Genomic DNA, 57,671 nt, shown 5'->3' on the forward strand with positions numbered 1-57,671 from the left:
GCGCTTTCCCTAGGGAATTGCGTGAAAACAAAGAGTTAGAGCGGTTCGGCGATTCCAACAAACACTGAACCGCTCTAAGGACCGTCGATATGTCGGTCGCGATTCAGTTCAAGGCTCGATCGACACGCGGATCTCGTAGATGTTGACCGCCTTGCCCTGCTTGTCGAAATCGGAATTGATGGCGATGGTTCCGGCCGAGCCCGGATGCTTGTCGGGGAATTTCACGTCGAACAGATATTCGTTTTTCTGCTGGCCGACCGCGTAACGCTTGCGGCCGCAGTCGCCGAGTTCGCCGAAATTGCAGTCGACGGAGATCTGCGTGTCCTTGCCGTCCTCGGCGCGGGCGATGATGTCGAACACGGCATGCTTGCCGGCGAGCTTTTCCAGCACGCCCTGCCCGACATCGAAGGCGATCGCCGAGCCGGAGGCGCCGGACTGGATGCGCAGGAACGGCCCACTGTCATCCTTCACGGCCTCGGCCTTGGCGTCCGACGGGGCGGCGACATGGGTCGGATCTGTCGGTGAAAACACATTGATCCAGGCGCGCGACTGGTCCGCGGCACCGGGCTTTGCCGGCGCGTTGGCGCCGTCGGCCGGGGTGAAATCGGGGTCCTCGACCGTCGGAGGCGCTTCCGGCGGCGCGGTGTTGAGCTGCGCGGCCGTCTTGAACACACCGGTCTGCATGGCGAAGTACAGTCCGATGCCAATCGCCGCGAGCAGCGTGACCGTAAAGAAAATGGCGGTCAGCGGCAGGCGCCGGCCGCGAATGCGCCGCTCATCGCGGTCTGGGGTCACTTCCGTCGCGGCTCCCGGCGCTGCGGGAGCCGACATGTCGATGGCTGGCGCGCCGGGAAGGTTGGCGTCGGGCATGATGTCGGGAACCACCGGCAGCACGCGCGAGCGCGGTGCATCGGAGGCGGGCTGCACGGGGCCGTCGACGGTGACAGCGGGCGATGGCGCCCTCGGGCCGGCCTCGACCGCAGGCGCTGCGCCGCCCTCGGCCTCGCCCGCCGGCGCGTCGATCTCCGGGGCGACGCCGGGCACCGCCGGCAGGTACTCCGATTCGATTTCGGTGATTTTCGCCTGAATCGCCTTACGGCGCTTGATGGCGACTTCCACCGTCACGCCGGGATTGGCCTGGAGCGCACGGTCGAGCGCGGCGAAGGCCGACCGATAGACCCTCTCGCGGAACGCTCGGTTCTCGGCATTGCCCTTTTCCAAGGCGTTCCGGATCGCTTTTTCGATCGCGTCCAAGCGAGATCCCTCTGCAAATTGCCACAAGCTTTCATGATGGTTAGCGGCAGGCGACCAATCAATCAACGGGCGGGCGGCCGCATTCTGCCTCGACGTGCCGTCCAAAGTCCATCTTCGCGATGTTCCGGCAAACAAAATCGGAACATGGCGCCGATTCCAGCATGCAGGGGCGCTAGAACCCCGGTTTCGATCGCGGCGGCGCTCTTCGCATGATTTGCCAAGTCGCATCTTGAATTCGCGGCCCGTTGAGTCTATCACCCTGCCCATCTTGGAGGTCCTGGCCTCCCGGGCCGCTTTAGCTCAGTTGGTAGAGCACATCATTCGTAATGATGGGGTCAGGTGTTCGAGTCACCTAAGCGGCACCAGTTTTCAAACCAATGATCGAAGCAGCTCGGGTGCGCAGAAGATGGCCCGAATCCTGGCCGTTTGCTTCTGCCAGGCCGGATAGTCGTGCGACTTGCAGATACCGGCCCAGGCGCGAGGTCCTCCGGCCCTATAACGACAAGGTGCGATGGGGCCTTTTTCAAATCACAACAGCAAATGATGGACCGCGCGTTTCTATTTTTTTGGAACAGACGCCTGTTTTTTGGAACAGACGCTTGGGTCGCACATTTCCTGCCGTGGTTTCTACGGACAGGAGGTTTCAAATTGCCAAGGCGTGTCGACAAGGAAAGGCTCGAAAGGGCGGACCGCGAGGCGAAGCGGGTGCTGGATGCCGAGCGTCACGCAAGGGACGCCAAGACAACTCGCCTGAGGGAGCAGAGACTGCAGCAGGAGGCATTGGCGGACAAGTCTCCGCCTGCGCGCCGACGCGAGCCGGTCAGGAAGCAGGCGCGGCGTGTGATCGAGGTGGACTGATCCGCGGAGGTCGCCGGTTCGCCCCTGGAGCGCGATCCGCGTTGCCGCATAAGGCGGCAACCCAGAAGACCCATATGCCATTGTCGGGACACCGGTTTTGGTATGAAATAACAGGCGTCAGCATGGGAGGTCCAAATGCCCAACACTTTCAAGACCGGAGACGTCGTCAAGCTGAGGTCGGGAGGCCCGAAGATGACGGTCAGCGACGGCGCCGCTTCCGGCATGTATCTGTGCCACTGGTTCAACAAAGAGGGCGAGGTGTGGACGCCGCAGCATGCCGGCTTCAAGCAGGAGCAGCTGGTAGCCGCCGACCAATCGACGTAATTCCCGCTTTCGCCAAGGAATGGCCGGCCCGGGCGTATCCAGACGCGCCGGAGGAGGTGTTCTGCTGCTCCCCGGGCCGCGAAGGTCCGTCATCGCCGGCAAGCGGCGTGATCGGCATGGGTGACCGACGGATTTCTCCGATCGCGACGTTTAACGGTTGAAGCGTGACCATGGCATTGGGCCATGGCATGCGCCAACCGGAGACGTAAAGCCATGATACGCCGTTCGATCCTTGCCGCTGCCTTGAGCCTGCTGACCACCGCGGCTCCGGCCCAGACAGCGGCACAGCCACCGGCCGCGACGCCACCGGCCGCCGCGTCGCCCGCTGCTACATCGTCGGCCGCCAAGTCCGACATCACACTGGCCAAGTTCCAGAAACGGCGGGAGAAGGCGATCATGGCCGCCGACACGGACGGCGACGGCAAGATCAGCCTGCTGGAGTGGGAGGCCTTTCAGGCCAAGCGCAACGTCAAGGGCGATCCTGCCAAATCCTTCGCGCGCATCGATTCCAATCATGACGGCTTGATCGACCGGGCCGAGCTCGATGCGTTCTTCGCCAAGCGCTTTGCCCGGCTCGACAAGAATGGCGACGGCATGCTGACGGCCGACGAGATGCCGGGCCACAAATCCGCTCCCAAGCCGGAGCAGTGACCAAGAGGCTATGACGTGTGATGGATATCGGAAGTGCGCCAGCCGATGAGCGGCGATCCGGACGAGGAGTTGGTTCGTCGGGTCGGTGCTGGCGATCCCGCGGCGGTGCAGGCGCTCGTCGCGCGGAAGTTGCCGCGCATCCTTTCGCTTGCCGTGCGCATGCTGGGCGATGCGGCGGAGGCCGAGGATGTCGCGCAGGAAACCTTTATGCGCATCTGGCGTCATGCCTCGAAGTGGCGGCGTGGCAATGCACGCTTCGACACCTGGATGCACCGCGTCACGCTCAACCTTTGCTACGACCGGCTGCGTCGGCGCCGCGAATGGGTGACCGACGAAGTGCCGGACATTGTCGATCCCGCCCCGCTTCCCGATTCCCATCCTGGCGACGAGGCGCATCGGGTCGAGCGGGCCTTGCAGGCAATCGCGCCACGCCAGCGCGAGGCGATCATCCTGGTCTACTACCAGGAGATGTCCAACATCGAGGCGGCCGCGACCCTGGAGATCAGTGGCGATGCCCTGGAGAGCCTGCTGTCGCGCGGCCGGCGGGCGCTGCAGGCGATGCTGGCCAGGGATGGCTGCGATGACTGAGAAAGGCGCGCGCCCGAATACTGTACATTCAACCCGCCTTGCGGGTGTCCGGGTGGTCTGCGTCGTTTCCAACCCGCGTGGGCACCCGGCACCAAGGGGCAAGGGGAAAACAAATGGCTGAAGACATCGAAGACGGGCCGGCAATGGATGCCAAGCGTTTCGCGGCGCTCGCGCAAGCCTATGGCGGCGATGTGCGCCGCTGGCCGGAAGCAGAACGCGAAGCCGCCTGGGCCTTTGCGTCAAGCGAAGCGGGCCAGGCCATTTCGCGACACGCCGGCAGGCTTGACGCCCTGCTCGACAGCTATCGGGTCCAGCATCCCGGCAAGGCGCTGCACGGCAGCATCCTGCGCGCGGCCGACCGGCACCTCGTCCAGCGCCGACACCATCGGTTCTGGTGGTTGGGCCTGGGTCTCGCCGGCATTGGCCTGGCGGGCGCCGTTGCCGGATTGGCGCTGGTGAGCGTTGTCACGCCGAAAACCGGATCGGATCACTATGTGCTGGATGCCAACGCGACGGCGTTCGGCGATGCCGGCCCCGATGCCGAAAATGGTGAGGAGAGCCTATGAGCGCGCGCTGGGTTCGTGGTCTGGTCATCGCCTCGGTCGTGCTGAACGTCTTTCTTGCCGGGGCATTTGTCAGCGGGGCCGTCTGGCTGAGAAATGCCAGGGCAGGCGCCGGGTACTCGTTGGAGTCGGCTGGAGGACAGCTTCCCGAAAAAGATCGCAAGTCCTTTCGCAAGGCGCTGCGGCAGGTACGCATGGAAGCCCGCCAGACTATTCTTGACGGTCAGCAGGCAAGGCAGGAGGCGGCGGACCTGTTGCGCCAACCCGTTGTGGACACCGTGGCTTTGTCCGCCGCCCTGGAGCGGGCGCGCAACGCTGACGTGACCGTGCGCACGCGGCTTGAACAGGCCATTGTCGACTTCGCGGCGAACACATCGCCGCAGAACCGGAGCGCGCTGGCCGCGGCACTGATGCGCCATGTGGAACGCCGCGCGGCCGTAGCACCAAAAAAATCGCCGTGACGACCGACGGAAAACGCTCGCAAGGCCGTTTAACCAGGGGAAGGGCAGACCTGCCGGACCAATCGGTACGAACAGGTTTTCATTCTCGGACAACATTCGGAGTAACGTCATGAACCGTCTGACACAATACGCGGCAGCAGCCGTCCTCGCCTTGACCGGAACCGGCGCAACCGTCGCGACCTCCGCCGCCATGCCTATGACGGTGCAACCGGCCGCCCCGGCGCTGATCGAGCATGTGGCCTGGGGCTGCGGGCCCGGCTGGCATCCCAATCACTGGGGGCGCTGCGTTCCCAACCGTGTCGTGGTGTATCCGCGCTACCGCTATTGGCACGGCCCGGCCTATTATGGCTGGCATCCGCACCGCCACTGGCATCGCTGGTAGGCGCGTGGAGGGCCGGGCGACACACGCCGGCCCTGCCGCCTATTCCCAACTTGAGCTGGGAAACAGCCCAGTCGGGCGTCGCGCGCCTCCCGTGATATCCAACCATGGAGAGCTGACATGGCAGCCCCGGCTAAAGGTTCCGCCCTGCTGGATCCAGCCCTGATTGCCTTCAATCGCTTCGGGCTCGGAGCCCGGCCCGGCGACCGCGACGGGCTGGCGGACGATCCTCGCGGCTATCTCAAGGCGGAACTGCGACGGCCGGACGTCGCCATGATCTCGCCTGACGATCCGGCCTACACCGATCTCGAGGGAAGCACGTCTGCCATCCAGGCCAGCATGGCGGCAAACCTCCAGCGCAAGCTGGACCGGGAGCGGATGGCGACACAGCAGCCGGCAACGGCAACGGGCACGCCAGCCTCGGCCTCGGCTATGCCGCCACCGGCCGCATCGGGCGTGTCGTCGCCCGCTGCCAAGGCCAAACCCGCCGTCCCGCCTGTCGAGGTCACCTTGTTCCGGGCCGAGGCACAGGCGCGCTTCGACAAAGCCTTGCGGGCCGAGGCCGGCTTCGTCGAGCGTCTGGTCTATTTCTGGTCGAACCATTTCTGCGTCTCCGTGGCGAAGGGCAACATCGTGCGCGCCAGTGCCGGGGCCTTCGAACGGGAAGCCATCCGGCCCTTCGTGCTCGGGCGTTTCGCCGACATGCTCATGGCGGTGGAGCGGCATCCGGCGATGCTGTTCTATCTCGACAACCAGCACTCTATCGGCCCGAATTCGCGCGCCGGCAAGAACCGCCAGCGCGGCCTCAACGAGAACCTCGCCCGCGAGATCCTGGAACTGCACACGCTCGGTGTCGGCAGCGGCTATAGCCAGGCCGACGTCACGAGCTTCGCGCGCATCCTGACCGGCTGGACGATGGCCGGACGGGAAGGACGGCTGGGCGAACCCGGCAGTTTCGTCTTCAACGCCAATGCGCACGAGCCGGGCGACGCGATGCTGCTCGGCAAGACCTATCCGGCCGGCGGCATGGGCCAGGCCGAGGCCGCGCTCGATGACATCGCCCGTCATCCGGCGACCGCGCAACACATCGCCACGCAACTTGCCCGCCATTTCATAGCCGACGCCCCGCCGCCGGCGGTGGTCGCCCGTCTCGCGAAGGTGTTCATCAAGAACGACGGCAATCTCAGGGCACTGGCGGTGGCGCTGATCGACCTGCCGGAGGCGTGGTCGACACCATTGGCCAAGATGCGCTCGCCCTTCGACTATGTCGCCGCCATCAGGCGGGCGGCCGGCCCGGGACCGAGCGATCCCGGCCAGTCGCTCAACTGGCTCAACGCGCTGGGCGAGCCGCTCTGGCGGCCGCCGGGACCGAACGGCTTTTCCGACCAGGCGGACAGCTGGGCATCGGCGGAGGGCATGAAGACACGGCTCGACATCGCCTGGCAGGCTGCCAGGCAAGTGAAAGACATCGGCAATCCCAACGACATGCTCGACGCGGTCATCGGTCCCTCCGCCTCGCCGGAAACGCGCCAGGCGGTCGCCCGCGCCGAGTCCAAGCAGCAAGGCCTGGCGCTGTTGCTGATGGCGCCCGAATTCCAGCGCCGATAGCGCCAGCGCGGACAATGGAGACAATGTCATGAGCCTGCTGTGTGGAACACCTCATCCTTCCCGCCGCGCCGTGCTGATGACCGGCGGCTCGCTGTTCGCCTGGGCCTATCTGCCGCGCTTCGCCCGCGCCGCCGACAATCGCGACCCGCGCCTGATCGTCATCGTACTGCGCGGCGCGCTGGACGGCCTGTCGGCGGTCGGTCCGGTCGGCGATCCCGACTATGCCGGCTTGCATGGCAACATCGCCCTGTCACTTTCCGGCCCGCATGCGGCGCTGCCGCTCGACGGTTTCTTCGCGGTCAATCCGGCAATGCCGGTGTTTGCCCGCCTGTTCAAGGCAAACCAAGCGGCTGTGGTGCACGCGGCCGCGACCGGCTATCGCGAGCGCTCGCATTTCGACGGACAGGATGTGCTGGAAAGCGGCTTTGCCGGTCCCGGCCATGTCTCCACCGGCTGGCTCAACCGGGCGCTCGAGAACCTGCCGGCGGGCGATCGCGTGGCGACGCTTGGCGGCCTGGCCGTCGGGCCGTCGACGCCGCTGGTGATCCGTGGCGCTGCACCAGTACTCGGCTGGGCGCCGCAATCGCTACCGGCGCCCGCCGGCGACCTCGCGACGCGTGTTCTCGATCTCTACCAGCACCGCGACCCGGTTCTGGCGGTGGCGCTGCAAAAGGGCCTCGACGCCGACCGCATGGCGCTCGACGACCAGATCGGCTCCAAGGCGATGAAGCCTAGAGGCGGCCTCGACAGCGCCGCCGGTATGCGGCAGGCCGCGCAAGGTGCCGCCAGGCTGATCGCGGCCGATGACGGGCCGCGCGTCGCGGCAATGGCCTTCGACGGCTGGGACACGCATGTCAACGAAGGCGGCGCGACCGGCCGGCTCGCCACTTTGCTCGGCGGCCTCGACGGTGCCTTCGAGGAATTCGAAAAAGGTCTCGGCGAGCGCTGGAAGGATACGGCGATCGTCGCCATCACCGAATTCGGCCGCACGGCGCGGATCAACGGCACGGTCGGCACCGATCACGGCACCGGCACCGTGGTGCTGTTCGCCGGCGGCGCGATCAAGGGCGGCCGCGTCATCGCCGACTGGCCGGGGCTGAAGCCGGCGCAACTTTACCAGCAGCGCGACCTTGCGCCGACCAGCGATGTCAGGGCGGTGCTGAAAGGCCTGCTCGCCGACCAGTTCGGACTTTCGGCCGCCGTGCTCGGCGAGAAGGTGTTTCCGGACTCGGGTGCGGTGAAGCCGATGATGAACCTGATCGCCTGAGGCTCTGGCAACGCCGCGTTTCCTGACGCGGCGTCGCCTCGCTCTTGCCGGTGATCAGGCGGCCTCGACCTTGGCGGGCGCGAAGTCTTCGCCGCGCACCAGTCTGGTCACGCCGACGAAGTCGATCTTGCCCGAGCCAAGCACCGGCACATGCGACACGACTCGCACTTCGGCCGGCACCATCAGGTCCATGGCGCCGTTCGCCTTGGCGAAGGCCAGAAACTCGGCGCGCGTCGCCCTTTCGGCTTCGGTGACGAGCACCAGCTTTTCGCCCTTGCGCGGATCCGGCACGGTCGCGACCGCCGAGAGCGAACCTTTCCACAGCTCGCCCGCCATCGCCTCGACGGCAGCCAGCGAAATCATCTCGCCGCCGATCTTGGCGAAGCGCTTGGCGCGGCCACGGATGCTGACGAAGCCGGCCTCGTCGATGCTGACGATGTCTCCGGTGTCGTGCCAGCCGTCTTGCAGGGGTTCGAGCACACCAGGCTTTTCGGCCCTGAGATAGCCCGCCATGACGTTGGGGCCGCGCACGAACAGCCGCCCGCCACCTTCGACGCCGATCACCGGTTCCAGGCGGCATTCCATGCCGGGCATGATTTTTCCGACCGTGCCTGATTTGTTGTACATCGGCGTGTTGATGGAGATGACCGGCGCCGTCTCGGTAACGCCGTAGCCTTCGAGAATGCGCAGGCCGAACTTCTCCATATAGGTTTCGCGGGTCGAGGCCTTGACCGGCTCCGCACCGGAAAAGCAATAGCGCACCGAGCGGAAATCATAGGGATGCGCCGTGCGCGCATAGCCGTTGAGGAAGGTGTCGGTGCCGAAGATGATCGTCGCGTTCGAGGCATAGACCAGTTCCGGCACAATGCGGTAGTGCAGCGGCGACGGATAGAAATAGACGGGGACGCCCGACACCAGCGGCAGCACCGTGCCCGCCGTCAACCCGAAGGAATGGAAGATCGGCAGCACGTTGAACACCTTGTCGCCCGAATGGAAATCGATGCGCGAGGCGGCCTGCGCGGCATTGGCCAGGATGTTGCGGTGGGTAAGCACCACGCCCTTCGGCGTGCCTTCGGAGCCCGAGGTGAACAGGATCACGGCCGGGTCGGTGGCCTTGCGGGCAACCCTGGGCGTGCTCTTGCGCAACAGGCCAAGCAGCTTATCCTTGAGGCCGATGGTTGCACGCAGATCATCGAGCCAGACGATGTTCACCGACCGGCCGACCTCCTCGACCGTCGCGCCGAGCTTGGCCTGCTCGACAAAAGCCCGAGAGGTCAGAATGGTGGTTACCTGCGCCGCCTTGCAGGCGGACAGGATGTTGGCGGCACCGGCTGTGAAGTTGATCATCGCCGGGACCTTGCCGGCCGACATGACGCCGAGCAGCGCAGCACAGGCGCCATTGGCGTTGGGCAGCATGATGCCGAGCGTGTCCTGTCCGGCATAGAGCGTTTCGAACTTCTCGCCGAGCACGGCGACACCAGTGAGCAGCTTGCCGTAGCTCAGCGAACCGGCGACCGGATCCTGCACGGCGAGTTGCTTCATGCCGCGCTCGGTCGCCGTCTCGATGATCCTTTCGAGCACGGTCTTGTCGATATGCTGGGTGCGGAAGACGAGGTCGGACATCACCTGGTAGAGTGCGGCACCGGCGGCGGCCCGGCGCTTGCGGCCTTTCAGCTCGTCGTCGACCTTGAGCTTGACCGGCGGCAATATGGTCACCCTGACCTTCGGGAACAGGCGGTGGCGGACATGCTGCGCCGTCAGCCGCGAGAAGGGGCTTTTCTCCAGCCCCTCGATACGGATCGGCACCACCATCGAGCCGGTCTTGTCGGCCACCATGGCGGCGCCGTCATAGACCTTCATCAGCCCGCCGGTGACGGTGATGCGGCCCTCCGGGAAGATGACCAGCGGGTCGCCGTTCTGCACGATCTTGATCAGCGTGCGCGTCGACATCGGCTTGGCCGGATTGAGCGGCAGGGCTCGGGTCAGTTTGAGGAACGGCTTCATCCACCAGGCCCGCGCGATCGTGTAGTCGATGGCGAAGACCGGCTCTTCATCGGTCAGCGTCAGCGCCAGCGGACCGTCGAGGAAGCTGACATGGTTGAGCGCCAGGATCGGTGCCGGGCCCGCGGCCTTGAGGTTCTCCAACCCTTCCACTTCGAGCCTATGGAAGGCGCGGAAGAGAATGGAGACGAAGTCGCGGAAGGCGTTGGTCGGCAGATATTTCAACATCAGCCAGGCGGCCACGGCATTGAAGGCGGCAAGCCCGAACAGCACGCTGGCAATGGAGACGCCGGCGGCCTGAATGGCGGCGACGAGGATGCCGCCCAGCGTCATGAAGCCGGCGTTGACGATGCTGACAGCGGCGACGACGCGGGCACGGCGCGCCTCGGGCGACCAGGCCTGCACGGCAGCGAAGGTCGGCACCACCAGGAAGGCGCTGGAAATGGCCATGCCGGCAAGGTCGATCGCAACGCGGATCGTGTTCGGCCCGGCGAAGAAGAGGCCAAGGGTTTCGGCCTTGGGCGAAGGCTGCATGCTCCAGATCGTCCAGGCAAGGTGCAAGCCGAACAGCGCCAGCAGCGCCGTGCCGACCGGCGCCGGAAGCAGCACCATGCGGCCCTGCGACATCCAGGCGGCGATCGCCGAGCCGATGGCGATGGAGACGGCGAACACCGCGAGATAGGCGGTGACCGCGATCTCGTTGCCGCCGAGCTGATCCTTGATCAGCGTCGGCAGGATCGAAAGCACGATGGCGCCGATCAGCCAGAACCATGAGGTCATCAATCCGGCGCGCCAGATGCGCGTGTCGGTGCGCAATTCACTGACCTGCCGCCATGTCGAACGGAAGATGTTCCAGTCGATGACAAGGTTCGGCGCGGCCGAGCCGGTCGAAGGGATGGAACGGCTGACGACCCAGCAGCCGACCGCCAGGATCGTCATCATCGGACCGAAGACGGCGACACCAATGCCGTCGGCGGAGACGACGCCGCCCACGATCGTGCCGCCGAGGATGGCGGCGAAGGTCGCCGACTCGATCCAGGCGTTGGCGCGGGGCAATTCCTTGCGCTCGAGATGATCGGGCAGGATGCCGTATTTGATCGGCCCAAACAGTGCCGAGATGACGCCGAACATCAACAGCGCCGTCATCAGCACGGGAATGGAGGACAGCGCGATGCCGACGACCGCGACGGCAGCGGCGCCGATCTCGGCAAATTTCAGCCGGCGCGCGATGAGCGCCTTGTCGAAGCGGTCGGCAATCTCGCCGCCCAGCGCCGACAGGAGCAGGAACGGAGCCATGAACACGGCGCCGGCCAAAGTGACCAGCGAGGCCGCCTGATCGGCGGCAAGTGTGAAGAGGATCAGGAACACCAGCGTGTTCTTGAGGAAATTGTCGTTGAAGGCGGACAGGAACTGCGTCCAGAAAAGCGGCGCGAAGCGCCGCGAAAGCATGAGATGCGTGTTCATGGCGATTTCCCATTTGGCGGAACCACGCGGCGATGCTCCGGTGATCCCCGCGGGTTCATGCGCTTTTTCAATCGTTGTAATAGCGTGAGCTGGTTAAACTTCTTACCGGTCAGATCTTCCCCGGGATCGCAGGCCCAGGCTCGTTCCGGCCAGCGACCCTGCCCCGCGTCAACGTGGAGTTGTTCAACATTTCCGCTTCTCCCTATGAACAATGTTCATGGTGCCAACGTACCACAATGTGAACAGTGTTCAAGAGAAAAATGAACGACGTTCACGAAGAGCGGATTGATGGGAGAGAAGATGCAACGGTGGCGGCCAGCCGTGTTGCCGTGGCTAGAGTCACGGAGGCGATTGGCGGCGCAATCGGCGGAGGCCGCCCGTTGAAACTCAGATGACTGAAGATGATCCCAGCGTCGCCACGGTCTTCAGCGCACCGTCGAGCATGTCGCCCTTCTCGTCCTTGAGCGCCGCCTCGCGCAAGCGGCGGATCCAGTCGGCGGCGTCGTCGCGGCCCTCGAGCAGGTCGAGAGCAGAGAGTACGCGGTCGAATTTCGACTGGGCGCGCACATGCGTGTCGCTGTAGCCCTTGATCAGCCGGCGGCAGTTGAGGATTTCGACGGCAACGGCATAGTCTTGCCCAACATGGTCGAGCGCCAGCGTATACCAACGTTCCAGATGCGCGGTCTCGACCTGGTGGCGCAGCAGGCGGCGACGCCAGCGACGCAGGCCGCCGATGAACCACAGGGCGGCGAAGCCGGCAAAGCTGTCGGTGCGGATGCGGCGGCCATGGTTGATGCGGCGGTCGAGGAAGCCGGCGAGTTTGGGCCGGTTCTCGATGTAGCTGCCCAGCTCCGCCGGCAGCGTGCCGCAGAACTCCTCGATGCGCGGATGGAAGTATTCGGTCACTTGCAGGACCGAACCGCCCTTGACGCCAACCTCCTTGCGGACCCGCCTGTCGCGGGTCGAGCGCGTCTTCAGATCGGCGACGCGGATCATGTCGTCGTAGCACATGGCATTGGCCAGATGCTTGGCCGTCGCGCTGGACAGCGCATGGGCGTGGCCGGCGCTGTCCAGCGCGACGGCCTTGTCCAGCCGGTCGAGATATTCGCGCCCATAGGCGATGTCCTGATAGTCGACGACCTTTCTCAGGCCGCGAAGCGCCATGTCGCGCACCGCCGCTGGCATCAGGTCGATGCGGGCGGCTAGCGCCTGCCATCCCTGCAGCAGATTTTGCGGACCGCTCACGCGCCCGGTACCGAGGGCGGATTCGACAATCGCTGCCTCCGCCGGTTTTGACGAAGGTGTTGCCACGCCGCGCGCGCGATCGAACGCCACGCCGAAGGCGGCGAGGCTGGCCTTGACGCCACGGCCGCCGTTGCCGATTGCCTGCTCATAGCTCTCGCGGGTAAACGGCAGTGCGTCGGAGCCGGCCAGCGCGCCAAGCAGGCTGGCCGAGATCATCGAGCCGTTGTTGGCGGCGATCTTTTCCATATCGAAAGCGATGAAGCGCTTCGACGCGGCCTCCGCCGTGGCGTGGACCTTGGACGACGAAGCGCGGCCGTCGCCCGGTTCAATCTTTTCCGAGACGGCGGCGATGCGGTGCGAGGAAGCGATCAGCGTGGTGCGGTTGGGGGTGACGAAGCCCCTGATGATGGCACGGCCGGCTTCCATCAATTCGGCGGCGATCAATATGTCGACATCGCCCTGCGAGGGCGACAGCGCGAAGACCGGCAGCCGGCCGGTGTCGCGGGCCATTTCGATATAATAGATGGTGGCGCCGGTGCGCTGGGCGACGCCGGCGACCGACGTCGATTGCGCGACATAGCCATTCCGCTCGGCGACATCGGTGATCCAGTCGGCCAGCACGCCGCCGCCCTGGCCGCCAACCGCCAGCACGGCTAGCTTGATCACCGGCTCATCGGCAGCACCGGACCTGGGACGCAGGGAGGGAACAGGCTCAAGCATCGGCGAATGTCAGGCGCCGGCTTTCGCGCCGCCTCTGCAGGAAGCCGATCGTCGCGCGGCGCGTGGCTTCGAGGAAACGATCCCAGCGGCTTGGATTGTGTACGACATCGGCGCGGTAGAAGGACGGGCAGAGCACAGCCGCGTCCGCCACCTCGCCGCAATTGCCGCAGCCGACGCAGTTCTGGTCGATCGATGCGACCGGATCGTCGCGCAGCGGATCGTCCAGCGACTTCACCGACAGCGACGGACAGCCGGAGAGCCGCATGCAGGCATGGTCGCCGGTGCAGATGTCCTCGTCGACGCCGAATTTCGGTTTGACGACACGCTCGCCGCCTTTGATCGCTTTGTCGACCAGCGGCTTTTCGCGGCGCTGGCGGTTGAGCATGCATTCCGACGAAGCGACGATGACTTTTGGCCCCTTTTCGTCCGTCGTCAGCGCCTCGCGCAAGGTGTCCTGCATCTTGCCGACATCGTAGGTGCGGTCGACGTGGCGCAGCCATTTGACGCCCATGCCTTTCACCGCCTCGGTGATCGGATGCTTGGTCGACTTCGTCTTGTTGCCGGCGCGCGACGACAGGATGTCCTGCCCCCCAGTGGCCGCGGAGTAAAAATTGTCGACGATGACGATGACGCCGTCATTCTTGTTGAACACCGCATTGCCGATCGAGGAGGTCAGGCCGTTGTGCCAGAAGCCGCCGTCGCCGACGAAGGAGATCGAGCGGCGCTTGGTGTCGGGCGAATTGAACGCCGAGGCCGAGGCCGGACCCAGCCCGTAGCCCATGGTTGTAGCGCCGAGTTCGAAAGGCGGCATGATCGAGAACAGATGGCAGCCGATGTCGGAGGCGATGTGGTGCTTGCCGAGCTCCTGCTCGACCAGTTTGGTTGCAGCAAAGATCGGCCGTTCCGGGCAGCCTATGCAAAAGCCGGGCGGGCGGCCCGGTACGACGTTGATCAGATCAGCCGTGTCGACGCCGTCGCCGATCTTGTTGGGCGCGCGCACTTCGCCCGGCAACAGATGCGGTGCCTCGGCGCGCAGGAAGGCGCCGATGCCGTCGAGCATGACCTGGCCGGTATATTCGCCGGCCATCGGCAGATGCTCCTTGCCGACCAGCCTGGTGCCGCGCCCCGCCTTGTGCAGCATCGCGGCAAAGGCCTGTTCGATGTAGTTGGGCTGGCCTTCCTCGACCACCAGCACCGCCTGCTTGCCCTCGCAGAAGGACAGAAACTCGTCGTCGATCAGCGGATAGACGGCATTGAGGACGTAGAGCGGCACATCGGTGTCGCCATAGGTGTCGGCAAGGCCGAGCCGCTGCAGCGCGCGGACGACCGAATTGTACATGCCGCCCTGCATGACGATGCCGACCGAGCCGTGGTCCGAGCCGAAGAACTCGTTGATCTTGTTCCTGGTGATGAAATCCACCGCCGCCGGCCAGCGCTTCGCCACCTTCTCCTTCTCGTGCAGGAAGGAGGCGGGCGGCAGCACGATGCGGCCGGTGTCGCGGCGCGGTGCGTCCAGCGCATCGGCGACCGTCATCGGCGGGCGCTTGTTGTCCTTGGCGATGAAATGGCCATGCACATGGCAGCAGCGGATGCGCACCTGCAGCATGACCGGCGTGTTGGAGATTTCCGACAGCTCGAAACCATCCTCCACCGCCTTGACGATCGACGGCAGGTTCGGACGCGGGTCGAGCAGCCAGACCTGGCTCTTCATGGCGAAGGCATGGCTGCGCTCCTGCATGATCGAGGAGCCCTCGCCATAATCCTCGCCGACGATGATCAGCGCGCCGCCGGTGACGCCGCCGGAGGCGAGATTGGCCAGCGCGTCTGAAGCGACGTTGGTGCCGACCGTCGACTTGAAGGTCGCGGCACCACGGATCGGGTAGTGCACCGAGGCGGCGAGCATGGCGGTGGCGGTGGCTTCCGAGGCGCTGGCCTCGAAATGCACGCCGAGCTCGCCCAGAATGTCCTGCGCGTCGGCCAGCACGTCCATCAGATGGCTGATCGGCGCGCCCTGGTAGCCGCCGACATAGCCGACGCCGCATTGCAGCAGCGCCTTGGTGATGGCGAGGATGCCCTCGCCGGCAAATTCCTCGCCGGCGCCGAGCCTGAGTTTTTCGACTTCCTTGGCAAAAGACCGTTCGGCCATCTCTGCCTCCTTCCCTTGCCGCCGACAGCCGGCGGCGCGTGCGTTCTAGAATCCTTGTTTACGCATGTCGTTTCCCCAAAACCGGGTCCACTTTTGGGCGACATGCATTAGATGTCGTGCTTGCGAATGTTCTTCAGCATCTTCAAAAGCGTGGCGATAAGCGCTGCATATTCCGCGTCGTCGATATCGTCGAACATCGCCTCGAACGCGTCATGCATGGCCGGCCAGGCGCGGGTGAACTCGGCGCGCCCCTCGTCGGTCAGGAACACATGGCGGATGCGGCTGTCGGTGACGCCCTGCTCGCGCCGCACGAACCCTTGCCCCTCCAGCGTGTCCAGCGTGCGGCTCAAGGTCGACTGCTCGATGACAGTATAGACCGAGAGGTCGTTGACGGTGACGCCGTCGGTGACCGACAGCACGGCCAGCGTGCGCACCTGCGAAATCGTCAGGCCCTGCTTGCGGAAATCTTCACGCAAGGTGGCGTTGTAGCGGCCCATGATGCGGTTCATCAGATAGGGCGCGAATTGCTGCAGGCCGATCTGACCGAGGGTCGAAATGCGTTGGCGTTTTTCGGCGACCTTCTGTTCCATCACAGTTTCCCCGCCAGCAGGAAACCGGAGCCGCCGCCAAGGCCAGCACCGGGATGGGTCGAGGCACCGATATGGTAGAGGTTCTTGATGCCGGTCTGGTGGTTGCGGCTGGTCTTGAACGGCCGCCACAGGAAGGACTGGTCAATGGTCGAGGAGCCACCGTAGGGATCGCCGCCGACCAGGTTGACGTTCATCGCCTCGAGATCGGCCGGCGAATAGGCGCGGCGCGCGATGATGCTGTCCTTGAAGCCGTCGATATGGCTGGCGAGGATCGCTTCGGCACGGTCGGCATAGGCTTCGCGCAGCGCCTCGGTCCATTGACCGTCAGCCGGCGCCTGCAGCTTGCCGGCAGCGTCGCCCTTGATGTGGCGCGGCGCCTCGGGCAATTGCAGCCACAGGATCGCCTTGCCTTCCGGGCAGCGCGACGGGTCGAGCGCATGCGGCTGGCCGACACAGATGGTCGGCACATCAGGCAGCATGCCGCGCGCCGCCTCGTTGCAGGCTTTCGAGACGCCATCCAGGCCAGGCGTCAGATGCAGCAGCGCCACCTTGTCGAGGCCCTCGCCGCCGCGCCAGGCCGGTGGCTTGTCGAGGGCGTAGTGGATCTGGAAGTTGCCTTTGCCATAGCGGTATTTCCGCGTCGCTTCGACGTCGTCCTTCGGAGCGTCCGTGCCGAGCAGGCGACCATAAAGCTGCGTCGGCGTGACCGAGCAGATGACGCTCTTGGTGGCGTGAACGGTTTCGCCCGAGGCCAGCCGTACGCCTGTGGCGCGACCTCCGGTCAGGAGGATGGAGGCAACGTCCGCTTCGGTGGAAATGACGCCGCCACGCTCCTTGATGAGCGCCTCGAAAGCCGACAGCAGGTTCTTCGCGCCGCCCTTGACGATCGGCGCGCCGGCAGCCTCCAGCGCGAAGGCGATCACCTTGGCGATCTGGCCGGAAAAGCCGTCTTCCGGGCCAAGCCCGGCATGCAGCACCCACGGCGCCCAGAGCGCGCGGACGGTCTCGGACTGATAAGCGCTTTCCAGCCAGCCGCGCGCCGACACAAGGGCGTCACCGAGAAAGGCGGCAAGCCCGCGCGGACCACGCCGCCAGGCGTCGCCGGCCAGCAGCTTGGCCGTCGGATAGGACCACAGACTGCCGCTGAGCAAGCCGAACAGCAGGCCGGCATTGCGCTCGATGCCGCCGACATCTTCCGCATGGCGGTCACCGTCGCCGGCCGCGATCGCGTTGAACGCAGCGATGTTGGCGGCGCGGTCGGTGGTGAGCACCGCGTGGCTGCCATCCGGCCGCAGCACGCCCGTTGGCGTGCCGGTGTGGCAGAATTCCAGCCCGTGCCGGGCGAGGTCGGCGCCCAGTGCCGCGAAGGCCGGCGAGGTGATGAACAGCACGAAGGTCGTCGCCATCACGTCGTGGATGAAGCCGGGCGCGGTGATCTCCTCGGTGCGCATGCAGCCGCCGATACGGTCATTGCGCTCCAGCACGAGCACCCTGGCGCCATTACCGCCAAGCATCGCCGCGCAAACCAGCCCATTGATGCCGCTGCCGACGATGATGTGATCGGGGGCGTTCATTGATGATTCCCCGGGACCAGCTGGTAGGCATCCGAGGTCAGCCCTCTACGGCGCCCCCCTCTGTCCTGCCGGACATCTCCCCCACGAGGGGGGAGATTGGCAGCTTTGGCGCCCCGCTCGTTCTTGCAACGTTGGAAATTGGCGAAGGCAACGATGACAGCCGATCTCCCCCCTCGTGGGGGAGATGTCCGGCAGGACAGAGGGGGGCGCCGTAGAGCGGCGGCCTTGCCAGGCTGCCCCTTCCCACCCATCACTACAACATCTGCTGCAACCATGATCTTCTCCCGAAGACCGCCTACGCCCTATTTCCCCGGCACCAGCGCGAGTGCGCGGATCGGGCTGCCCGTGCCGTGCTCGATCTTGAGCGGTGCCGCGATCAGGATGGCACCTTTCGGCGGCAACTGGTCGAGGTTGCAGAGGCTGGCCAATCCATAGCGGTTGGCCTTGTGCATCAGCGTGTGCGCCGGGAATGGCGGCTCCATGCCGCCGGCCTTGCCGGCATCGGTGCCGATGGTCTCCGAGCCCCAGCCCTTGATATTCTTGCTGATCAGGAACTGGATGGCTTCAGCCGTCGGGCCGGGCGTGTGCGGGCCGGTCTCGTTGGCGTTGAGGAACTCGGCTTCCGAGCCGTTGCGCTTGTACCAGTCGGTGCGCATCACCACCCACTCGCCGGCATTGATGGCGCCATGCTTGGCTTCCCAGGCCTTGATGTGGTCGACGGTGAGCAGGAAATCAGGGTCGGCGGCGGCCTCTTTCGAACAGTCGATGACATTGACCGGACCGATGAAATTCTGCGCCGGAATGGTGTCGGTGGCGCCGTCCGGATAGTCCTTACCGCTGATCCAATGCTGCGGCGCGTCGAAATGCGTGCCGGAATGCTCGCCGAGCTTCAGCCAGTTCCACGCCCACCACGGACCGTTCTTGTCGTAGCGGGAGATCGAGTGGATCTCGACCTTCGGCGTGTCGACGGCGAGCTCCGGCGGGAGCTTGATCAGCGGTGTGTCCGGTCCGAGCGGCGCCGTCAGGTCGACCACCTTGATGGCGCCGGAAAGGAGCTGGCCGGCGACTTCGCCGAGAAGTTTTTGGGTGTCCATGGTCTCTGTTCCCTCTTGTCTGACATGATCAAGGCTCGTCTCGGCCCTTAATATCCTACTAGACGAAAACATATGCATCTGCAATTATCTTTAAGCATAAAGGAAATGGGAACGGGGCGTGAGCGAGTTCGACGCCATCTTTGTCGGGGCGGGCCACAACACTCTGGCATGCGCTGCGCATCTGGCGCTCAAGGGCTGGAAAACCGGGGTTTTCGAGCGCAGCGCGACAATCGGCGGCGCCGTCCAGACCCGCGAATTCACCCTCCCCGGCTTCCGCCACGACTTCGGCGCGATGAATCTGAGCCTGTTCGCCGGCTCCGCCTTCCACCAGAAATATGCAAATGAATTGAAAGCGCAGGGGCTGGAATTCGCGCCGGTCGCCGACTGTTTCGCCAGCGCGTTCCCGGATGGACGCTGGTTCGGCGTCAGCAGCGATCTGGAAAAGACCGCCGGCCGCATGGCCGCGTTCTCCGCCGCCGATGCCGCAACGTGGCGCAGGCTGGTTGCCGCCTTCCCGGCCGAAGCCGAGCATTTGTTCAGGCTGCTGGGCTCGCCGATGAGCGCCCGTGCGCTTGCGGGCACCGCCTGGAACCTGTGGCGCAAGAAGGGTGTTTCGGGCGCGCTCGACACCGGCCGGCTGCTGTTGTCTTCGCCGCGCGCCTGGCTGGAGGAAAATTTCGAGTCTCCACACATCGGGGCGACGCTCGCCACCTGGGGCATGCATCTCGACTTCGCGCCCGACATCGCCGGCGGCGCCGTGTTTCCCTATCTGGAATCGATGGCCAACCAGAGTTTTGGGATGGTGCTCGGCAAGGGCGGCGCCGACACGATCATCCGTGCGCTGGCCGGCATGGTGACGTCGGCCGGCGGCAAGATCGTCCCCAGTGCCGATGTCACCGAGATCAGCGTCTCAGGCGGCAAGGCCACCGGCGCGCGGCTTGCTTCCGGCGAGACGCATACGGCCACCAGGGCGGTCATTGCAGGCGTCGCGCCCAAGGCGCTGACCGGCAAGCTGCTGCCCGGAGGTTCCGGCGATGCCGGCTTCGACACGGCGATGCAGAAATTCCGGCATGCGCCGGGCACGATGATGATCCACCTGGCGCTGGCCGATTTGCCGGACTGGCGCGCCGGAGCAGAGCTGCGCCAATTCGCCTATGTGCATCTGGCGCCATCGCTCGACCAGATGTCGCGCACCTATCAGCAGGCGATGGCAGGCATGCTGCCGGACGAACCGGTGCTGGTCGTCGGCCAGCCGACCGCGGTCGATCCGTCGCGCGCACCTGCGGGCAAGCATGTGCTGTGGGTGCAGGTGCGCATGCTGCCCGCCGAAATCGCGGGCGACGCCTCGGCCAAGATCGCGCCGGCGCATTGGGATCAGGTCAAGGAGGCCTACGCCGACCGCGTGCTCGACATCATCGAAACCTACGCGCCGGGCCTGCGCGCAAAAGTCCTCGGCCGCGCGGTGTTTTCGCCCATCGATCTCGAGCGCGAGAACCCGAACCTCGTCGGCGGCGACCAGGTCTGCGGCAGCCATCACCTGTCGCAGAACTTCCTGTTCCGTCCTGCGCGCGGCTATGCCGGCTGGAACACGCCGGTCAGCAATCTGCACCTCACCGGCGCCGCGACATGGCCCGGTGCCGGCACGGGCGCCGCCTCGGGGTTCATGCTCGCGCAACAACTTGGCGGGAGGTAGGCCAGACGATTTCATGAGGGCGACGAGAGGCAAGGCGCTGCTGCCGACGAAGCCCGAACCAATGACCGGACGAAGCCGCGCGAAGACAATACCAACAAGGGGAACGACCATGACAATCAACAGACGCGAATTGCTGGGGTACAGTGCCGCGGCACTTGGCGTGGCCGCCGTTGGCCTGCCAACCATCGCCAAAGCCGCCGCCGGCGAACTGACCATCGCCTACAACGTCAACCTGCCGTCCTGGGATCCGACCACCGGACCGTCAGCCGTCAACCCGACAATCCAGGGTCTCTACCAGTCGGTGTTCGACCAGTTCATCCCGCAGAAGCCGGACCTGTCCTTCGCGCCTGGCCTGCTCACCGAATGGGGCTGGAACGACGACCGCACCAAGATCATGATGACGGTGCGCGAAGGCGTGAAATGGCATGACGGCTCACCCTTCACACCGGAAGACGTCGTCTGGTCGCTGCAGCGCGCTGGCGACGAAAAGACCGGCAATCCGATCCAGTTCGTCTGGAAAAACGTCAGCAATTTCAAGATCGACGGCAACAAGATCACAGGCGACGTCGTGCAGTTCGACCCGGTCTATTTCAAGTGGATGTCGTTTCTGACCGGCTACATCATGCCCAAGGCCTATTACGAGAAGGTCGGCGCCGAAGGGTTCGAGAAGGCGCCGATCGGCACCGGCCCCTACATGGTCGAGAAGTTCGAGCGCAATGCCTTCCTGCGGCTGAAGGCCAATCCGAATTATTGGGGCGGCAAGCCGGCCTTCGAGAATGTGACGATCAAGTTCGTCACCGATGCGGCAAGCCGCGTCGCCGAGATCGAATCCGGTTCCTCGCAGGTGACGCTCGAAATCCCCTATGAGGAATACGACCGGCTGATCGCCAAGGACGGGCTCGCCGGCTCGATCAAGAATGTTTCCGACATCGGCATGATCTTCTTCAACGACATCGAAGCGATGCTGGACAAGAACGTGCGCCAGGCAGCTGTCATGGCGGTGGACAAGGAGCTTCTGGTCAAGCGGCTGCTGCGCGGCTATGGCCAGCCGATCGCCACGCTGGAGACGCCGGAATACACGGCTTTCGATGCCTCGATCAAGGTCGAGCACAATCCGGAGAAGGCCAAGGAGTTGCTGGCGGCATCAGGCTATTCGCCGGAAAAGCCGGTCAAGTTCACCATCCAGACGACCAAGGGCTTCAAGCCCAAGGACTATGAGATGATCCAGGCGATCGTCGGCATGTGGCGCAAGGTTGGCATCGATGCGACGATCGAGGTCTACGAGATCGCCAAGCACTACGAACTGCGCGCCGCCGACAAGCTCGCGCCCGCGGCCTTCTACAACTGGGGCAACGCCATTGGCGATCCGACCACCTCGACCGGCTTTGCCATGTATGGGCCGAGCCCGCATTCGGTCTGGGACAGCCAGGACCTGATCGACATGATCAATCCGCTGTGGGGAGAGAAAGACGAGGCCAAGCGCATCGCCGGCTGGAAGGCGGTCGACAAATACATCGCCGAACAGGCCTATGTGCTGCCGCTGATGCAGTACGCGCAGCCGATCGTGCATGCCAAGGGCGTCAATGTGGTGCAGCATATTTCCGGCGCGCTGCTGCCGGCGCTGATGACCCCAGCCTGATCGGCCTGGAATTGCCGCGCGCCGTCGCCAATGACGGCGCGCATTTTCCATCGGGCATACGAGCCCAAGGGCTCCCGAAGATTTAAATGCTCCTGCAACGATTCCTGATCCGTCTGCTGACGATGCTGATCACGCTGTTCGGCGTGGCCGTCGTCGTATTCGTGGTCATCCGCGTCGCGCCCGGCGACCCGATCGCCATGATGCTGCCGCCCGGCGCCACCAGTGACGACATCGCCCGGCTGCGCGCGCTCTACGGGCTCGACAAAACGATCGTCGAACAGTTCTTCATCTGGCTGTCCGGTGTCGCCAGGGGCGATTTCGGCACCTCGATCTCGCTGCGGCAAGACGTGCTTGGCCTCGTCTTCAATCGGCTGCCGGCGACGCTGGAGCTGGCCATCGTCGCGCTTGTCATGGCGGTGGCGATAGGCGGCACGACGGCGATCCTCGGCGCGCGCGAACGCGGTACGGCGGTCGAGGCCGGCATCGACATCGCCAGCGGTGCGGCGCTGTCGATTCCCGACTTCCTGTGGGGCCTGGTGCTGATCCTGCTGTTCGGCGTGCTGGTGCCGATCTTCGACATTTCGGGCCGCGTGTCGCCGCAACTCGACCTGCCCTTCGTCACCCAATTCTATTTCTTCGAGAGCCTGCTTCGGCTGCGCCTCGACCTGACCTGGGACCTGTTGAAACACATGCTGATGCCGGCGATTGCCCTGGCGCTGCCGCTGGCGGCAATCATCTCGCAGCTGTTGAAACAGTCGCTGAAGCAAGTGCTCGACCTCGACTATGTCGTGCTGGCACGGGTCAAAGGATTTTCGGAGACGCAGGTCATTCTGCGCGAGGCGCTGAAGAACGCCGCCCTGCCGACACTGACCCTGGTCGGCGTGCAGTTCACCTTCCTCATCGGCGGCACGGTCATCGTCGAACGGCTGTTCTCCTATGAGGGCCTCGGCAACATGGCGATCGACGCCGTCATCAACCGCGACCTGCCGCTGATCCAGGGCATCGTGCTGGTCTTCGCGCTGCTGTTCGTGCTGATCAACCTTGCCGTCGACATGATGTATGCGCTGCTCAATCCGAGGCTGCGCCGTGGATGAGGCACGCATCTCGCGACGCGGATTGAGCCCGAGGCTGTGGCTGGCCGGCGGCTGGCTGCTCATCGCGCTCTTGGCGGCGATTTTCGCGCCGCTGGTCGCGCCGCAGGATCCGCTGGCGCAGGATTTAATGCTCGAACGTCTGCCGCCGTTCTGGCTCGATGGCGCCGAGCCTGGTTATTGGCTCGGCACCGACAGCCTCGGCCGCGACCTGCTCTCGCGCCTGATCTTCGGTGGCCGCATCGCCTTCATCGTCGCCTTTGCCGCGGCCATCGCCGCCTGCGTCGTCGGTTCGACGCTCGGCTTGATCGCCGGCTATTTCGGCGGCTGGGCGGACCGGATCATCTCGCGCATCGTCGATATCTGGATGGCGTTCCCGCCGGTGCTGTTCGCCATTCTTCTGGTCGCCGTGCTCGGCACCGGCTTAAGCTCCGTCATTCTCGCGATCGCCATCATCGACTGGACGCGCTTCTGCCGCGTGATCCGTGCCGAAGCCATGGGTCAGTCGCGCATGGATTATGTCGAGAATGCCCGCATCGCCGGTTATGGCCGTATCGGCATCATGCTGCGCGAGGTGCTGCCCAACGTGGTGCCGTCTATCGTGGCGCTGCTGTCGCTGGAAATGGGCATCGCCGTCATCGTCGAGGCGATCCTGTCCTTCGTCAATTTGTCGATCTCGACCGACGATCCTACCTGGGGCGGCATCATCGCCGAGGGCCGGCTGTCGATCCATCAGGCCTGGTGGGTTCTGGTTTTCCCGCTGATCACGCTCATCCTTACCGTGCTCTCGTTCAGCCAGTTCGGCGAAGCGCTGAAGACGCGTTTCGATCCGGTGCTGCGATGAGCGCCTGTCTCGACATCGCCAATCTGAGCGCCGTGCTGGCCAACGGCCAGCGCGTGCTGCGCTCGGTATCGCTCTCAGTGCAGCCCGGCGAAGTGCGTGCCCTGGTAGGCGAAAGCGGCGCCGGCAAGACGATGATCGGCAAGGCGGTGCTTGGCGTCCTGCCATCGAGCGTGCGCGTCGTCGAGGGCGATATGCGGATCGAGGGCGAAGACCTCGGCAAACTCCAGCCCAGGGCGCGGCGCACGCTGATCGGCGCGCGCACCGCGCTGATTCCGCAGGATCCGCTGACAGCGCTCAACCCGTCGCGCCGCATCGGCCCGCAGATGACCGACCGGCTGGTGCGCATCCTCGGCTGGAGCGGCGACAGAGCCGACCGGCGTATCCGGCAATTGCTGGACGAGGTGCAGATTCGCGACCCCGACCGCGTGCTGAAGAGCTATCCGCACGAACTGTCCGGCGGCATGCGCCAGCGCGTGCTGATTGCGGCGGCCTTCGCCGCCGAGCCACGGCTGATCGTCGCCGACGAGCCGACCACGGCGCTCGACGTCACCGTGCAGAAGCAGATCCTTCGGCTGATCGCCGCGTTGCAGCGCGAGCACGGCACCGCGATCCTGTTCGTCACACACGATCTCGGCGTCGTCGCCAAGATCAGCCAGAAAGTGTCGGTGCTCTATGCCGGCAAGGTGGTGGAAGAGGCCGAGACCGCTGATCTCTTCGCGGCACCTCGGCACCCCTACACCCGGGCACTGATGGCTGCGACGCCGCGCTACACCGATCCCTTCGCCTCGCTGAAACCGGTGGACGAGTCGGTGCTGGCCGGACTTGCCGCCGAGATCGCTTCCGTCGATCAGGCCTGGAGGCGTCCGCATGGCTGAGCCGCTGTTTTCCGTGCGCGAGCTGAAGGTCGCGCTGCCCGACATGACGCGCAAGCCGCTGATCGGCCGCGCACCGCTGGCCGAGATTCTGAAAGGCCTGGATTTCGACCTGCCCAAGGGCTCGGTCACGGGCATCGTCGGCGAATCCGGGTCCGGGAAATCGACGCTTGGCCGCGCGCTGGTGCGGCTATTGGAGCCGAGTGCCGGCAGCATCCGTTTCGAGGGCCGCGATATCACGCATCTGCCGGAAGCGGCACTGCGGCCGCTGCGCCGCGACCTGCAGATGATCTTCCAGGATCCGATGTCGTCGCTCAACCCGCGCCGCACCATTGCCAGCATCATCGCCGCACCGCTCAAGCAGAACGGGCTTGGCGACAATCTGAAGACACGTGTCGCCGAGGCATTGCAACGCGTCGGCCTGCCGCAGAGCTTCGCCAGCCGCTTCCGCCACCAACTGTCGGGCGGCCAGCGCCAGCGCGTCGGCATTGCGCGCGCGCTGGCGCTGTCGCCCAAATTCGTGCTGGCCGACGAGATCGTCTCCGGGCTCGACGTCTCCACGCAGGCGCAGATCCTCACCCTGCTGGAGAAGCTTGCCGCGGAGATGGGCCTGACGGTGGCCTTCATCAGCCACGATCTGTCGGTCATCCGGCGGCTCTGCCAACAGGTGATCGTCATGCGCGAAGGCAGGATCGTCGAGGCGAGCGCCACGGACGCGCTGTTCGACAATCCCAGGGAGACTTACACGCGAGACCTGCTTGCCGCCATTCCGCTTCCCGAGATCGACGCGGACTGGCTGCGGCCGCCCGCATAAGACTTTTCATCCCGCACACGAGCGGAGCCCGCTCCTGTTCGGCTCGATGGAGGCGGCGGCGGATACGCTTGAAGACCATCGCGCAAGCGAGCAACCCAACGTCCGCACAATCATTTCGACATAAAACTTTAAGCTTGAAATATCTTATCTCCGGCGCGATACTGAGGTACAGCAAGCGAAGAGGAGATCGCACGGATGAAGGTTGCGGTTCTCGGCGGCGGACCAGCCGGCACCTACTTTGCCATTTCGATGAAGCTGAGGGACGCCGCGCACGACGTGACGGTTTTCGAGCGCAACCGCGCCGACGACACGTTCGGCTGGGGGGTCGTGCTATCGGCCGAGACGCTCGATAATCTTGCGAAGAACGATCCGGTCAGCGCCGTCTGGATCAAGAAGCATTTCGCCTATTGGGACGACATCGCCGTCATCCATGACGGCGTGCGCACGGTCTCGTCAGGCCACGGCTTCTGCGGCATCGGCCGCAAGCGCCTGCTGGTCCTCTTGCAGCGCCGCGCCCGCGAACTCGGCGTCAAGCTGATGTTCGAAACCGACATCGCCGACCCAAAACCCTATATGGAAACGCATGACCTGGTCGTCGCCGCCGACGGCTTGAACTCCAGGGCGCGCAACAGCTTCGTTGATATCTTCAAGCCCGACATCGACACGCGCAAGTGCAAGTTCGTCTGGCTGGGCACCAAGCAGAAATTCGACGACGCTTTCACCTTCATCTTCGAAAAGACCGAGCATGGCTGGGTGTGGGCGCATGCCTACCAGTTCGACAGCGACACCGCGACCTTCATCGTCGAGTGCAGCGAACAGACCTGGGCCGCCTTCGGCTTCGGCGCGATGACGCAGCAGGAGTCCATCGCTGTCTGTGAGCGCATCTTTGCCAAACATCTTGGCGGCCACGCGCTGATGACCAACGCCAACCATATCAGGGGCTCGGCCTGGATCAATTTCCCGCGCGTGCTGTGCGAGCGCTGGTCCTACAAGAATCTGGCGCTGATGGGCGACGCCGCGGCCTCGGCGCATTTCTCGATCGGTTCCGGCACCAAGCTCGCCCTGGAAAGCGCGGTGGCGCTGGCCGACTATGTCGAAACCGAACCGGACCTCGAGGCCGCGTTCCGCAAATATGAGGATGCCCGCCGCACCGAGGTGCTGAAGCTGCAGTCGGCGGCGCGCAATTCTCTGGAATGGTTCGAGGAGGTCGAACGCTATCTCGGTCTCGATCCGGTGCAGTTCAACTATTCGCTTTTGACCCGCTCGCAACGCATCAGCCACGAGAATCTGCGGCTGCGCGATGCCGAGTGGCTGGGCGGCGCGGAAGAGTGGTTCCAGCGCCAGGCCGGTGCCGGCGGCAACAGGCTGCGCCGGGCGCCGATGTTCGCGCCCTTCAAATTGCGCGACATGGTCCTCAACAACCGCGTCGTCGTTTCGCCGATGGCGCAGTACAAGGCCGTCGACGGCTGCCCGACCGACTGGCATTTCACCCATTATGCCGAGCGCGCCAAGGGCGGCGCCGGGCTCGTCTATATCGAGATGACCTGCGTCAGCCCGGAAGGACGCATCACGCCCGGCTGCCCCGGCTTCTACGCGCCCGAACATGAGATGGCATGGAGGCGGCTGGTCGACTTCGTCCATACCGAAACCGAAGCGAAGATATGCGCCCAGATCGGCCATTCCGGCGCCAAGGGTTCCACCCGTGTCGGCTGGGAAGGCACCGACGTGCCGCTGGTCTCGGGCAACTGGCCTGTCATGGCGGCATCGGCCGTTGCGTGGTCGCCTGAGAACCAAGTGCCGAAGGCGATGAACCGCGCCGACATGGATTTGGTGCGCGATCAATTCGTGGCCTCAGCCGAGATGGCCGATCGCTGCGGCTTCGACATGCTGGAGATCCACGCCGCGCACGGCTATCTGCTGTCGTCATTCATTACGCCGGTCACCAATCGGCGCACGGACGCCTATGGCGGCTCGCTTGAGAACCGCATGCGCTATCCCCTCGAAATCTTCCACGCGGTGCGCGCCGCCTGGCCGGCGGGAAAACCGATCTCGGTGCGCATTTCGGCCAATGACTGGGTCGGCATCGAAGGCGTGACGCCGGCAGATGCCGTCGAGATCGCCCGGATGCTGCACGAGGCCGGCGTCGACATCTGCGACGTCTCGGCCGGCCAGACGTCGGTTGCCGCCAAGCCGGTCTATGGCCGCATGTTCCAGACGCCGTTTTCGGACCGCATTCGCAACGAAGTCGGCATGGCGACGATGGCTGTCGGCAACATCTACGAGCCCGACCATGTCAATTCGATCTTGATGGCCGGCCGCGCCGACCTCGTGGCGCTGGCACGGCCGCATCTCGCCGATCCCTACTGGATGCTGCATGCGGCGGTGACGCTCGGCGACCGTGGCGTCAAATGGCCGGATCCCTATCTGCCCGGGCGTGATCAGATTTACCGACTGGCCGAGCGCGACGCGGCCGCGGGGCTGAAAGTATGACGGCCGCGACGACGATTCCCGGCAAGCACGCGCTGGTCACCGGCGGCGGCTCCGGCGTCGGCCGGGCCATCGCGCTCACTTTGGCCGAGGCTGGTGCCGACGTGACCATATGTGGGCGCCGCGAAGCTGAGCTCGCCAAGCTTGCCAGCGCAAACGGCCACATCCATGGCATCGTCGCCGATGTCACCAATGAGGTGGCGATGGCATCGCTTTACGAGACGGCGGAGGCCGCGCGCGGGCCGTTCGACATCGTTGTCGCCAATGCCGGCACGGCCGGCAGCACGCCGGCGCACAAGACCTCACTGGCCGACTGGCAGCGAACGCTCGACGTCAATCTGACCGGCGCCTTCCTGACGGTGAAGCCGGCGCTGGCCGGCATGGCCGCGCGCAAGGCAGGCCGCATCGTCTTCATCGCATCGACCGCCGGACTGAAAGGCTACGCCTATGTCGCGCCTTACGTCGCGGCCAAGCACGGCGTCGTCGGCCTGATGCGGGCGCTTGCCGCCGAGTCGGCGAAATCCGGCGTCACCGTCAATGCGGTGTGTCCGGGCTTCGTCGAGACCGACATGTTGGAGGAATCCATCCAGCGCATCATCGAAAAGACCGGCCGCTCGGCTGGCGAGGCGCGAGCCAGCCTCGTCTCGACCAATCCGCAAGGCCGCTTTATCCAGCCGCAGGAAATTGCCGAAGCCGTGCTGTGGCTGTGCGGCGACGCTGCGGCGTCGATCACCGGACAGGCCATTTCTATCTCGGGAGGTGAAACATGGTAGCCGGCCCCCTGCCCGTGCCATCGGGACCCGGCAAGGACCGGCTGCGTCTTTGGATCAGGCTGCTGCGCGCCTCGCGCACGATCGAAGCCGAACTGCGCGAACGGCTAAAGAAGGAATTCGATACGACCCTGCCGCGCTTCGACGTCATGGCCGCGCTTTACCGGGCGCCGGAAGGCATGCTGATGAGCGACCTGTCACGCTTCCTGCTGGTGTCCAACGGCAATGTCACCGGCATTGTCGACCGGCTGGTGTCGGAAGGACTTGTCGCCCGCGCGCGCCGCAATGGCGACCGCCGCACCTCCATGGTGCGGTTGACCGACGAGGGCACGAAGTCCTTCGCCACCATCGCCGCCGCGCATGAGGGCTGGATCGGTGAATTGCTGGGCAAGGTCAGCGAGGAGGATGCGCGCCGGCTGACCGGCATGCTGACCTCGTTCCGCAGCAACTGGGAGGGACGCGAATGACTGCAATGGCCGGCCTGAAGCCGAAGCATTTCCTGTGGGAGGTCGAGGGCAGGATCGCCAAGATCCGGCTCGACCGGCCGGAGCGCAAGAATCCGCTGACTTTCGACAGCTATGCCGAGCTACGCGACACGTTCCGCGACCTCGTCTATGCCGACGATATCGACGCCGTGGTGTTCCTGTCCAATGGCGGCAATTTCTGCTCCGGCGGCGATGTCCACGACATCATCGGTCCGCTGGTCAAGATGGACATGAAGCAACTTCTCGCCTTCACCCGCATGACCGGCGATTTCGTCAAGGCGATGCTCAATTGCGGCAAGCCGATCCTCGCGGCGGTGGACGGCGTGGCGGTCGGCGCCGGCGCCATCATCGCCATGAGTTCGGACATCCGCATCGCCACGCCGGAAGCCAAGACGGCGTTCCTGTTCACCCGTGTCGGCCTTGCCGGCTGCGACATGGGCGCCTGCGCGATCCTGCCGCGCATCATCGGCCAGGGCCGCGCCGCCGAACTGCTCTACACCGGCCGCACCATGACGGCTACGGAAGGCGAGCGCTGGGGGTTCTACAACAGGCTGGTCGATGCGGCGGCTCTCGAGGCCGACGCGCTGGAGATGGCGGCACGGATCGCCTCCGGCCCGACCTTCGCCCACGGCATCACCAAGACGCAGCTCAACCAGGAATGGTCGATGAGCCTCGACCAGGCGATCGAGGCCGAAGCGCAGGCGCAGGCAATCTGCATGCAGACGCGCGATTTCGAGCGGGCGTACCTGGCTTTCGTGGCCAAGGAAAAGCCGGTGTTCGAGGGAAATTGAGGATGATCGGTTTGCGCCCAGGCACCCCCCTCTGGCCTGCCGGCCATCTCCCCCGCAAGGGGGGAGATCGGCTGACTGCATCGCTTTCGCCAATCGCCGGCGTTGCAAGATGGGCGGGAAGATTGAAGCTGCCAATCTCCCCCCTTGCGGAGGAGATGCCCGGCAGGGCAGAGGGGGGTGCGACGGATCGCCACCAAGACCAAGGGCGCACCCATGCCTGACCGCTCCTTCCTCGCCTGGCCGTTTTTCGACGACCACCATCGCGACCTCGCCGAGCACCTCGACGCGTGGTGCGCGAAAAACCTGCCCGTCGATCATCATGACGTCGATGCCGCCTGCCGTGAACTGGTGGCGAAGCTCGGCAGGGACGGCTGGCTGAAGCCGACGGCGCTCGACATCGACAATCCGGGACCGCTCGACGTACGCACTCTGTGCATCACGCGCGAGACGCTGGCGCGCCATGATGGGTTGGCAGACTTCGCCTTCGCCATGCAGGGGCTCGGCACCGGCGCGCTCAGCCTGTTCGGCACGCCGGACCAGCAGCAATGGCTGGCGAAGACACGCGCCGGCAAAGCGATCTCCGCCTTTGCCCTGTCGGAGCCGCGCTCCGGATCCGATGTCGCCAACACCGAGATGACGGCGACGCGTGACGGCGACAGCTACGTTCTCACCGGCGAGAAGACCTGGATCTCCAATGGCGGCATCGCCGATCTTTATGTTGTCTTTGCCCGCACGGGAGAGGCACCGGGCGCCAAGGGGCTTTCGGCCTTCATCGTGCCGGGAGACGCCAAGGGCCTCGGTATCGCCGAACGTCTCGAAGTCATCGCGCCGCATCCGCTGGCGCGGCTTTCGTTCGGTCAGGTCCGGCTGCCCGTCTCAGCGCTGATCGGCAGGCCGGGCGACGGTTTTCGCATCGCCATGTCGGTGCTCGACGTGTTCCGCTCGACGGTCGGCGCGGCGGCGCTCGGCTTTGCCCGCCGCGCGCTCGATGAAAGCATCAAGCGCGTGGCCGAGCGCAAATTGTTCGGCGCGCCTATGGCCGAGTTGCAGATGGTGCAGGGCCATGTCGCCGACATGGCGCTCGACATTGATGCGGCGGCGCTGCTGGTCTATCGCGCCGCCTGGACCAAGGACATGGGCGCCGCGCGGGTGACGCGCGAGGCGGCGATGGCCAAGCTGTTCGCCACCGACAAGGCGCAGGAGGTCATCGACAAAGCGGTGCAACTGCATGGCGGCGACGGTGTCCGCAAAGGCCACGTGGTCGAGAGCCTGTATCGCGAAATTCGCGCACTGCGCATCTATGAGGGAGCATCGGACGTGCAGAAGGTGGTGATCGCGCGGCAGGTGATGGGCGAGGCCTGAACAGGTCGCGTTGATGGATTGGATTGTTTTGAAACGCGGATATTGCGGAACCCGATATTGGATAGGCGGAGAGACGACATGCACGAGATCCTGCAGCCGGAAGGCTGGGCAAAACCGGTCGGCTACGCCAATGGTGTCGCGGCGCGCGGCAGGCTCGTCTTCGTTGGCGGACAGGTCGGCTGGAACAGGCAATGCCAGTTCGAGACCGACGATTTCGCCGGCCAGGTGCGGCAGACGCTCCAGAACATCGTCGCGGTGCTGGCCGAGGCCGGCGCGGAGCCACGACACATCACCGCGATGACCTGGTATTTTACCGACAAGGCCGAATATCTCGGCAACCTCAAAGGGATCGGCGAGGCCTATCGCGAGGTGATCGGCCGACATTTTCCGGCCATGGCCGCCATGCAGGTGGTGGCGCTGGTCGAGGATCGCGCCAAGGTGGAGATCCAGGCGACCGCCGTCGTTCCGGAATAAAGAATTCGTCTCTCCGGAATATTCTATTCGCGAAGTCCGGCCTGCCTCAGCAAGGGCAGCACGTGGTCGCAAAAATAGGGCAATTCCTGCGTATAGTTGACGAAGGACAGGGCGATACCTTGATAGCCGTGCGCGGCAATGGCGGCCATCTCGGCGGCAATCGTCTGCGGCGTTCCAACCAGCGGATAGGTGCCGGCGCCGCCGGCGAAACGCTGGCGGTAGCGGTCATAGGCATGCGGGTCGTGCGACTGCGAGAATTCCTTCTTGCCGGCCATATGCGCATCGACCGCCTCGTGGTCGGCCAGATCGACGGCATATCTGTTATAATAGGCCTGCGCCTCTTCCATGGTCGGACGGCAGACGACATGGGCCACGGTGTAGACGCCGACCTCTCGGCCCACCTTGTCGGCCCGCTCGCCGATGTCGGCGACATGCTTGCCCGCATCAGCGATCTCGGAAAAGGTCGTGAACAGATAGTCGCATCTGGCGGCGGCGAAATCGCGGCCCGGGCCGCCGAAAGCGGCGTTCATGGTCACCGGGCGCGGAACCTGCAGGCTGGCCGGCCGGCTGACCGCCTCCTTGAGGTGATAGTAGGTGCCTTCATAGTCGAGTGGGTCCGCCGACGCGTAGAGTTTTTCCAGGATTTCGATCCATTCGGCCGCCTGATCATAACCCTTCTCGACCAGCGGCGTGCCGAACATGCCGAATTCCTTCGGGTTCCAACCGCAGACGATGTTCAAACCGGCACGGCCCTGGCTGATGTGGTCGACCGTCGCCAGCGCCTTGGCGGCATAGAGCGGATGCACCAGCGGCACGTGCACGGTCATGAACAGGCCGATCCGGTCGGTGGCCACGCCGAGCGCCGCCGCCCAGGTGAAGGTCTCGAACGACCGCTCGCGCACCTTGTTGCGGCCGCCAAAGCCGCGCCAGCGGGCGATCGGCAGCAGGAACTCCAGCCCGGCGCGGTCGGCGATCCGGGCTGCGGTCAGATTGTCCTGCCAGCTCGCCGTCCAGCGCTCCGGCACATCCGATATGGCAAGGCCACCATCGGCGTTGGTCGAGAAGACGCCAAGCTTCAGTTTGTTGGAGCCATGCAACGGATGTGCTTTGTTCATGTCGTGACCTCCCGGCGAAGATCGCACGCTACGGTTCCGCGAAAATATTTCAAGCATGAAATAGCTTCGCCTCGCGCTGGTTTGCCGATATGAATTTGGCGGGATGAAAAAGGGATCGGCATGAGCGAGTTCCGCCAGAAATGCATCGGCAAGACCAGCCTCGTCGGCTCCTTCGCCGCCATTCCTCACCCCGTCGCGGTCGAATTGCTGGCGCTGTCCGGCCTCGATTTCCTCTGCATCGACTGGGAGCATGCCCAGATTTCCCGCGACATGGTCGAGAGCATGGTACGCGCCGCCGATGTGCATCGCGTGCCGGCGATGGTGCGCGTTCCCGGACATGCGCCCGAAGCCATCCAGGCGGCGTTGGACAGCGGCGCGCAAGGCGTGCTGGTGCCACGCGTCTCGACACCGGCGCAGGCGGCGATGGCGGTGAAAGCGTCCCGCTATCCGCCACGGGGCGAGCGCGGCGTCGGACCCGGCCGCGCCGCCGGCTATGGCTATCGCATTCCCGAATATCTGGCCGGCGCCAATGACAGGACCGTCGTGGCGGTTCAGGTCGAGACTTCGGAGGGGTTGGCCAACATCGAGGCGATCGCTGATGTCGACGGCGTCGACGTGATTTTCGTCGGCCCCGGCGATCTCTCCGTGTCGATCGATGCGATCGGACCGAAGGGCGCCGACAAGCTCGCGGATGCGATCCGCAGGATCATCGGCGTGACGATCGCGCACGACAAGACCTCCGGCATATTTTGCGCCAGCCCGCAGACCGTCGGCCAATGGGCAGCCGTCGGCGCCAGCTTTTTCGTGCTGGCCAGCGACACGATGTTTCTCGGCGCGGGCGCCGCGGCCCATTATGCCGTCGCCCAGGCCGAACTGGCGGGGGAAGACACGCGCTAGCGCCCAGCCGAGCGGCAAGCCGAGCAACTTTTTTAAGCTTAAAACTTTTGCCTTGAAAAGCGCCGCGCTTTGGATAAGCATTCAAGATCGATGGCGGCCGTCGGGCTGGCGGGTTTCCGGGCATTTCATCGTTCTGCTCCGGGTAGGAGAGGTTTCAGTCCTTGTCGTTTGTGCTGCCCCAATCATCGTCCAGCGCGCGCTACGCCTGTGATGCGTGCGCCCAGGAATCCGCATACCGAGACCATCGCCAACCTTGCCGCGCGCATGAATGCCTACGCGACGGTGACCAGATTGCAGCCACGCTCGAGCCCATGGTCGCCATCATGAATTGACGCCCCGCTGGGAGGCGGGACGGCAACAAACCGTGCGGGGCAGCCCGCCCGATCAACAACCAGAGGGAACACCCCAGAGGGACCACCAATGAACCTGACCCGTCGCAATCTCATCCTTTTCGCAGCGGCAATCGGTATCGGCGCCGGGCCGGCAACCGCCTATGCCGCCGATGTGCTCAATGTCGGCGCCTACCCGACCAACCCGCCCTTCGAATACAAGAACGAGAGCGGTACCTTCGAGGGTTTTGAGGTCGACATCGTCAACGAGGCGGCCAAGCGCGCCGGCATGACCACCGACATCGCCGATCTCGGCTTCCAGGCACTGTTCGCCGCGACCACTTCCAAGCGCATCGACGTCGCCATCTCCTCGATCACGATCACGCCGGAGCGGCTGAAGTCGCAGTCGTTCACCCAGCCCTATTATGATTCCGACATGGGCATCGCCACCAAGACCGACAGCGCGGTCAATGCCGAGGCCGACCTCAAGGGCAAGATCGTCGGCGTGCTCTCGGGCTCGACCGGCGAGACCTGGGTCAAGGCGCACCAGGACGCCGACGGCTTCAGCGACGTGAAGGGCTATGACACGCAGCAGAACCTGCTACTCGACCTCAGCGCAGGCCGTGTCGACGCCGCCGTCAGCGACATTCCCGGCATGGAATATTCCTTCACCAAGATGAAGGACCTGAAGGTCAAGCAGCGCATCAAGACCGGCGAGCAGTACGGCCTGATGATGACCAAGGATCATCCGCTGCTCGGCAAGCTCAACGACGCGCTGAGCGCGATGAAGAAGGACGGTACGCTGGCCGCCATCCACAAGAAGTGGTTCGGCAGCGACGCCCCGGCCGATTCCTCGACCGTCAAGGAAATGCCGCTGCCCAAGGCCTGAGCGGCGATCGACAGAACGGAAGGCGTGCCGGCTCCGAAGGGTCGGCCGTTTTCACGCATAACCTTCCCGGGACCAGTATCCGTTCGGCAAGGCCGATCTTGATCCCGGGTCGGGCTCTCCGGCGTCAGATGACGCAACACCGTTCGGGAATGCTCCGATGTCGCTGATCGACACCTTCTTCAACGCCGACGTCATCGCGTCGAGCCTGCCGGCGCTGCTGCGCGGCTTCCTGAACACGCTGCTGCTCGGCCTGCTCAGCATCGGCATCGGCATTCCCATCGGCCTGGTGATCAGCCTGTTGCGGCTCTATGCGCCGAAGCCGCTACGCTGGCTTGCGGTCGGCTACACCGACATCTTCCGCGCCTTGCCGGTCCTCGTCGTGCTGATCCTGATCTACTATGCGCTGCCCTTCCTCGGCATTCGCCTGTCGTCCTGGGCTTCGGCGGTGACCGCGTTCGCCATCATCATGTCGGCCTATTCGGCCGAAGTGTTCCGCTCCGGCATAGAGAGCATTCCGCGCGGCCAGTTCGAGGCCTCGCAGGCGCTCGGCCTGCCGTTCCTTTTGACCTTGCGCAAGGTGGTGCTGCCGCAGGCGGTGCGCGTCGTCATCCCGCCGATGACCAGCAACTGCGTCTCGATGTTCAAGGATACATCGCTGGCCTCGACCGTGGCCCTGCCGGAACTGTTGAAGGAAGCGACCAACGCGCAATCGCTCTACGCCAACCCCTCGCCGCTGATCGGCGCGGCACTCGTCTATCTCATCTTCCTTTGGCCGATGGTTCGTCTCGTCAGCCTGCTTGAAGCCCGCTTCAAGGACGAGAAAGCCCGCTAGAGCGGTTCAGTGTTCGTTGGAACCGCCGAACCGCTCTAACTCTTTGTTTTCACGCAATTCCGGACGGAAGACCGCTACGCACTTTTCCTGGAATTACTCTAGCCACTCACCACAAGCACTTCGCAGGAGATATTCTTGAGCAATCCCCAGGCCACCGGCGGCTTTCCCGTCGACACCATCCGCGCCATGTTCCCTGCCCTGCAGCGGGCCGGCGATTTCATCTTCATGGACAATGCCGCCGGCGCGCAGATCCCGCAGAGCGTGCTCGACGCGGTGACCAACCACCTGGTTTCGCACAATGTGCAGCGCGGCGGCCGCTATGGCCGCAGCGTCACCGTCGACCAGTCGGTCGCCGATGCTCGGACAAGCGTCGCCTTGCTGATCAATGCCTACAGCCCGGCGGAAATCTGCTTCGGCATGAACGCCACCTCCTTCATCCGCCTCGTCAGCCTCGGCATCGGCCAGATGCTTGCAGAGCGCGATGAAATCGTCATCACCGACATGGACCATGATGCCAACATCGCCACGTGGCTGGCGCTGGAATCCGCCGGTGCCAAATTCAAGTGGTGGCGCATGCGCGAGGACGGCAATCTGCATGTCGACGATTTGCGTCCACTGGTCTCCGACCGCACCCGCTTGGTGGCCTGCACGGTGACGGCACACTCGATCGGTTCGATCGTCGATGTCGCTTCGGTGGCCAAGATCGCGCGTGCCGCCGGCGCCGAAGTGTTCCTCGACTGCGTGCATTACGGGCCGCATGGGCTGATCGACGTGCAGGCCTGGGACTGCGACTATCTCGTCTGTTCCGGCTACAAGAACTTCTCGCCGCATATGGGTTTCCTGTGGGGCCGCTTCGAGACGCTGAAGCGGCTGCCGACCTTCCGCGAGGACTTCATCCCGGACGAGCCGCCATACAAGGTCGAGGCCGGCACCTTCATCTATGAGAACGTGTCGGGCATGGATGCCGCCGTGCAGTATCTGGAATTGATCGGCCGCAATCTCGCACCCTCCAACAACCGCTCGCGGCGCGAAAACATCGTCGCCGGCATGGGCGCGATCCGCGACTATGAACTGGTGCTGGCGCGCGAGATGATGAGCGTACTGAAGAACTGCGGCGCGACCATCTACGGCGTCGCCGACGAAGCCCGCATCAACGAGCGCGTGCCGACCTTCTGCTTCAACATCGGCAAGCTGTCGCCACAGCGGATCGTCGAGGAAATGGCCGAGATGCAGATCGGCATCCGCGACGGCCACATGTACGCGCCCCGCCTGATGAAACGCCTCAACCTGTCGATGGACAGCGGCGCCATCCGCGCCTCGCTGGTGCATTACAACACAGTCGAGGAGATCCACAAGTTCGGCGCGGCGCTGCGGGCAATCATTGCGAAGCTGTCGTAACCGGATGGGCCGTGCCTGACCTCCGGTCAGGCCGCCTTCTTCTTCGCCAACCTCGCTTTAATGCTGGCAACGTCGGCTCGCGGCGTCGCGGCAAACAGCGTCCTGGTGTAGCTGTGCTTGGGGTCGGCAAAGACCTCGTCGCGCGAGCCGTATTCGACGGCCTCGCCGAAATACATCACCATCACGTCGTCGGCGATGTAGCGCACCACGGAGAGGTCGTGGCTGATGAAGACATAGGTCAGCTGGAATTCGTCCTGCAGGTCGGCGAGCAGGTTGAGCACCTGCGCCTGCACCGACAGGTCGAGCGCAGAGACCGGCTCGTCCAGCACCAGCAGGCTGGGGTTGAGCATCAGCGCGCGGGCAATGGCGATGCGCTGACGCTGGCCGCCCGAGAACATGTGTGGATAGCGGTTGTAGTGCTCGTGGCCGAGGCCGACCTTCTTCAGCATCTTCATGGCGAGGTCGCGCCGTTCGGCGGCCGGCTTGTCGGTGTTGATGAGCAGCGGCTCGCCGAGCACGTCGCCGATCTTCTGGCGCGGGTTCAGCGAGCCATAAGGGTTCTGGAAGACGATCTGCACCTTGCGGCGCATCTCCTTCGTCAGTCCGCCCTTGGCGATGTCGACCTTGTTGCCGTCGATGAACAATTCGCCCGACGTCGCGGGATCGATCAAGGTGATGATGCGGGCGAGCGTGGACTTGCCGCAGCCGCTTTCGCCGACAATGGCCAGCGTCTTGCCCTTGTCCACCGTGAAGGAGACGCCCTTGACCGCGTGCACGGTGCGCGGTCCGGTGAACAGGCCGCCGCCGATATGGTAGTCGCGAACGATGTTCTTGCCTTCGAGGACCGTCGTGCTCATGCGGAGGCTCCCGCTACCGAGGGGGCCGGCTCGAACAGCATGTCGGACACGGTCGGCAGCCGGTCGCCGACGGCGTTTTCCGGCAGCGCCGACAGCAGTGCGCGCGTGTAGTTGCTCTTCGGCGATTCAAACAGCGACAGCACGTCGGCCTCTTCCATCTTGCGGCCCTTGTACTGGACGATGACGCGATCGGCGGTCTCGGCCACCACGCCCATATTGTGGGTGATCATGATCAGGCCCATGCCGTATTTGGCCTGCAGCGAAACGAGCAGATCGAGGATCTGCTTCTGGATGGTGACATCGAGCGCTGTCGTCGGCTCGTCGGCGATCAAAAGCTTCGGATTGCAGGCAATGGCGATCGCGATCATGACGCGCTGGCACTGACCGCCGGACATCTGATGCGGAAACGAACTCAGCCGTTCTTCCGGATCGGCAATACCGACCAGCTTCATCAGTTCGATGGCGCGGGCGCGGCGCTGTGCTCGGTCCATGCCCATGTGGAACCGCAGCACTTCCTCGATCTGGAAGCCGACCGTGAAACACGGGTTGAGGCTGGCGATCGGCTCCTGGAAGATCATCGAGATGTCCTTGCCGACGATCTTGCGGCGCTCGGACGGGCTGAGCTTCGACAGGTCGACGCCGTCGAAGGCCATGCGGTCGGCCTTGACCGTCGCGGTGTTGGGCAACAGCCCCATGACCGCCAGCATCGACACCGACTTGCCGGAGCCGGACTCGCCGACTATCGCCAGCACCTCGCGCGGCTCGATCGAAAGGTCGATGCCTTGCACGGCCATGAACGGTCCGGCGGCGGTGTCGAAGGAAACGGTGAGGTTCTTGATCTCGAGCAGAGACATGCTCACGACCTTTTCAGCTTGGGGTCGAGGGCGTCGCGCAGGCCGTCGCCGATCAGGTTGATGGCAAAGACGGTGATCAGGATGGCGAGGCCCGGGAAAGTCACCACCCACCAGGCGCGCAGGATGAACTCGCGCGCTTCGGCAAGCATGGTGCCCCATTCGGGCGTCGGCGGCTGCGCGCCCATGCCGAGGAAGCCGAGGGCGGCGGCCTCGAGAATGGCGTTGGAGAAGGACAGCGTCGCCTGCACGATCAGCGGTGCGATGCAGTTGGGCAGGATGGTGACCAGCATCAGCCTGAGATGGCTGGCGCCGGCGACCTTGGCCGAGACCACATATTCGCGGGTCTTCTCCGCCATCACCGCGGCGCGGGTGAGCCGGGCAAAGTGCGGCTGCAGCACGAAGGCGATGGCGATCATGGCATTGACGAGGCCGGGGCCGAGCACCGCGACCAGCACCAGCGCGAGCAGCAGCGACGGGAAGGCCAGGATGATGTCCATGATGCGCATGATCAGCGTGTCGACCCAGCCGCGGCAGTAGCCGGCAAGCAAGCCGAGGATGACGCCGGAGATCAGTGCCGTGGTGACGACGACGAAACCGATGGCGAGCGAGAAGCGCGAACCGTAGATAAGGCGCGAAAGCATATCGCGGCCGACGGCATCGGTGCCGAGCAGGAACTGCGCGTTGCCGCCCGCCTGCCAGGCCGGCGGCGTCAGGAAGAAGTCGCGGAACTGATCGTCCGGCGAATGCGGGGCGAGCAGCGGCGCGAAGATGGCGACAAGGATCAGCAGGGCGAAGACGACGAGGCCTATCACCGCGCCCTTGTTGATGGAGAAATAGTGCCAGAATTCGGCGAACATCTGCAGCCGCGCGTCCCGCGGCTCGACGACGGTCGCGGCTTCGATGGTGGCTGGGCCTTCATTGGTCATGTCAATTCGCCCGGATACGCGGGTTGATGACGGCGTAGAGCACGTCGACGATAAGGTTCACCGACATGACGATCAGCGCGATCAGAAGCAACCCGCCCTGCACGGTGAAATAGTCGCGCTTGGAAATAGCGTCGATCATCCACTTGCCGATGCCGGGCCACGAAAAGATGCTCTCGGTCAGGATGGCGCCGGTGAGCAGCGTGCCGACCTGCAGGCCGATGGTGGTGACGACCGGGATCAGCGCATTGCGGAAGGCATGCAGGCCGATGACACGGCGCGGCGCCAGGCCCTTGGCGCGCGCGGTGCGAACATAGTCCTCGCCCAGCACTTCGAGCATGGCCGAGCGCGTCTGCCTAGCGATGACCGCCAGCGGAATGGTGCCGAGCACGATGGTGGGCAGGATGAGGTGCGACACCGCCGAGCGGAAGGCGCCCTTCTGGCCCGAGATGAGGGAATCGATGGTCATGAAGCCGGTCACCGGCTTGAAGAAGTAGAGAAGGTCTATGCGGCCCGAGACCGGCGTCCAGTGCAGCATGCCGGAGAAGACGATGATCAGCAGCAGCCCCCACCAGAAGATGGGCATGGAATAGCCGGCGAGCGCGGTGCCCATGGTCAGCTGATCGAACCAGGAGCCACGGCGGATCGCGGCGAAGATGCCGAAGGCGACACCGAAGATGACGGCGAAGATCATGGCGAAGATGGCGAGTTCGACCGTCGCCGGGAACCGCACCAGGAAATCCTTGAGCACCGGCGTCTTGGTGGAAAACGAGGTGCCGAAATCGCCGCTGAGGATGTTGGTCAGATAGGTCAGATACTGTTGCCAGATCGGCAGGTCGAAACCGAACTGATGCATCAGCGCCGTGTGGCGTTCGGGCGACAGGCCACGTTCGCCCGCAAGCACCAGCACCGGATCACCGGGCAGGATGCGCACGAAGCCGAAAGCGAGGATGGTTATCCCGATGAAGGTCGGGATGATGAGGGCGAGCTTGCCGAGGATGTAACGCAGCATGGCGGGCGAGGTGGGGCGGCGCGCTGTGGCGCCGCCCCGTTTCGCGAACCTTATTCGGCGATATCGACGCCGTCAAAGCGATGGATGCCGAGCGGATCCATCGCAAAGCCGGAGACTGTCTTCTGCATCGGCATGAACACCTTGGAATGGGCCAGCGTCGCCCACGGTGCCTGCTCCTTGAAGATGACCTGTGCCTGTTCGTAGAGCTTGGTGCGCTCGGCCTGATCGGAAACCGTCTTGGCCTTGTTGATGAGCGCATCGAAGTCCTTGTTGCACCATTCCGCGCGGTTGTTCGAACCGACGGAAGCGCAGCTCAGGAGCACGCCGAGGAAGTTGTCCGGATCGCCGTTGTCGCCGGTCCAGCCGACGATGACGGCGCCGTCGTGATCGACCGCCGAAGCGCGCTTGAGGTATTCACCCCAATCGTAGCTGACGATGTTGACGGTGACGCCGACCTTGGCGAAGTCGGCCTGGATCAGCTCGGCGGTGCGGCGCGCGTTCGGCATGTACGGACGCGACACCGGCATGGCCCAGACGTTCATCTTGAGGTCCTTGACGCCAGCCTCTTCAAGCATCTTCTTGGCCGCGTCCGGATCGTACGGATCGTCCTTCACGTTCTTGTTGTAGGACCACATGGTCGGCGGGATCGGGTTGATCGCCACCTGGCCGGCGCCCTGGAACACGGCGTCGATGATGGCCTTCTTGTTGATGGCCATGTTGAGCGCCTTGCGGACGCGCACGTCGTCGAACGGCTTCTGCTGGGTGTTGTACATCAGCGCGCCGACGTTGAGGCCTTCCTGCTCCGCGACCGTCAGGTTCGGATCAGCCTGCAGGCCTTTAATATCGGCTGGCGCCGGGTAGGACATGATGTTGCATTCGCCGGCCTTCAGCTTCTGCGCGCGCACCGCCGGATCGGTGGTGATGGCGAAGACCAGATCGTCGATCTTCTGCTTGCCGCCCCAATAGTCCGGGTTGGCCTTGTAGCGGATTGCGGCGTCGGTCTGGTAGTCGACGAAGATGAAGGGGCCGGTGCCGACCGGCTTCTGATTGAACAGTTCAGGCGTCTTGTCGGCCTGCAGCTTGTCGGCATATTCCTTCGAGACGATCGAGGCGAAATCCATGCCCAGCGTCGGAATGAAGGTGATTGCCGGCTCCTTGAGGGTGAACTTCACCGTCAGGTCGTCGACCTTCTCGACCTTGGTGATGTTGTCGCCGAACTGGTCATTGTAATACTGATAGGCGATGCCCGGTATGTACTGGAACCAGGGGCCGTTCTTGTCGACCTGGCGCTGGAACGAAAACACCACGTCGTCGGCGTTCATGTCGCGCGTCGGGGTGAAATAGTCGGTGGGCGCGAACTTGACGCCCTTGCGCAGCTTGAAGGTATATTCCTTGCCGTCGTCGGAAATCGCCCAGCTCTCAGCCAGGCCGGGCGAGACCGAGGTCTTGCCGTGATCGAATTCGACGAGGCGGTTGAAAACGGTACGCGAGGACGCATCGAACGTCTGTCCCGCGGTGTACGGTGCCGGATCGAAACCTTCCGGCGACGCCTCCGCGCAATAGACCAGAGTTTTCGCGTTGGCCACGCCTCCCAGGACGCTTGCAGCCAGCAACGCGGCTGCAAAAGTCAATTTCTTCTTCATTGAGCACTCCCTGATGTTCTGCCAAGCCCCTCTATCAGGCTCGCGAAGCGCGCATATAAGCACCGTTTTTCCGGCTTTGGAACACCCCGTTTGCTTACCCCTCGGGAAGCAGAAAAAGAATCCGCGATTTCGCTAAACGGCAGAAAAAATTAGCAGTTCTTTCTATTCACGATATTATTAACGACCGCATTTTTTTATTGATCCGGCGGCCGGCGACCAAGGTGCCGCGCGCCGTCTTCATGCGGCCATCGATGCGGAAAGATGCCGGTTCCAAATGCAGCCGGCGGGAACGATTTTCGGCGGCAAGTCTTTCGGCGTCTTGCCGCAAGGGCAAGACTTGCACCGCCGCCGATAGTGGCAATACATAGATGGACAACGAGCGGCGGCGGAGGACGTCTCCATCAATCCGGAGGCGGCGCGGCACGGGCCAACGAGAAACAGGCGACCAGGGTTGTCGAGGAGGAACGGGTGGCAAAAGCATCGAAGGCGCCAGTGAAGGCGTCGGCCAAGGCGGTCTCGAAACCAGCCGCTGGAGCCGATGGGCAAGGCAAGGCTGCGGGCAAAGCCGCGACCGCGAAGGCGGCGACCAAAACCGCCAAGAATACCCCCGCGGCAAAAGCAGCGGCCACCGCCAAGAAGCCGGCGACGAAAGCCGCGCCGGCAAAGGCATCCGCGACCAAGGCCGGAACAGGCAATGCCGGAACCGGCAAGATCGCGATGACGAAGAGCTCGCCACCAGCGAAAACTTCACCGGTCTCGAAACCGGCAACGGCAGCCAGCCAGCGGTTGCCGAAGGCGCTCACCGAACTCACCGCCGGCCTGCCGCAAAAACCATGGCTCAACAGCTATCCCAAGAACATGCCGGCCGAGATCGGCGCCCTTCCCTACAGTTCCATCGGCGACTTCCTCGTCGGCGCCTGCAAGCAGTTCGCCGGCCAGCCGGCTTTCACGTGCATGGGCAAGTCCATCACCTACGCTGAACTCGAGCAACTTTCGGCGGCCTTCGGTGCCTATCTGCAGTCCACCGGATTGCAGAAGGGCGCGCGCGTCGCCCTGATGATGCCGAACGTGCTGCAGTATCCCGTGGCGATGATGGCGGTCGCCCGCGCCGGTTTCACGGTGGTGAACGTCAATCCGCTCTACACGCCGCGCGAACTGGAGCATCAGCTCAAGGATTCCGGGGCGCAGGCCATCGTTATCCTCGAAAATTTCGCCAGCACCTTGCAGGCGGTCGTCGCCAGGACCTCGGTCAAGCATGTCATAGTCGCCGCCATGGGCGACATGCTCGGCGGCCTGAAGGGCTCGATCGTCAATCTGGTCGTGCGCCGCGTCAAGAAAATGGTGCCGGCCTGGTCATTGCCCGGCCATGTCAAGTTCAATGCCGCCCTGAAGGCTGGCCGCGGCATGACTTTCAAGCCGGCCACGGTGGCCGCCAGTGATGTCGCCTTCCTGCAATATACCGGCGGCACCACCGGAATCTCGAAAGGCGCGACCCTCTTGCACAGCAATGTGCTGGCCAATGTCGCGCAGAATTCGCTGTGGCTGCAGGACGCCTACACGGTCAAGCCGAAGCCAGCGCATCTCAACCTCGTCTGCGCACTGCCGCTCTACCATATCTTCGCGCTGACGGTGAATGCGCTTATGGGCATGCAAATGGGCGGTCAGAACATACTGATCCCCAATCCGCGCGACATTCCCGGCTTCGTCAAGGAAATGGGCAAGTATCCGATCCACATCTTTCCGGGCCTCAACACGCTGTTCAACGCGTTGCTCAACAATGAGGACTTCCGCAAGCTCGACTTCAAGCCGCTGCTGCTAACCCTGGGCGGCGGCATGGCGGTACAGAAGGGCGTCGCCGAGCGCTGGAAAGCACTGACCGGTTGCCCCGTCAGCGAAGGCTATGGCCTTTCGGAGACCTCACCGGTGGCGACGGCCAACAAGTTCAGCTCCGGTGAGTTCACCGGCACCATCGGCCTGCCGCTGCCGTCGACCGAAATCGCCATCCGCGACGATGACGGCAACAACGTGCCGCTGGGCGAGGTCGGCGAGATCTGCATCAGGGGACCGCAGGTGATGGCAGGTTACTGGAACCGGCCGGACGAGACCGCCAAGGTGATGACCAGGGACGGCTTCTTCAAGTCGGGCGACATGGGCTTCATGGACGAGCGCGGCTACACCAAGATCGTCGACCGCAAGAAGGACATGATCCTCGTCTCCGGTTTCAACGTCTATCCGAACGAACTCGAGGAGGTCGTGGCGGCACATCCCGGCGTGCTCGAAGTGGCGGCGATCGGCGTGCCGGACGAGCATTCGGGCGAGGTGCCGAAGCTGTTCATCGTCAAGAAGGATCCGGCCCTGACCGCCGAAGCCATCGTCGCCTTTTGCCGCGAGAACCTGACCGGCTACAAGCGGCCCAGATATATCGAGTTCAGGACGGAATTGCCGAAGACGCCGGTCGGCAAGATCCTGCGCCGGGCTTTGCGCGAATAGTGGATCTCGCCGACGACGATGTGCCGGGCCGGCGCCTCCGCCTCGATCCGACGGAATTCATCAAGGCGAATATGCGCCTTGCCCCGGTACCGGCGCTTCCCGAAATCCAGCTTTACACCACTCACCCAGGCAGCGGATTGAGGCGCCTCGTCGACCCCGAAGACGACGGCGATACGGACGATGGCAGGCCGGAACCGCAGCCGCCCTATTGGGCCTATGCCTGGGCGGGCGGCGCCGTGCTGGCGCGCTATATCCTCGACCATCCGAAGATCGTGGCCGACCGCCGCGTGCTCGACCTCGGAGCGGGCTCCGGCATTGTCGGCATCGCCGCCGCGAAGGCCGGCGCGCGCGAGGTGATTGCCGCCGAGATCGATCGCAACGGCGTTGCCGCGATCGGCCTCAATGCGGCGGCGAATGGCGTCGAGATCGCCCTTGTTGACAAGGATGTCACCACAGGCCCGCCGCCGGCCGTCGACCTCGTTCTCGCGGGCGACGTGTTCTACGGCCGCGAGGTTGCCCTGCGGGTTATCCCGTTCCTCGATCGCTGCCTGGCAGCCGGTATCGAGGTGCTGGTCGGCGACCCCCGCCGCAGCGACCTGCCGCTGCACCGGCTGCGATTGCTCGCCGAACATCAAGTGCCGGATTTCGGTGACGCGAGGGGCACTGCAACCAAGCCGAGCGGGGTGTTTTCCTTCGAGACGGAATGTCGCTGAAACCCCGACTCAAATACAATCGCCCTTGCAGACGATCCTATACAAGCTATAGTCCAATCATGGGGTATCGGCTCGATATAGAAGCCTTGCTAGCCCCGCTAGAGCTTGATCAAAACACCTCCGATCGACCACAATTTGTTTTCGAAGTTTCGTTCGCCCAGTCGAGGTTCCGGCAATCCGGAGCTGATGACCAACCCCGTCTGGGCATGGGCGGTTGAGCACCGTCTCACCGGTTACGGTCTGAACAAGGCGTTCCTCGGCCCACGCTCGGAGCATGTAGGGCCGTGCTGGAGCTTCAGCCGGTACGGGCGCACTGAAACACTGCTGCCAGACGGTCGCCTTGTCAGGATCGGCGGCGAGTATGAAGATCACTACGATGCCGATTTCTATATTTACAATGATGTGATCGTGAGCGACGCCGAGGGGCACACCGAGATTTTTGGCTACTCGGATAAGGTTTTTCCGCCCACCGATTTCCACACGGCAAATCTTGTCGACGACCGCATATTTATGATCGGCAACCTATCTTACCCCTTTATTCGGGCCGACAAGGCGCAAGTGCTCGTGCTGGACACAACAAGTTATGGCATCGGTCACTTCGAAACGACAGGCGAGGCTCCGCCATGGATATACAAGCACTCTTCAGAACTTGTGAAAAATGGTGGTGCGATCCTGGTTCGCGGCGGTCTCCTCATCGGGCCAGCGTGGCCTGTCGTGGTCGAGAACATCGACGACTGGCGCCTGGACATCACCGCGGGCCGCTGGGAACGCCTCACCAAGCGGCCATGGCCTCGATTTTCATTCGTTCGAGATGACGGCTTGCCTAACCATCTAACTTGGCTTCGCCGCGCTCTGTCGGATCAAAAATGGGGGAAAAGCGAAAACAGAAGCAGCTTTCTAGCCGAGCGCCTTCGCGAACTTGGCCCCAACCCTCGGATAGACCTGATCGAAACGTTGTACACGCCCGAGCTTCCACACTCGAATATCCCTGAAATGGCGGACGAGCATGGCGTCCACCGTCTGTGTGTCGAAGGCGTCACCGTGCGCTATGTCGAGGACTGGCACGATATCCAGTTGACGGTCGAAGGTGTTCTTCCAGACCAGACCGTCGAAATGATCCGCCTGGATCTATTGACCAAACTGGCCGCCATCGAGAATGCGAATATCGACTGCGTCCGCCTGACAGTCGACTAGTGCCTGGAAGAACTCCCTGTACTCGTTCGACTATTGGCGACAAAGCCCAGATTGATTGCGCTTGCCCCGCCTTCCTGATCAGACCGTCTCTTTGACCCGTGCCGATAGCAAATCCGGCAGATCGGCAACCGAATCCAGGACGACGTCGGCGATCTCGGCCAGCGACTCACGTGTGCCGGTGCCGGAGAGCACGCCGACCGCGAGGCCGCAGCCGCCGGCACGCGCCATTTCGAGATCGTGCCTGTTGTCACCGACCATGGCGATCTCCGCCGGCTTCAGCCCGGTAAGATCGCAGAACGCCTGGATGGTGTCGGGGGCCGGCTTGGGGTTCGCCACGGCGTCGTAACCATAGGCCGCGTCGAACAGCTGGGCGACGCCCAGCGTGACCAAGGTCTTCTCCGCGCCGCTGGTCGAATCGTTGGTGGCGACGCCAAGCCGGTAGGATCGCTTGTGCAGCAGAGCCAGCGTGTCGACGATATCAGGCAGCGCCACCGCCATCGCCGAGCCCTGCACCGAAGTGATCTCGTTGAAGCGGGCGACGGCCAGCATCTGGTCCTCGTTGGACAGGCGCGGAAACCACAGTTCGACGACGTCGAGATTGGTGCCGGAGGCAAAGATGGAATCGGGTTTGAAGCGCCGGTTGGCGAAATCGAAGCCGGCGGCCGCCAGCAGCCGGTCGGCCTTCCAGCGATCGCCCTCGGCTGCATCCATGGCCATGAAATCGGCGACGCCGAGCCATGTCGCGTTGAAGTCGACAAGTGTCCCGTCCTTGTCGAACAATATGCCCTTGATGTCTGCCAAACTTTTCACTCCGAACCACGCAATTGGTGGATGTATCCCACAAGGCCAGCGGTCGACGCGTCGCGCTTGGCGGCACTTTCCTTGCCTTCCACGACAGGCAGGAGGCCGGTCGCCAGTTCCTTGCCGAGCTCGACGCCCCACTGGTCGAAGGAGTTGATGTTGAACAGCGTGCCTTCGACGAAGACGCGGTGTTCGTAGAGCGCGATCAGCCGGCCGAAGGTGCGCGGATCGAGCTTGCGGTAGAGGATGGTCACCGAGGGCCGATTGCCGGAGAAGACACGATGCGGCGCGATTCGGTCGACATCGGCCGGCTTCATGCCCTTGGCCAGCATCTGCGCGCGCGCCTCCTCCAGAGTGCGGCCCTTCATCAAGGCTTCCGACTGCGCCAGGCAGTTGGCGAGCAGCAGGTCATGCTGGTGCTTGAGATCGGGCTCGTGGCCGACGGCGGCGGCGAGGAACTCGACCGGGATCAGATCGGTGCCCTGGTGCAGCAGCTGGAAGAAGGCGTGCTGGCCGTTGGTGCCGGGCTCGCCCCAGACCAGAGGCCCGGTCGGCGTCGTCACCGGCGTGCCGTCAAGAGTGACGCTCTTGCCGTTCGATTCCATGTCGAGCTGCTGCAGATAGGCCGGCAGCCGGGACAGGCGCTGGTCGTAGGGGATGACCGCGCGGGCCGGATAGCCGCAGATCACCCGGTGCCACCAGCCGACAAGCCCCAGGAGCGCCGGCAGGTTCTTCTGGAGCGGCGCGGTGCGGAAGTGTTCGTCCATCTCGTGCGCGCCATCGAGAAAGGCACGGAAATTACGCGGGCCGACGGCGATCATGACAGGCAGGCCGATCGCGCCCCACAGCGAATAGCGGCCACCGACCCAGTCCCAGAAGCCGAAGACGCGATCCTGCTCGATGCCGAACTTGGCCACCAGGTCGAGCGCGGTCGAGACAGCGGCGAAATGCTTGCCCACGGCCTCCTTGCCGAGCGTCTTTTGCACCCAGTCGCGCGCCGTCTGCGCGTTGGTCATCGTCTCGACCGTGGTGAAGGTCTTGGAGGCGATGATGAACAGCGTGGTTTCGGCGGACAGCCCCTTCAGCGTGTCGTGGATATGGGCGCCGTCGATGTTGGAGACGTAGTGCGCGCGCGGGCCGTCATGATAGGGGGCGAGCGCCAGCGTCGCCATGGCCGGACCAAGGTCCGAACCGCCGATGCCGATGTTGACGATGTCGGTGATCTTCTTGCCGGTGGCGCCTGTCGCCTTGCCGGAGCGGATGGCATCGGCGAAGGCGCCCATGGCGTCGAGCACGGAAATGACATCCGCCTTGACGTCCTGGCCGTCGACCGTGACACCTTTGCCGCTCAGGTTGCGCAGTGCCGTGTGCAGCACGGCGCGGTCTTCGGTGACGTTGATCTTCTTGCCGGCGAACATGGCGGCGCGGCGACCTTCGAGATCGGCGGCGGCGGCCAGTTTTTCCAGCAGATCCATGATGGTCGCGTCGACGGCGCATTTCGACCAGTCGAGCAACATCTCGTTGTCCGTGGCCGAGAATGTCGCGAACCGCCGCGGATCGGCGGCAAAGGCCTGGCGCATGCTAGCGGGCGCCGCGGCGCGATGATCGCGCAGGGCGGCAAGCTGTTTCTGAAAGGCTGACTGATCCACTGGCGGGGACTCCTGTCGTTTTGGACGCACCATATCAGACCGGATGTTTCCGGCGCGTGTCGTCGCGCCGAAACTATTGAGCCGAATTCCATCCGGTCAATACGCGGCGATGACGCAGCGCATCACGATGCGATGACACACTGTATCGAGCAGGGAGGTGGGTATCGAGCAGCGAGGCGGCAGCGCGTTGGTTCGAGCTTGAAGGATCACTGGCATAAATCCCAAAGATCAGAAAAATTGATTGGCGCAACCCCTTGTGCCACGGGTACGTTCGGCTGGTCCAGCCAAGCGAAAAAAGCTGGCCATCGAGGAACATCTTCCATGCCACAGAGAAACGACACGGCGATATGGTCCGGCCTGTTCCGGATTTCGGCTGAGTCCGGCCAGACCCTGCAGGCGCAGATCCGCCAAGCCATCGTGGCCGCCATTCTCGACCGCCAGATCGCCGCTTCGATGCCGCTTCCTTCCTGCCGCATCCTGGCCGAAAAACTCGGCGTGGCGCGCGGGACCGTGGTGCTGGCCTTCCAGCAGCTCGTCGACCAGGGTTTCCTGGTGGCGCGCGAGCGGCGCGGCCATTTCGTCAATCCGGACGTGCTGGCGACACCGGCCAAGCCGCACCAGAAGGCGCCCGACCAGGCCAACGAGATCGACTGGAAGGCGCGCCGGCAGATCGCGGCAAGCGACATGCCGCCGCCGGCCAAGCACGAGAATTGGATCAAGTCGTCCTACCCCTTCGTCTACGGCCAGTTCGACCCGGCACTGTTCCCGACCGCCGAGTGGCGCGAGTGCAACCGCATGGCGCTGGCCGTGCTGGAGATCCGCAACTGGGCGTCCGACATGGTCGACCGCGACGACCCGCTGCTGATCGAGCAGATCCAGGCACGGCTGCTGCCCAGGCGCGGCATCTTCGCCAATCCGGATGAAATCATCGTCACGCTGGGCGCACAGAACGCGCTCTATATGCTCGCTTCGCTGCTGATGACCAAGGGCTCCAAGGTGGCGATGGAAGACCCGGGCTACCCCGACGCGCGCTCGATCTTCCGCCTTGCGGGCGCCGACATCGAGCCGGTGCCGGTCGACCAGTCCGGCATCGTAACCTCTTCTATTCCCAATGATTCCGGCTTCGTCTTCGTCACGCCCAGCCATCATTGCCCGACCATGGTGCCGCTGTCGGCGGAACGGCGGCAGGACCTTCTGGCGCGCGCCAACCGGCACAACCAGATCATCATCGAGGACGGCTATGACAGCCAGCTGCTCGACGAGGCACCGCAGCAGGCGCTGAAGAGCCTCGACCGCTCCGGCCGTGTCGTCTATGTCGGCTCGATGTCGAAGACACTGGCCCCCGGCCTGCGGCTTGGCTACATCGTGGCCTCGGCTGGACTAATCGCTGAACTGAGGGCGCTGCGCCGCTTCATGCTGCGCCATCCGCCGGCAAACAACCAGCGCGCCGTGGCGCTGTTCCTGTCGCTCGGCCATCACGAAGCGCTGGTGCGGCGGCTGTCGAGCGCCTTCGACGAGCGGCGCAAGCGTCTGGTCCATGCGATTTCCGCCTTCCTGCCGGAATGGCGCTCGACCGATTCGGCCGGCGGCACGTCGCTGTGGCTGGAAGGACCGCGGGGTACCGATTCCCGCGGTTTGGCCGAAGCCGCCGCCTCGCGCAGCGTCATCATCGAACCTGGCGACCGCTTCTTCGACCGCACCGAAAAGCCTTCGCGTTTCATGCGGTTGGGTATTTCCTCGATCGCGCTGCAGCACATCGAGCCCGGCATCCGCGAATTGGCCACGGCCGCTGGCCGCAGGCCCGCTGCCGCCTGATTCCACTGACCGGAGCCGCCCAATGGCGGCTTCGGCTCCTTTAGCGCTGGCATATGCAACCGGACCGGCTGGCTCATAGGCTGTGCCAATGCCGGCAGCATAGTCGTGGCACAAAGGGGAAGAAGCAGCCGATGGTGGGCCAACCGCCGCGCTGTTTCTCAGCAAAGGTGGAGTGCTTCGATGTCTGTGGTTCTTGAAAAGCAGGAAGCGGCGGCGGATCAACGCTCGCGCCGCTCCGGCGGACGCGAAGCGCGTCGCGCCATGCGGGCAGCGCCGCTCGCCGACGACATCAGGCCGGTGCGTGCCGGCCTCGAGGGCGGTAGCTACGGGCCACTCAAGGTCAATGATCGCGAGCGCATCCACGAAGCGGTGCTGACGCTTCTCGAGACAGTCGGCTTCGCCAACGCCATCCCTTCCTGCATCGAGGCGCTGACCCAGGCCGGCGCCAGCTATGGCGACGATGGCCGCATCCGGTTCCCGCGCGTGCTGGTGCTCGAGACGATCAAGAAGGCGGCACGGAACTTCACCTTGCACGGCCAGGATCCCAGACACGACATGGTGATCCAGGGCAAGCGCGTGCACTACGGAACGGCAGGCGCCGCGGTTCATCTGGTGGATGTCGAGAAGCGCGAATACCGCGAGTCGCTGCTGCAGGACATCTATGACGCCGCCCGCATCGTCGAAGGGCTCGACAACATCCATTTCTTCCAGCGGCCGATGGTGCCGCGCGATATTCCCGATCCGCTCGAAATGGACTTCAACACGCTCTACGCCTGCGTGATGGGCACGTCCAAGCATGTCGGCACCTCATTTACGGTCCGCGAGAACGTGCAGCCGGCGCTCGAAATGCTCTATGCCATCGCCGGCGGCGAGGAGAATTTCCGCGCCCGGCCATTTGTGTCGAATTCGAACTGCTTCGTCGTGCCGCCGATGAAGTTCGCCGAGGACGCCTGCGGCGTGCTCGAGGCCTGCGTCGAGGGCGGCATTCCAATCCTGCTGCTGTCGGCGGGCCAGGCCGGAGCCACGGCACCGGCGGCGATTGCCGGCGCCGTGGTGCAGGCGGTGGCCGAAGTGCTGGCCGGCCTGGTCTATGTCAACGCCATCAAACCAGGGCATCCGGCGATCTTCGGCACCTGGCCGTTCATATCGGATCTCAGGACAGGCGCCATGTCGGGCGGCTCTGCCGAACAGGCTGTCTTGACCGCGGCTTGCGCGCAGATGGCGCAGTTCTACGACCTGCCGGGGGGCTCGGCCGCCGGCATGACGGACTCGAAACTGCCTGACATCCAGTCGGGCTATGAGAAGGGCATCACCGATGTGATGGCCGGCCTTGCCGGGCTCAACCTCGTCTATGAATCGGCCGGCATGCATGCCTCGCTGCTCGGCTTCTGCCTGGAAAGCCTGATCATCGACAACGACATGCTCGGACACTGCCTGCGCTGCGTGCGCGGCATCGAGGTGACCGACGAAGCGCTGTCGATCGACACCATCGCCGATGTCTGCCTGAAGGGGCCAGGTCATTATCTCGGCAACGAACAGACCTTGCGGCTAATGCAGACGGAATATTTCTATCCCGCCGTCGGCGACCGGTTTTCGCCGAAGGAGTGGAACGAGAAGGGTCGGCCGGACATCCTGCAGCGCGCGATCATCGAGAAGAAGCGCGTCCTTGCCGAACGCTTTCCGCGCCATGTGCCGAAGCTGCTCGACGACAAATTACGCGCCCGCTTCGGCGACATGATCAAGCTGCCGCGCGGCGGCATGGGCGGGTAGAACTGCTTCTCGCCAAGAGATTTAGTCGGCGCCCCTAATTCGAAGAGATACGTCTCTACAATCGCCAAGACCTAACTTGATTTAATGTCGAGACAACAATAGATAAATAATTATTTAAAATCTTGAGATTGTTATCGGATGTATCGCAATATTCGAAAGGTTCTTTGAAATTCAATCCAACTACTGCATATATGATTTTTCCAAATGCTTCCCAATCGCTTACACCACAGAGCAGATCTCCATCTTTCGAGAAAATTCCGACATTAAATCGCATTCTCCATTTGTATTTCGTTCTAACGTCAAAAGTTACCCTTATGCTTATTTGCTCAAGAAACCCATTGCCTCGCCATGTCAGATATCCATCCCCTTTCGTATAGGAAACGTCTTTTAATCCTGACGATACAAAGCAATCTTTTACTACCGATCCGACAATCTTAACCTCGGCACCATTCGGTATTTTACGTTCAAGAGAATTTTCGTCATGGTGAAAGAGATAACCCGTCCGCTCTTTCCACATACCTACGTCTGTAACAATGTTATTGAGCGAGTTCTCCTCAGCAGGGCTCATGCCCGCGGAGAGAGGCATCGCTTGCTGGAGTCGTCGCGACATGAACACGGCTTCTGTCTGAGAACGATCTAATCCGATTTCCCTCATTGCAGGCTCAAGGAAAATATCTTGCATACCGGTATAGCTAAGTTCGGAAAATCCACCTTGGCGACTATCGATGGCATAAAGTAAGACTTCTAGTTTCTGTTTGATTACCTTCCCTAAGTCGAAATCCGACATAATTTCACCCCTTAGAAAGCGAGCGCTGCTAATCCAGCCCAATGCGGCTAAACCACCCATCAGTCCAATCGCATTTCGCGTAGATTGATTCTCTCGATCAGATACATTTGGCTTTGTCGAATTATTTGTCACAGGTGCAGAAGAAGTAGCCTCGTTTGTCCTCTTTGACGTCACTGAAGTGGCTAGGCGATATCTGCTGAGTTGCGTCCGGCCTACCTTTCAACCCCTACGCCCTTTACCCGTCGGTCGGGACTAAATAAATCTCCTCGGACGGTATCATGCTCTATCTCTTTGATTTAGAGAGGGATTCAGATTTCAGGTCGATTAGACCTGAAATCATCCGGCGGCCAACCCGTAGCGCTCGACGACTTCGGCGTTGATCAGCTTGGCGTGCAGCGCCATCAGCACGATCCGCGCATCGAAGCTGTCGCCGGTTTCAAGGGCCGCCTCGATCCGGCGCTCCGCGTCGAGCCGCTGCAGCAAGCCTTGCGCACGCTCGAAGGTATCCGGTCCGGCGATGCAATAGCTGAACAGCTGCGCCACCTGCGGATAGGCCTGCGGCGGTGGCTCCTCGGGCCAGCGGTCCTTCATCAGATTGACTATGGTGAGTTTCACCCCTTCGGGCACAAGGGCGGGGTGCAGGTCGGCGCCGCGCAAGGCGGCATCGAGCTGCCGCAAATCACCCGAGCGGCCGAACATGCCGAGAAAGCCGAGGGAAGAGCGTCGTTGCGCCATGATGGTCCAATCCGTTTCCAACCAGTTAGAGCAATTCCAGGAAAAGTGCGTAGCGGTTTTCCGTCCGGAATTGCGTAAAAACAAGAAGTTAGAGCGGGTCAGAGATTCTATCAAACACTGAACCGCTCTAGGTGGTTGGCTGGCAGAATACAAAGGCAGCAACATGCGCCTATCCGCTCACCGCCAGCAGCAGGACACCGGCCAGGGCTGACCCGGCAAGTGTCGGCAGCATGCCGATCTTCAGCTTGAGGATGGCGATCATGGCGGCACAGGACAACAATGCGGCTCGCCAGTCGATCGATGACGGCACCGGCACATTCATGCCGAGGCCAAGTTTGCTGACTTGGTGAAAGATGACGTGCATGGCGAACCACAAAGCGAGGTTCAGGATGACGCCGACCACGGCGGCGGTGATGGCTCCGAGCGCGGCCGACAGGGCCTTGTTGCCACGCAAGGCCTCGATATAGGGCGCACCGAGGAATATCCAGAAGAAGCACGGGGTGAACGTGACCCACAAGGTCAGCAGCGCTCCAAGCGATCCGCCAAGCAACGGGGCCAGCGAACCGGAGTGGCGAAACGCGGCGATGAAGCCGACAAACTGCAACACCAGAATGAGCGGACCAGGCGTGGTTTCGGCAAGCCCGAGGCCATCGACCATCTCGCCGGGCGCCAGCCAGCCGAACGATTCGACGGCGGCCTGTGCGACATAGGCAAGAACCGCGTAAGCGCCGCCGAAGGTGACGACCGCCATGAGGCTGAAGAACCCGCCGATCTGCGTCCACACGCTGCTCGTCCCGGTGAGCGCCCAGAGCAACAGAACCGGCCCGAGCCAGATCGGCAGCCAGATGGCGACCGTGCGCGGCGCATGCCATCGTGTCGGCCTGGTATGGGCCAGTTCGCCGCGTTCGAACATCAGGTCGACCGCGCCCCTGATGTCGGGAGCGTCGTTCTTGCCGTGCGCCGAGCCGGAAAACAGGGCTGGCGCGACCCGGTTTCCCAGCCATCCCACCAGCCCTGCAAGCAGGACGATGAGCGGGAACGGGATGCTGAACACATAGATGCCGAGAAACGCGCAAACCGCGATCGCCACCATCACCCGGTTCTTCAAGGCGCGGCGGCCGATGCGGATCACCGCCTCGACCACCACCGCCAGCACGGCGGCCTTCACCCCGAAGAACAGCGCCTCGACCAGCGGGACATCACCATAGAGCGCATAAAAGGTGCTCAGGGTGAGCATGACGAGCGCACCGGGCACCACGAACAAGACGCCTGCGACGAGACCGCCGACCGTCCTGTGCAGCAGCCAGCCAATATAGATGGCGAGCTGCTGGGCCTCGGGACCGGGCAGCAGCATGCAGTAGTTCAAGGCATGCAGGAAACGCTGTTCGCCGATCCAGCGCCGGTGCTCGACCAATTCCTTGTGCATGAGCGCGATCTGCCCCGCCGGCCCGCCGAAGCTCAGCAATCCGATCTTCGCCCAGAGTTTCGTGGCTTCGCGGAAGCTCGGAACCGCCGGCGCCTCGATGATGTCGGCATCTTTCCCCGACATGAGGCTGCTCATGACGGCTTCGCCCCGCTCGGCCAGTTGTGCGTCTCGTCCGTGGCGTCGCGGCACCAGCGGAAGAACGCGTCATAGAGCAGCATCCCCGCCTCCAGCTGTTCCAGATCGTCGCGGAACATGCGTGACAGGCCGAGCGAGGCGGCAAGGAATCCGGCGGCCTGGGGAACGAGATCGAGCCTGGCGGTGTCGGCCGCGCGCACGATCGTGGCAAGGCGATCGAGAGCCTGGGATTCCAGCCCGAACTCCTCGATCATCGTGTCGAAGGTGCAGCGTTCGCCGCGATGGCTCCAGAACACATTGTCGATATCGAAGGGCACTGCTTGGAAGCGGTCGGCGACGGCAGGCACTTCGGCCGCCTCGACGAAAAGAAAGACCGCATGCGGATCGATGAAACGCCGGATCAGCCAGGGGCAGGCGATGCGGTCGACCTTGGGGCGAGCCCGCGTCACCCAGACGGTGCGGCCTTTTTCATCGCGGGACGGTATCTTGCCGGCGCGGACCAGAAGGCCCCCGGCATCGCGCCAGGCCTCGAAACCGCCTTCGAGGGATTCGGCGGCAACGCCCTGGTGCCGCAGCCATGCGGCCACGCCCTGCGAAAGCTTTTGCCCCCTCTGGCAGACGACGGCCACTTGGCTGCCGGCAAGATCGTTTGCCCAGACCGAGACGGTTTTGAAGTTGCGCCGGTGCGAGGCCGGCAGCAGGCGCGGATCGGCGTCGTGATCGTCATCGATGCGGACATCGACGATCACAGGTGCGCCGGGCAGACCAATCAGACGGGATAGTTGCTGTACGGTGATAGCGGTTGTTGACGGCATGGCGTCCACCTCCTGAACAGAGAAGCCTGGACGCGAACATTGGGCTGACGCCTCACGGGGTCGTCGCGATGCACCCCTTGGCATGATGGTGGAATTGTTGGGCGGGCTTGTCAAGGACGGAGCGTTCCCGGCCTAATGGCGCACCGGCGGCCTGATCGATCAGGCCGCCGGTGTTCGTCTATTCATCCATCTGTGACCAGCCAGGAATAATCGATGATTATTCCGGGGAATAATCGATGATTATTCCGGGGAATAATCAGTGATTGTCGCGAGGCACGCCCATGGTGTGCGCGACATCCTGGTATTTCACCGCCGGCTTCAGCACCATGCCGGCCGAGAACTGGTCGACCATGCCGCGTTGGATCTCCTGCCACGGGGTCTGGTGCTGGGGATAATGATAGCCGCCATCTTTCTCCAGTTCGGCGCGACGCCGGGTGATTTCGTCGTCGCTGACGAGGATATTCGCGGTGCCTTTCCGCAGGT

Annotated in this window: 50 protein-coding genes and 1 tRNA gene (1 of these 51 running past the window's edge); 31 read left to right on the plus strand and 20 right to left on the minus strand. The window is 63.9% G+C overall.

What is annotated here, in order from left to right:
* Window positions 1–108: 108 nt before the first annotated feature.
* Window positions 109–1,254, minus strand: coding sequence for a hypothetical protein (locus tag LB543_RS18660; RefSeq protein ID WP_224615116.1), 1,146 nt, complete (start codon window positions 1,252–1,254; stop codon window positions 109–111).
* A gap of 289 nt (window positions 1,255–1,543) precedes the next feature.
* On the opposite strand from LB543_RS18660, the gene LB543_RS18665 reads away from it, so the two are divergent.
* The 10 genes from LB543_RS18665 to LB543_RS18710 all read left to right on the plus strand — a co-directional run bounded on the left by LB543_RS18665 (window position 1,544) and on the right by LB543_RS18710 (window position 7,953).
* A tRNA-Thr gene (locus LB543_RS18665) sits at window positions 1,544–1,619 on the plus strand.
* A gap of 283 nt (window positions 1,620–1,902) precedes the next feature.
* On the plus strand, window positions 1,903–2,112 hold the full coding sequence (locus tag LB543_RS18670) for a hypothetical protein (RefSeq protein ID WP_140757930.1): 210 nt from the start codon (window positions 1,903–1,905) through the stop codon (window positions 2,110–2,112).
* A 135-nt stretch (window positions 2,113–2,247) separates the two neighbouring features.
* A complete protein-coding gene (locus LB543_RS18675) occupies window positions 2,248–2,436 on the plus strand; it encodes a YodC family protein (RefSeq protein WP_140757931.1) in 189 nt (62 codons plus the stop codon).
* Between the two features lie 213 nt (window positions 2,437–2,649).
* Entirely contained in the window at window positions 2,650–3,087 is a 438-nt protein-coding gene (locus LB543_RS18680) for an EF-hand domain-containing protein (protein ID WP_140757932.1), read from the plus strand.
* A gap of 45 nt (window positions 3,088–3,132) precedes the next feature.
* Window positions 3,133–3,675, plus strand: coding sequence for an RNA polymerase sigma factor (locus LB543_RS18685; protein WP_224615178.1), 543 nt, complete (start codon window positions 3,133–3,135; stop codon window positions 3,673–3,675).
* Between the two features lie 113 nt (window positions 3,676–3,788).
* Entirely contained in the window at window positions 3,789–4,241 is a 453-nt protein-coding gene (locus LB543_RS18690) for a hypothetical protein (RefSeq protein WP_224615117.1), read from the plus strand.
* On the plus strand, window positions 4,238–4,699 hold the full coding sequence (locus tag LB543_RS18695; protein ID WP_224615118.1) for a periplasmic heavy metal sensor: 462 nt from the start codon (window positions 4,238–4,240) through the stop codon (window positions 4,697–4,699). The genes LB543_RS18690 and LB543_RS18695 overlap by 4 nt, the downstream gene beginning before the upstream one ends.
* Window positions 4,700–4,808: 109 nt before the next feature.
* A complete protein-coding gene (locus LB543_RS18700; protein ID WP_224615119.1) occupies window positions 4,809–5,081 on the plus strand; it encodes a GCG_CRPN prefix-to-repeats domain-containing protein in 273 nt (90 codons plus the stop codon).
* Window positions 5,082–5,198: 117 nt separating this feature from the next.
* Window positions 5,199–6,686, plus strand: coding sequence for a DUF1800 family protein (locus LB543_RS18705; protein ID WP_224615120.1), 1,488 nt, complete (start codon window positions 5,199–5,201; stop codon window positions 6,684–6,686).
* 28 nt (window positions 6,687–6,714) lie between these two features.
* Window positions 6,715–7,953 (plus strand): DUF1501 domain-containing protein, encoded by a 1,239-nt coding sequence (locus LB543_RS18710; RefSeq protein ID WP_224615121.1) that lies wholly within the window; start codon window positions 6,715–6,717, stop codon window positions 7,951–7,953.
* A gap of 54 nt (window positions 7,954–8,007) precedes the next feature.
* Here the strand turns inward: LB543_RS18710 and LB543_RS18715 are convergent, their stop codons facing one another.
* From LB543_RS18715 to LB543_RS18740, 6 genes are all read right to left on the minus strand, one after another.
* Complete coding sequence (locus tag LB543_RS18715) at window positions 8,008–11,418, minus strand: acyl-[ACP]--phospholipid O-acyltransferase (RefSeq protein ID WP_224615122.1); 3,411 nt, start codon at window positions 11,416–11,418, stop codon at window positions 8,008–8,010.
* Window positions 11,419–11,805: 387 nt separating this feature from the next.
* A complete protein-coding gene (locus LB543_RS18720; protein WP_224615123.1) occupies window positions 11,806–13,383 on the minus strand; it encodes an indolepyruvate oxidoreductase subunit beta family protein in 1,578 nt (525 codons plus the stop codon).
* Window positions 13,376–15,529 carry an indolepyruvate ferredoxin oxidoreductase subunit alpha gene (locus tag LB543_RS18725; RefSeq protein WP_224615124.1) on the minus strand — a complete coding sequence of 718 codons (2,154 nt, stop codon included), beginning with the start codon at window positions 15,527–15,529 and terminating at the stop codon, window positions 13,376–13,378. The genes LB543_RS18720 and LB543_RS18725 overlap by 8 nt, the downstream gene beginning before the upstream one ends.
* 107 nt (window positions 15,530–15,636) lie before the next feature.
* Window positions 15,637–16,119: a MarR family winged helix-turn-helix transcriptional regulator gene (locus LB543_RS18730; RefSeq protein WP_140757942.1), complete on the minus strand. Its 483-nt coding sequence runs from the start codon at window positions 16,117–16,119 to the stop codon at window positions 15,637–15,639.
* Entirely contained in the window at window positions 16,119–17,693 is a 1,575-nt protein-coding gene (locus LB543_RS18735; RefSeq protein WP_224594267.1) for a phytoene desaturase family protein, read from the minus strand. Before LB543_RS18735 ends, LB543_RS18730 begins: the two co-directional genes overlap by 1 nt.
* A 302-nt stretch (window positions 17,694–17,995) precedes the next feature.
* Window positions 17,996–18,787: a cyclase family protein gene (locus tag LB543_RS18740; RefSeq protein ID WP_140810880.1), complete on the minus strand. Its 792-nt coding sequence runs from the start codon at window positions 18,785–18,787 to the stop codon at window positions 17,996–17,998.
* A 118-nt stretch (window positions 18,788–18,905) separates the two neighbouring features.
* Between LB543_RS18740 and LB543_RS18745 the strand changes: the two genes are divergently transcribed.
* The 12 genes from LB543_RS18745 to LB543_RS18800 all read left to right on the plus strand — a co-directional run bounded on the left by LB543_RS18745 (window position 18,906) and on the right by LB543_RS18800 (window position 32,109).
* Window positions 18,906–20,480: a phytoene desaturase family protein gene (locus tag LB543_RS18745; RefSeq protein WP_224615125.1), complete on the plus strand. Its 1,575-nt coding sequence runs from the start codon at window positions 18,906–18,908 to the stop codon at window positions 20,478–20,480.
* 109 nt (window positions 20,481–20,589) lie between these two features.
* Entirely contained in the window at window positions 20,590–22,119 is a 1,530-nt protein-coding gene (locus tag LB543_RS18750; RefSeq protein ID WP_224615126.1) for an ABC transporter substrate-binding protein, read from the plus strand.
* Window positions 22,120–22,205: 86 nt separating this feature from the next.
* The gene (locus tag LB543_RS18755; RefSeq protein WP_224615127.1) at window positions 22,206–23,213 is read left to right on the plus strand and encodes an ABC transporter permease; all 1,008 of its coding nucleotides are present in this window, start codon (window positions 22,206–22,208) and stop codon (window positions 23,211–23,213) included.
* Window positions 23,206–24,054 carry an ABC transporter permease gene (locus LB543_RS18760; protein ID WP_140810875.1) on the plus strand — a complete coding sequence of 283 codons (849 nt, stop codon included), beginning with the start codon at window positions 23,206–23,208 and terminating at the stop codon, window positions 24,052–24,054. Before LB543_RS18755 ends, LB543_RS18760 begins: the two co-directional genes overlap by 8 nt.
* A complete protein-coding gene (locus LB543_RS18765) occupies window positions 24,051–24,929 on the plus strand; it encodes an ABC transporter ATP-binding protein (protein WP_224615128.1) in 879 nt (292 codons plus the stop codon). Before LB543_RS18760 ends, LB543_RS18765 begins: the two co-directional genes overlap by 4 nt.
* Window positions 24,922–25,740: an ATP-binding cassette domain-containing protein gene (locus LB543_RS18770; protein WP_224615129.1), complete on the plus strand. Its 819-nt coding sequence runs from the start codon at window positions 24,922–24,924 to the stop codon at window positions 25,738–25,740. Before LB543_RS18765 ends, LB543_RS18770 begins: the two co-directional genes overlap by 8 nt.
* Before the next feature lie 195 nt (window positions 25,741–25,935).
* On the plus strand, window positions 25,936–28,230 hold the full coding sequence (locus LB543_RS18775; protein ID WP_224615130.1) for a bifunctional salicylyl-CoA 5-hydroxylase/oxidoreductase: 2,295 nt from the start codon (window positions 25,936–25,938) through the stop codon (window positions 28,228–28,230).
* Complete coding sequence (locus LB543_RS18780) at window positions 28,227–29,000, plus strand: SDR family NAD(P)-dependent oxidoreductase (RefSeq protein WP_224615131.1); 774 nt, start codon at window positions 28,227–28,229, stop codon at window positions 28,998–29,000. Before LB543_RS18775 ends, LB543_RS18780 begins: the two co-directional genes overlap by 4 nt.
* Entirely contained in the window at window positions 28,994–29,464 is a 471-nt protein-coding gene (locus LB543_RS18785) for a MarR family winged helix-turn-helix transcriptional regulator (RefSeq protein ID WP_224615132.1), read from the plus strand. Before LB543_RS18780 ends, LB543_RS18785 begins: the two co-directional genes overlap by 7 nt.
* Entirely contained in the window at window positions 29,461–30,273 is an 813-nt protein-coding gene (locus LB543_RS18790; protein ID WP_224615133.1) for an enoyl-CoA hydratase family protein, read from the plus strand. Before LB543_RS18785 ends, LB543_RS18790 begins: the two co-directional genes overlap by 4 nt.
* 213 nt (window positions 30,274–30,486) lie before the next feature.
* Complete coding sequence (locus LB543_RS18795; protein WP_224615179.1) at window positions 30,487–31,635, plus strand: acyl-CoA dehydrogenase family protein; 1,149 nt, start codon at window positions 30,487–30,489, stop codon at window positions 31,633–31,635.
* Window positions 31,636–31,713: 78 nt separating this feature from the next.
* Window positions 31,714–32,109: a RidA family protein gene (locus LB543_RS18800; RefSeq protein WP_224615134.1), complete on the plus strand. Its 396-nt coding sequence runs from the start codon at window positions 31,714–31,716 to the stop codon at window positions 32,107–32,109.
* A 23-nt stretch (window positions 32,110–32,132) separates the two neighbouring features.
* On the opposite strand, the gene LB543_RS18805 is transcribed toward LB543_RS18800, so the two are convergent.
* The gene (locus LB543_RS18805; RefSeq protein WP_224615135.1) at window positions 32,133–33,224 is read right to left on the minus strand and encodes an LLM class flavin-dependent oxidoreductase; all 1,092 of its coding nucleotides are present in this window, start codon (window positions 33,222–33,224) and stop codon (window positions 32,133–32,135) included.
* A 120-nt stretch (window positions 33,225–33,344) separates the two neighbouring features.
* On the opposite strand from LB543_RS18805, the gene LB543_RS18810 reads away from it, so the two are divergent.
* The 4 genes from LB543_RS18810 to LB543_RS18825 all read left to right on the plus strand — a co-directional run bounded on the left by LB543_RS18810 (window position 33,345) and on the right by LB543_RS18825 (window position 37,569).
* Window positions 33,345–34,121 carry an HpcH/HpaI aldolase family protein gene (locus tag LB543_RS18810; protein ID WP_224615136.1) on the plus strand — a complete coding sequence of 259 codons (777 nt, stop codon included), beginning with the start codon at window positions 33,345–33,347 and terminating at the stop codon, window positions 34,119–34,121.
* A gap of 420 nt (window positions 34,122–34,541) precedes the next feature.
* Window positions 34,542–35,339, plus strand: coding sequence for an ABC transporter substrate-binding protein (locus LB543_RS18815; protein ID WP_140757959.1), 798 nt, complete (start codon window positions 34,542–34,544; stop codon window positions 35,337–35,339).
* Window positions 35,340–35,496: 157 nt separating this feature from the next.
* On the plus strand, window positions 35,497–36,171 hold the full coding sequence (locus LB543_RS18820) for an amino acid ABC transporter permease (protein WP_127870695.1): 675 nt from the start codon (window positions 35,497–35,499) through the stop codon (window positions 36,169–36,171).
* 135 nt (window positions 36,172–36,306) lie between these two features.
* Window positions 36,307–37,569 (plus strand): cysteine desulfurase-like protein, encoded by a 1,263-nt coding sequence (locus LB543_RS18825; protein ID WP_224615137.1) that lies wholly within the window; start codon window positions 36,307–36,309, stop codon window positions 37,567–37,569.
* 26 nt (window positions 37,570–37,595) lie between these two features.
* Here LB543_RS18825 and LB543_RS18830 read toward each other — a convergent pair whose 3' ends face one another.
* From LB543_RS18830 to LB543_RS18850, 5 genes are all read right to left on the minus strand, one after another.
* On the minus strand, window positions 37,596–38,426 hold the full coding sequence (locus tag LB543_RS18830) for a dipeptide ABC transporter ATP-binding protein (protein ID WP_224594320.1): 831 nt from the start codon (window positions 38,424–38,426) through the stop codon (window positions 37,596–37,598).
* The gene (locus tag LB543_RS18835) at window positions 38,423–39,280 is read right to left on the minus strand and encodes an ABC transporter ATP-binding protein (protein WP_224615180.1); all 858 of its coding nucleotides are present in this window, start codon (window positions 39,278–39,280) and stop codon (window positions 38,423–38,425) included. The genes LB543_RS18830 and LB543_RS18835 overlap by 4 nt, the downstream gene beginning before the upstream one ends.
* A 2-nt stretch (window positions 39,281–39,282) precedes the next feature.
* Window positions 39,283–40,137, minus strand: coding sequence for an ABC transporter permease subunit (locus LB543_RS18840; RefSeq protein ID WP_224594383.1), 855 nt, complete (start codon window positions 40,135–40,137; stop codon window positions 39,283–39,285).
* A gap of 70 nt (window positions 40,138–40,207) precedes the next feature.
* Window positions 40,208–41,215: an ABC transporter permease subunit gene (locus LB543_RS18845; RefSeq protein WP_140757963.1), complete on the minus strand. Its 1,008-nt coding sequence runs from the start codon at window positions 41,213–41,215 to the stop codon at window positions 40,208–40,210.
* Between the two features lie 50 nt (window positions 41,216–41,265).
* Window positions 41,266–42,858 carry an ABC transporter substrate-binding protein gene (locus LB543_RS18850; protein ID WP_140757964.1) on the minus strand — a complete coding sequence of 531 codons (1,593 nt, stop codon included), beginning with the start codon at window positions 42,856–42,858 and terminating at the stop codon, window positions 41,266–41,268.
* 468 nt (window positions 42,859–43,326) lie between these two features.
* Between LB543_RS18850 and LB543_RS18855 the strand changes: the two genes are divergently transcribed.
* From LB543_RS18855 to LB543_RS18865, 3 genes are all read left to right on the plus strand, one after another.
* A complete protein-coding gene (locus LB543_RS18855) occupies window positions 43,327–45,348 on the plus strand; it encodes a long-chain fatty acid--CoA ligase (RefSeq protein WP_224615138.1) in 2,022 nt (673 codons plus the stop codon).
* 71 nt (window positions 45,349–45,419) lie between these two features.
* Entirely contained in the window at window positions 45,420–46,061 is a 642-nt protein-coding gene (locus LB543_RS18860) for a class I SAM-dependent methyltransferase (RefSeq protein WP_224615181.1), read from the plus strand.
* A 186-nt stretch (window positions 46,062–46,247) separates the two neighbouring features.
* Window positions 46,248–47,255, plus strand: coding sequence for a hypothetical protein (locus LB543_RS18865; RefSeq protein ID WP_224615139.1), 1,008 nt, complete (start codon window positions 46,248–46,250; stop codon window positions 47,253–47,255).
* 78 nt (window positions 47,256–47,333) lie between these two features.
* On the opposite strand, the gene LB543_RS18870 is transcribed toward LB543_RS18865, so the two are convergent.
* Complete coding sequence (locus LB543_RS18870; protein ID WP_140757967.1) at window positions 47,334–48,056, minus strand: HAD family hydrolase; 723 nt, start codon at window positions 48,054–48,056, stop codon at window positions 47,334–47,336.
* Between the two features lie 5 nt (window positions 48,057–48,061).
* On the minus strand, window positions 48,062–49,705 hold the full coding sequence (pgi, locus tag LB543_RS18875) for a glucose-6-phosphate isomerase (RefSeq protein ID WP_224615140.1): 1,644 nt from the start codon (window positions 49,703–49,705) through the stop codon (window positions 48,062–48,064).
* Between the two features lie 321 nt (window positions 49,706–50,026).
* On the opposite strand from pgi, the gene LB543_RS18880 reads away from it, so the two are divergent.
* A complete protein-coding gene (locus LB543_RS18880; RefSeq protein ID WP_015314107.1) occupies window positions 50,027–51,520 on the plus strand; it encodes a PLP-dependent aminotransferase family protein in 1,494 nt (497 codons plus the stop codon).
* A 180-nt stretch (window positions 51,521–51,700) separates the two neighbouring features.
* Window positions 51,701–53,290 (plus strand): trimethylamine methyltransferase family protein, encoded by a 1,590-nt coding sequence (locus LB543_RS18885; protein ID WP_224615141.1) that lies wholly within the window; start codon window positions 51,701–51,703, stop codon window positions 53,288–53,290.
* A 55-nt stretch (window positions 53,291–53,345) separates the two neighbouring features.
* Here the strand turns inward: LB543_RS18885 and LB543_RS18890 are convergent, their stop codons facing one another.
* The 5 genes from LB543_RS18890 to LB543_RS18910 all read right to left on the minus strand — a co-directional run.
* Window positions 53,346–54,137 carry a hypothetical protein gene (locus tag LB543_RS18890; protein ID WP_224615142.1) on the minus strand — a complete coding sequence of 264 codons (792 nt, stop codon included), beginning with the start codon at window positions 54,135–54,137 and terminating at the stop codon, window positions 53,346–53,348.
* Window positions 54,138–54,413: 276 nt separating this feature from the next.
* On the minus strand, window positions 54,414–54,812 hold the full coding sequence (locus LB543_RS18895; protein ID WP_224615182.1) for a hypothetical protein: 399 nt from the start codon (window positions 54,810–54,812) through the stop codon (window positions 54,414–54,416).
* A gap of 169 nt (window positions 54,813–54,981) precedes the next feature.
* Window positions 54,982–56,373: a chromate efflux transporter gene (gene chrA, locus LB543_RS18900; protein WP_224615143.1), complete on the minus strand. Its 1,392-nt coding sequence runs from the start codon at window positions 56,371–56,373 to the stop codon at window positions 54,982–54,984.
* Complete coding sequence (locus LB543_RS18905) at window positions 56,370–57,188, minus strand: chromate resistance protein ChrB domain-containing protein (RefSeq protein WP_224615144.1); 819 nt, start codon at window positions 57,186–57,188, stop codon at window positions 56,370–56,372. Before LB543_RS18905 ends, chrA begins: the two co-directional genes overlap by 4 nt.
* A 256-nt stretch (window positions 57,189–57,444) precedes the next feature.
* Window positions 57,445–57,671, minus strand: partial view of an IlvD/Edd family dehydratase gene (locus tag LB543_RS18910; protein ID WP_140810850.1) — the 3' portion only. Its footprint extends 1,579 nt past the window's final position; the window shows 227 of its 1,806 coding nt (coding positions 1,580–1,806); its start codon lies off the right edge, out of view; its stop codon occupies window positions 57,445–57,447.

The sequence above is a fragment of the Mesorhizobium sp. ESP7-2 genome (assembly GCF_020164715.1).
GTDB lineage: Bacteria > Pseudomonadota > Alphaproteobacteria > Rhizobiales > Rhizobiaceae > Mesorhizobium.

What these genes read in the sequence shown, in the direction of transcription:
- LB543_RS18790 (WP_224615133.1), top strand. Translation starts at nt 29,461, where the DNA reads ATGACTGCAATGGCCGGCCTGAAGCCGAAGCATTTCCTGTGGGAGGTC.
- LB543_RS18880 (WP_015314107.1), top strand. Translation starts at nt 50,027, where the DNA reads ATGCCACAGAGAAACGACACGGCGATATGGTCCGGCCTGTTCCGGATT.
- LB543_RS18830 (WP_224594320.1), bottom strand. Translation starts at nt 38,426, where the DNA reads ATGAGCACGACGGTCCTCGAAGGCAAGAACATCGTTCGCGACTACCAT.
- LB543_RS18690 (WP_224615117.1), top strand. Translation starts at nt 3,789, where the DNA reads ATGGCTGAAGACATCGAAGACGGGCCGGCAATGGATGCCAAGCGTTTC.
- LB543_RS18765 (WP_224615128.1), top strand. Translation starts at nt 24,051, where the DNA reads ATGAGCGCCTGTCTCGACATCGCCAATCTGAGCGCCGTGCTGGCCAAC.
- LB543_RS18715 (WP_224615122.1), bottom strand. Translation starts at nt 11,418, where the DNA reads ATGAACACGCATCTCATGCTTTCGCGGCGCTTCGCGCCGCTTTTCTGG.
- LB543_RS18835 (WP_224615180.1), bottom strand. Translation starts at nt 39,280, where the DNA reads ATGTCTCTGCTCGAGATCAAGAACCTCACCGTTTCCTTCGACACCGCC.
- LB543_RS18795 (WP_224615179.1), top strand. Translation starts at nt 30,487, where the DNA reads ATGCCTGACCGCTCCTTCCTCGCCTGGCCGTTTTTCGACGACCACCAT.
- LB543_RS18740 (WP_140810880.1), bottom strand. Translation starts at nt 18,787, where the DNA reads ATGGACACCCAAAAACTTCTCGGCGAAGTCGCCGGCCAGCTCCTTTCC.
- LB543_RS18705 (WP_224615120.1), top strand. Translation starts at nt 5,199, where the DNA reads ATGGCAGCCCCGGCTAAAGGTTCCGCCCTGCTGGATCCAGCCCTGATT.
- LB543_RS18755 (WP_224615127.1), top strand. Translation starts at nt 22,206, where the DNA reads ATGCTCCTGCAACGATTCCTGATCCGTCTGCTGACGATGCTGATCACG.
- LB543_RS18695 (WP_224615118.1), top strand. Translation starts at nt 4,238, where the DNA reads ATGAGCGCGCGCTGGGTTCGTGGTCTGGTCATCGCCTCGGTCGTGCTG.
- LB543_RS18750 (WP_224615126.1), top strand. Translation starts at nt 20,590, where the DNA reads ATGACAATCAACAGACGCGAATTGCTGGGGTACAGTGCCGCGGCACTT.
- LB543_RS18780 (WP_224615131.1), top strand. Translation starts at nt 28,227, where the DNA reads ATGACGGCCGCGACGACGATTCCCGGCAAGCACGCGCTGGTCACCGGC.
- LB543_RS18885 (WP_224615141.1), top strand. Translation starts at nt 51,701, where the DNA reads ATGTCTGTGGTTCTTGAAAAGCAGGAAGCGGCGGCGGATCAACGCTCG.
- LB543_RS18805 (WP_224615135.1), bottom strand. Translation starts at nt 33,224, where the DNA reads ATGAACAAAGCACATCCGTTGCATGGCTCCAACAAACTGAAGCTTGGC.
- LB543_RS18905 (WP_224615144.1), bottom strand. Translation starts at nt 57,188, where the DNA reads ATGCCGTCAACAACCGCTATCACCGTACAGCAACTATCCCGTCTGATT.
- LB543_RS18770 (WP_224615129.1), top strand. Translation starts at nt 24,922, where the DNA reads ATGGCTGAGCCGCTGTTTTCCGTGCGCGAGCTGAAGGTCGCGCTGCCC.
- LB543_RS18685 (WP_224615178.1), top strand. Translation starts at nt 3,133, where the DNA reads ATGAGCGGCGATCCGGACGAGGAGTTGGTTCGTCGGGTCGGTGCTGGC.
- LB543_RS18850 (WP_140757964.1), bottom strand. Translation starts at nt 42,858, where the DNA reads ATGAAGAAGAAATTGACTTTTGCAGCCGCGTTGCTGGCTGCAAGCGTC.
- LB543_RS18800 (WP_224615134.1), top strand. Translation starts at nt 31,714, where the DNA reads ATGCACGAGATCCTGCAGCCGGAAGGCTGGGCAAAACCGGTCGGCTAC.
- LB543_RS18735 (WP_224594267.1), bottom strand. Translation starts at nt 17,693, where the DNA reads ATGAACGCCCCCGATCACATCATCGTCGGCAGCGGCATCAATGGGCTG.
- LB543_RS18845 (WP_140757963.1), bottom strand. Translation starts at nt 41,215, where the DNA reads ATGCTGCGTTACATCCTCGGCAAGCTCGCCCTCATCATCCCGACCTTC.
- LB543_RS18865 (WP_224615139.1), top strand. Translation starts at nt 46,248, where the DNA reads ATGACCAACCCCGTCTGGGCATGGGCGGTTGAGCACCGTCTCACCGGT.
- LB543_RS18730 (WP_140757942.1), bottom strand. Translation starts at nt 16,119, where the DNA reads ATGGAACAGAAGGTCGCCGAAAAACGCCAACGCATTTCGACCCTCGGT.
- LB543_RS18860 (WP_224615181.1), top strand. Translation starts at nt 45,420, where the DNA reads ATGCGCCTTGCCCCGGTACCGGCGCTTCCCGAAATCCAGCTTTACACC.
- LB543_RS18815 (WP_140757959.1), top strand. Translation starts at nt 34,542, where the DNA reads ATGAACCTGACCCGTCGCAATCTCATCCTTTTCGCAGCGGCAATCGGT.
- LB543_RS18890 (WP_224615142.1), bottom strand. Translation starts at nt 54,137, where the DNA reads ATGGGTGGTTTAGCCGCATTGGGCTGGATTAGCAGCGCTCGCTTTCTA.
- LB543_RS18720 (WP_224615123.1), bottom strand. Translation starts at nt 13,383, where the DNA reads ATGCTTGAGCCTGTTCCCTCCCTGCGTCCCAGGTCCGGTGCTGCCGAT.
- LB543_RS18680 (WP_140757932.1), top strand. Translation starts at nt 2,650, where the DNA reads ATGATACGCCGTTCGATCCTTGCCGCTGCCTTGAGCCTGCTGACCACC.
- LB543_RS18725 (WP_224615124.1), bottom strand. Translation starts at nt 15,529, where the DNA reads ATGGCCGAACGGTCTTTTGCCAAGGAAGTCGAAAAACTCAGGCTCGGC.
- LB543_RS18810 (WP_224615136.1), top strand. Translation starts at nt 33,345, where the DNA reads ATGAGCGAGTTCCGCCAGAAATGCATCGGCAAGACCAGCCTCGTCGGC.
- LB543_RS18675 (WP_140757931.1), top strand. Translation starts at nt 2,248, where the DNA reads ATGCCCAACACTTTCAAGACCGGAGACGTCGTCAAGCTGAGGTCGGGA.
- LB543_RS18700 (WP_224615119.1), top strand. Translation starts at nt 4,809, where the DNA reads ATGAACCGTCTGACACAATACGCGGCAGCAGCCGTCCTCGCCTTGACC.
- LB543_RS18710 (WP_224615121.1), top strand. Translation starts at nt 6,715, where the DNA reads ATGAGCCTGCTGTGTGGAACACCTCATCCTTCCCGCCGCGCCGTGCTG.
- chrA (WP_224615143.1), bottom strand. Translation starts at nt 56,373, where the DNA reads ATGAGCAGCCTCATGTCGGGGAAAGATGCCGACATCATCGAGGCGCCG.
- LB543_RS18820 (WP_127870695.1), top strand. Translation starts at nt 35,497, where the DNA reads ATGTCGCTGATCGACACCTTCTTCAACGCCGACGTCATCGCGTCGAGC.
- LB543_RS18775 (WP_224615130.1), top strand. Translation starts at nt 25,936, where the DNA reads ATGAAGGTTGCGGTTCTCGGCGGCGGACCAGCCGGCACCTACTTTGCC.
- LB543_RS18895 (WP_224615182.1), bottom strand. Translation starts at nt 54,812, where the DNA reads ATGGCGCAACGACGCTCTTCCCTCGGCTTTCTCGGCATGTTCGGCCGC.
- LB543_RS18840 (WP_224594383.1), bottom strand. Translation starts at nt 40,137, where the DNA reads ATGTTCGCCGAATTCTGGCACTATTTCTCCATCAACAAGGGCGCGGTG.
- LB543_RS18785 (WP_224615132.1), top strand. Translation starts at nt 28,994, where the DNA reads ATGGTAGCCGGCCCCCTGCCCGTGCCATCGGGACCCGGCAAGGACCGG.